54 protein-coding genes, 1 tRNA gene and 1 pseudogene (2 of these 56 only partly in view) are annotated in these 57,272 nt (G+C 67.2%); 26 read left to right on the forward strand and 30 right to left on the reverse strand.

Annotated features, from left to right (window positions below; translation table 11 throughout):
• Together ON33_RS24740 and ON33_RS24745 are read left to right on the forward strand one after the other, a co-directional pair.
• Positions 1–95: the 3' portion of a GntR family transcriptional regulator gene (locus tag ON33_RS24740; RefSeq protein ID WP_051152761.1), read on the forward strand. 754 nt of this gene lie to the left of the window's left edge; 95 of the gene's 849 nt are visible here — the last part of the coding sequence; its start codon lies beyond the left edge, outside the window; the stop codon is at positions 93–95.
• Positions 92–754: an HAD family hydrolase gene (locus ON33_RS24745; protein WP_040861465.1), complete on the forward strand. Its 663-nt coding sequence runs from the start codon at positions 92–94 to the stop codon at positions 752–754. The genes ON33_RS24740 and ON33_RS24745 overlap by 4 nt, the downstream gene beginning before the upstream one ends.
• 574 nt (positions 755–1,328) lie before the next feature.
• Here ON33_RS24745 and ON33_RS41590 read toward each other — a convergent pair.
• The 3 genes from ON33_RS41590 to ON33_RS41595 form a co-directional block, all read right to left on the reverse strand.
• Positions 1,329–3,137 carry a hypothetical protein gene (locus ON33_RS41590; protein ID WP_157184711.1) on the reverse strand — a complete coding sequence of 603 codons (1,809 nt, stop codon included), beginning with the start codon at positions 3,135–3,137 and terminating at the stop codon, positions 1,329–1,331.
• Positions 3,138–3,490: 353 nt separating this feature from the next.
• Positions 3,491–3,946: a DUF4189 domain-containing protein gene (locus ON33_RS39965; protein WP_083869267.1), complete on the reverse strand. Its 456-nt coding sequence runs from the start codon at positions 3,944–3,946 to the stop codon at positions 3,491–3,493.
• 417 nt (positions 3,947–4,363) lie between these two features.
• The gene (locus ON33_RS41595; RefSeq protein WP_157184712.1) at positions 4,364–5,515 is read right to left on the reverse strand and encodes a hypothetical protein; all 1,152 of its coding nucleotides are present in this window, start codon (positions 5,513–5,515) and stop codon (positions 4,364–4,366) included.
• A 293-nt stretch (positions 5,516–5,808) separates the two neighbouring features.
• Here ON33_RS41595 and ON33_RS41600 point away from each other — a divergent pair.
• Positions 5,809–5,940, forward strand: a tRNA-Ser gene (locus tag ON33_RS41600).
• Between the two features lie 72 nt (positions 5,941–6,012).
• Here ON33_RS41600 and ON33_RS24755 read toward each other — a convergent pair.
• Positions 6,013–7,281: an ATP-binding protein gene (locus ON33_RS24755; protein ID WP_245550696.1), complete on the reverse strand. Its 1,269-nt coding sequence runs from the start codon at positions 7,279–7,281 to the stop codon at positions 6,013–6,015.
• Between the two features lie 724 nt (positions 7,282–8,005).
• Between ON33_RS24755 and ON33_RS24760 the strand changes: the two genes are divergently transcribed.
• Positions 8,006–8,251 carry a hypothetical protein gene (locus ON33_RS24760; protein WP_040861467.1) on the forward strand — a complete coding sequence of 82 codons (246 nt, stop codon included), beginning with the start codon at positions 8,006–8,008 and terminating at the stop codon, positions 8,249–8,251.
• The gene (locus tag ON33_RS24765) at positions 8,248–8,790 is read left to right on the forward strand and encodes a hypothetical protein (RefSeq protein WP_040861468.1); all 543 of its coding nucleotides are present in this window, start codon (positions 8,248–8,250) and stop codon (positions 8,788–8,790) included. Before ON33_RS24760 ends, ON33_RS24765 begins: the two co-directional genes overlap by 4 nt.
• 131 nt (positions 8,791–8,921) lie before the next feature.
• On the opposite strand, the gene ON33_RS24770 is transcribed toward ON33_RS24765, so the two are convergent.
• Together ON33_RS24770 and ON33_RS24775 are read right to left on the reverse strand one after the other, a co-directional pair.
• Entirely contained in the window at positions 8,922–9,317 is a 396-nt protein-coding gene (locus ON33_RS24770) for a VOC family protein (protein ID WP_040861469.1), read from the reverse strand.
• Positions 9,318–9,560: 243 nt separating this feature from the next.
• Positions 9,561–10,001: an MFS transporter gene (locus ON33_RS24775; RefSeq protein WP_157184713.1), complete on the reverse strand. Its 441-nt coding sequence runs from the start codon at positions 9,999–10,001 to the stop codon at positions 9,561–9,563.
• Positions 10,002–10,423: 422 nt separating this feature from the next.
• Between ON33_RS24775 and ON33_RS24780 the strand changes: the two genes are divergently transcribed.
• The gene (locus tag ON33_RS24780; RefSeq protein WP_051152750.1) at positions 10,424–12,220 is read left to right on the forward strand and encodes a DUF3556 domain-containing protein; all 1,797 of its coding nucleotides are present in this window, start codon (positions 10,424–10,426) and stop codon (positions 12,218–12,220) included.
• 23 nt (positions 12,221–12,243) lie between these two features.
• Positions 12,244–12,417 (forward strand): hypothetical protein, encoded by a 174-nt coding sequence (locus ON33_RS41605; protein ID WP_157184714.1) that lies wholly within the window; start codon positions 12,244–12,246, stop codon positions 12,415–12,417.
• Between the two features lie 267 nt (positions 12,418–12,684).
• Here the strand turns inward: ON33_RS41605 and ON33_RS24785 are convergent, their stop codons facing one another.
• Complete coding sequence (locus ON33_RS24785; RefSeq protein ID WP_040861527.1) at positions 12,685–13,959, reverse strand: PucR family transcriptional regulator; 1,275 nt, start codon at positions 13,957–13,959, stop codon at positions 12,685–12,687.
• Between the two features lie 201 nt (positions 13,960–14,160).
• Between ON33_RS24785 and ON33_RS24790 the strand changes: the two genes are divergently transcribed.
• Together ON33_RS24790 and ON33_RS24795 are read left to right on the forward strand one after the other, a co-directional pair.
• Complete coding sequence (locus ON33_RS24790) at positions 14,161–15,630, forward strand: class I adenylate-forming enzyme family protein (protein ID WP_040861470.1); 1,470 nt, start codon at positions 14,161–14,163, stop codon at positions 15,628–15,630.
• Positions 15,627–17,072, forward strand: coding sequence for a phytoene desaturase family protein (locus ON33_RS24795; protein WP_040861471.1), 1,446 nt, complete (start codon positions 15,627–15,629; stop codon positions 17,070–17,072). Before ON33_RS24790 ends, ON33_RS24795 begins: the two co-directional genes overlap by 4 nt.
• A 24-nt stretch (positions 17,073–17,096) precedes the next feature.
• Here the strand turns inward: ON33_RS24795 and ON33_RS24800 are convergent, their stop codons facing one another.
• From ON33_RS24800 to ON33_RS24830, 7 genes are all read right to left on the reverse strand, one after another.
• Entirely contained in the window at positions 17,097–17,759 is a 663-nt protein-coding gene (locus ON33_RS24800; protein ID WP_040861472.1) for a TetR/AcrR family transcriptional regulator, read from the reverse strand.
• 37 nt (positions 17,760–17,796) lie between these two features.
• A complete protein-coding gene (locus ON33_RS24805; protein WP_040861473.1) occupies positions 17,797–18,714 on the reverse strand; it encodes an SDR family NAD(P)-dependent oxidoreductase in 918 nt (305 codons plus the stop codon).
• Between the two features lies 1 nt (position 18,715).
• Positions 18,716–19,486 carry a crotonase/enoyl-CoA hydratase family protein gene (locus tag ON33_RS24810; protein WP_040861474.1) on the reverse strand — a complete coding sequence of 257 codons (771 nt, stop codon included), beginning with the start codon at positions 19,484–19,486 and terminating at the stop codon, positions 18,716–18,718.
• Positions 19,479–21,023, reverse strand: coding sequence for a class I adenylate-forming enzyme family protein (locus tag ON33_RS24815; RefSeq protein WP_169336841.1), 1,545 nt, complete (start codon positions 21,021–21,023; stop codon positions 19,479–19,481). The genes ON33_RS24810 and ON33_RS24815 overlap by 8 nt, the downstream gene beginning before the upstream one ends.
• Positions 21,023–22,165, reverse strand: coding sequence for a thiolase family protein (locus ON33_RS24820; RefSeq protein WP_040861476.1), 1,143 nt, complete (start codon positions 22,163–22,165; stop codon positions 21,023–21,025). The genes ON33_RS24815 and ON33_RS24820 overlap by 1 nt, the downstream gene beginning before the upstream one ends.
• The gene (locus ON33_RS38535) at positions 22,162–22,572 is read right to left on the reverse strand and encodes a PhlB family protein (RefSeq protein ID WP_157184715.1); all 411 of its coding nucleotides are present in this window, start codon (positions 22,570–22,572) and stop codon (positions 22,162–22,164) included. Before ON33_RS38535 ends, ON33_RS24820 begins: the two co-directional genes overlap by 4 nt.
• 186 nt (positions 22,573–22,758) lie before the next feature.
• Positions 22,759–23,577, reverse strand: coding sequence for an SDR family oxidoreductase (locus tag ON33_RS24830; protein ID WP_040861477.1), 819 nt, complete (start codon positions 23,575–23,577; stop codon positions 22,759–22,761).
• Between the two features lie 199 nt (positions 23,578–23,776).
• On the opposite strand from ON33_RS24830, the gene ON33_RS24835 reads away from it, so the two are divergent.
• From ON33_RS24835 to ON33_RS24845, 3 genes are all read left to right on the forward strand, one after another.
• Entirely contained in the window at positions 23,777–25,171 is a 1,395-nt protein-coding gene (locus ON33_RS24835) for a lipase family protein (RefSeq protein WP_040861478.1), read from the forward strand.
• Positions 25,172–25,272: 101 nt separating this feature from the next.
• The gene (locus ON33_RS24840) at positions 25,273–26,373 is read left to right on the forward strand and encodes a baeRF11 domain-containing protein (protein WP_040861479.1); all 1,101 of its coding nucleotides are present in this window, start codon (positions 25,273–25,275) and stop codon (positions 26,371–26,373) included.
• Positions 26,374–26,631: 258 nt separating this feature from the next.
• Entirely contained in the window at positions 26,632–28,266 is a 1,635-nt protein-coding gene (locus tag ON33_RS24845) for a cutinase family protein (RefSeq protein ID WP_040861480.1), read from the forward strand.
• Between the two features lie 102 nt (positions 28,267–28,368).
• On the opposite strand, the gene ON33_RS24850 is transcribed toward ON33_RS24845, so the two are convergent.
• The gene (locus ON33_RS24850; RefSeq protein ID WP_174391568.1) at positions 28,369–29,325 is read right to left on the reverse strand and encodes an undecaprenyl-diphosphate phosphatase; all 957 of its coding nucleotides are present in this window, start codon (positions 29,323–29,325) and stop codon (positions 28,369–28,371) included.
• A gap of 254 nt (positions 29,326–29,579) precedes the next feature.
• Here ON33_RS24850 and ON33_RS24855 point away from each other — a divergent pair, with 254 nt between their 5' ends.
• Positions 29,580–29,843: a hypothetical protein gene (locus ON33_RS24855; RefSeq protein ID WP_157184716.1), complete on the forward strand. Its 264-nt coding sequence runs from the start codon at positions 29,580–29,582 to the stop codon at positions 29,841–29,843.
• A gap of 74 nt (positions 29,844–29,917) precedes the next feature.
• Here ON33_RS24855 and ON33_RS24860 read toward each other — a convergent pair whose 3' ends face one another.
• Positions 29,918–31,000, reverse strand: a complete 1,083-nt coding sequence (locus ON33_RS24860) for a substrate-binding domain-containing protein (protein ID WP_040861483.1) — start codon at positions 30,998–31,000, stop codon at positions 29,918–29,920.
• 131 nt (positions 31,001–31,131) lie between these two features.
• Between ON33_RS24860 and ON33_RS38540 the strand changes: the two genes are divergently transcribed.
• Entirely contained in the window at positions 31,132–31,785 is a 654-nt protein-coding gene (locus ON33_RS38540; RefSeq protein ID WP_051152752.1) for a TetR family transcriptional regulator, read from the forward strand.
• Here the strand turns inward: ON33_RS38540 and ON33_RS24870 are convergent.
• Positions 31,734–32,723 (reverse strand): SMP-30/gluconolactonase/LRE family protein, encoded by a 990-nt coding sequence (locus tag ON33_RS24870; RefSeq protein WP_083869271.1) that lies wholly within the window; start codon positions 32,721–32,723, stop codon positions 31,734–31,736. The genes ON33_RS38540 and ON33_RS24870 overlap by 52 nt on opposite strands.
• A gap of 205 nt (positions 32,724–32,928) precedes the next feature.
• A complete protein-coding gene (locus ON33_RS43550) occupies positions 32,929–33,834 on the reverse strand; it encodes a C40 family peptidase (protein ID WP_245550697.1) in 906 nt (301 codons plus the stop codon).
• A 319-nt stretch (positions 33,835–34,153) separates the two neighbouring features.
• On the opposite strand from ON33_RS43550, the gene ON33_RS24885 reads away from it, so the two are divergent.
• Positions 34,154–34,900, forward strand: a complete 747-nt coding sequence (locus ON33_RS24885) for a ParA family protein (protein ID WP_083869272.1) — start codon at positions 34,154–34,156, stop codon at positions 34,898–34,900.
• Complete coding sequence (locus tag ON33_RS38545) at positions 34,900–35,988, forward strand: hypothetical protein (RefSeq protein ID WP_051152753.1); 1,089 nt, start codon at positions 34,900–34,902, stop codon at positions 35,986–35,988. The genes ON33_RS24885 and ON33_RS38545 overlap by 1 nt, the downstream gene beginning before the upstream one ends.
• Before the next feature lie 236 nt (positions 35,989–36,224).
• Here ON33_RS38545 and sepX read toward each other — a convergent pair whose 3' ends face one another.
• From sepX to ON33_RS24910, 4 genes are all read right to left on the reverse strand, one after another.
• The gene (gene sepX / locus ON33_RS24895; RefSeq protein WP_040861485.1) at positions 36,225–37,334 is read right to left on the reverse strand and encodes a divisome protein SepX/GlpR; all 1,110 of its coding nucleotides are present in this window, start codon (positions 37,332–37,334) and stop codon (positions 36,225–36,227) included.
• A gap of 272 nt (positions 37,335–37,606) precedes the next feature.
• A complete protein-coding gene (locus ON33_RS24900) occupies positions 37,607–38,257 on the reverse strand; it encodes a GNAT family N-acetyltransferase (protein WP_040861534.1) in 651 nt (216 codons plus the stop codon).
• Between the two features lie 9 nt (positions 38,258–38,266).
• A complete protein-coding gene (glp, locus tag ON33_RS24905; RefSeq protein WP_040861486.1) occupies positions 38,267–39,526 on the reverse strand; it encodes a molybdotransferase-like divisome protein Glp in 1,260 nt (419 codons plus the stop codon).
• Between the two features lie 64 nt (positions 39,527–39,590).
• Positions 39,591–40,553, reverse strand: a complete 963-nt coding sequence (locus tag ON33_RS24910) for a UTP--glucose-1-phosphate uridylyltransferase (RefSeq protein WP_040861487.1) — start codon at positions 40,551–40,553, stop codon at positions 39,591–39,593.
• 200 nt (positions 40,554–40,753) lie between these two features.
• Here ON33_RS24910 and ON33_RS24915 point away from each other — a divergent pair, with 200 nt between their 5' ends.
• The 5 genes from ON33_RS24915 to mscL all read left to right on the forward strand — a co-directional run bounded on the left by ON33_RS24915 (position 40,754) and on the right by mscL (position 44,602).
• Positions 40,754–42,409: a purple acid phosphatase family protein gene (locus tag ON33_RS24915; protein ID WP_083869273.1), complete on the forward strand. Its 1,656-nt coding sequence runs from the start codon at positions 40,754–40,756 to the stop codon at positions 42,407–42,409.
• A 23-nt stretch (positions 42,410–42,432) separates the two neighbouring features.
• Positions 42,433–43,017, forward strand: a complete 585-nt coding sequence (locus tag ON33_RS24920; RefSeq protein ID WP_040861488.1) for a 5-formyltetrahydrofolate cyclo-ligase — start codon at positions 42,433–42,435, stop codon at positions 43,015–43,017.
• A gap of 70 nt (positions 43,018–43,087) precedes the next feature.
• On the forward strand, positions 43,088–43,390 hold the full coding sequence (locus tag ON33_RS39970; RefSeq protein ID WP_083869274.1) for an FmdB family zinc ribbon protein: 303 nt from the start codon (positions 43,088–43,090) through the stop codon (positions 43,388–43,390).
• An 86-nt stretch (positions 43,391–43,476) separates the two neighbouring features.
• Positions 43,477–44,124: an SAF domain-containing protein gene (locus tag ON33_RS24930; protein WP_051152754.1), complete on the forward strand. Its 648-nt coding sequence runs from the start codon at positions 43,477–43,479 to the stop codon at positions 44,122–44,124.
• A gap of 79 nt (positions 44,125–44,203) precedes the next feature.
• Complete coding sequence (gene mscL, locus ON33_RS24935; RefSeq protein ID WP_040861490.1) at positions 44,204–44,602, forward strand: large conductance mechanosensitive channel protein MscL; 399 nt, start codon at positions 44,204–44,206, stop codon at positions 44,600–44,602.
• A gap of 90 nt (positions 44,603–44,692) precedes the next feature.
• Here the strand turns inward: mscL and ON33_RS24940 are convergent, their stop codons facing one another.
• The 8 genes and pseudogenes from ON33_RS24940 to ON33_RS24975 all read right to left on the reverse strand — a co-directional run bounded on the left by ON33_RS24940 (position 44,693) and on the right by ON33_RS24975 (position 52,301).
• Entirely contained in the window at positions 44,693–45,373 is a 681-nt protein-coding gene (locus tag ON33_RS24940) for an MspA family porin (RefSeq protein ID WP_040861491.1), read from the reverse strand.
• Positions 45,374–45,436: 63 nt separating this feature from the next.
• Entirely contained in the window at positions 45,437–46,117 is a 681-nt protein-coding gene (locus ON33_RS24945) for an MspA family porin (protein ID WP_040861492.1), read from the reverse strand.
• A 501-nt stretch (positions 46,118–46,618) separates the two neighbouring features.
• Positions 46,619–47,015 (reverse strand): annotated as a pseudogene (locus ON33_RS24950) (MspA family porin); the annotation flags it as partial.
• A 331-nt stretch (positions 47,016–47,346) separates the two neighbouring features.
• The gene (locus ON33_RS24955; RefSeq protein ID WP_040861493.1) at positions 47,347–47,598 is read right to left on the reverse strand and encodes a hypothetical protein; all 252 of its coding nucleotides are present in this window, start codon (positions 47,596–47,598) and stop codon (positions 47,347–47,349) included.
• Positions 47,595–48,089: a MogA/MoaB family molybdenum cofactor biosynthesis protein gene (locus ON33_RS24960; RefSeq protein ID WP_218001508.1), complete on the reverse strand. Its 495-nt coding sequence runs from the start codon at positions 48,087–48,089 to the stop codon at positions 47,595–47,597. The genes ON33_RS24955 and ON33_RS24960 overlap by 4 nt, the downstream gene beginning before the upstream one ends.
• A 65-nt stretch (positions 48,090–48,154) precedes the next feature.
• Positions 48,155–49,414, reverse strand: coding sequence for a S1C family serine protease (locus ON33_RS24965; protein WP_444543766.1), 1,260 nt, complete (start codon positions 49,412–49,414; stop codon positions 48,155–48,157).
• Between the two features lie 722 nt (positions 49,415–50,136).
• Positions 50,137–51,522 carry a sensor histidine kinase gene (locus ON33_RS24970; protein WP_083869280.1) on the reverse strand — a complete coding sequence of 462 codons (1,386 nt, stop codon included), beginning with the start codon at positions 51,520–51,522 and terminating at the stop codon, positions 50,137–50,139.
• A gap of 89 nt (positions 51,523–51,611) precedes the next feature.
• A complete protein-coding gene (locus tag ON33_RS24975) occupies positions 51,612–52,301 on the reverse strand; it encodes a response regulator transcription factor (protein ID WP_040861539.1) in 690 nt (229 codons plus the stop codon).
• A gap of 331 nt (positions 52,302–52,632) precedes the next feature.
• Between ON33_RS24975 and ON33_RS24980 the strand changes: the two genes are divergently transcribed.
• From ON33_RS24980 to ON33_RS25000, 5 genes are all read left to right on the forward strand, one after another.
• Positions 52,633–55,737, forward strand: coding sequence for a sensor histidine kinase (locus ON33_RS24980; protein ID WP_040861495.1), 3,105 nt, complete (start codon positions 52,633–52,635; stop codon positions 55,735–55,737).
• A complete protein-coding gene (locus ON33_RS24985) occupies positions 55,734–56,141 on the forward strand; it encodes a roadblock/LC7 domain-containing protein (protein WP_051152756.1) in 408 nt (135 codons plus the stop codon). The genes ON33_RS24980 and ON33_RS24985 overlap by 4 nt, the downstream gene beginning before the upstream one ends.
• An 11-nt stretch (positions 56,142–56,152) precedes the next feature.
• Positions 56,153–56,530, forward strand: coding sequence for a DUF742 domain-containing protein (locus ON33_RS24990; protein WP_040861496.1), 378 nt, complete (start codon positions 56,153–56,155; stop codon positions 56,528–56,530).
• Positions 56,531–56,594: 64 nt separating this feature from the next.
• Positions 56,595–57,206, forward strand: coding sequence for a GTP-binding protein (locus ON33_RS24995; RefSeq protein WP_373281062.1), 612 nt, complete (start codon positions 56,595–56,597; stop codon positions 57,204–57,206).
• A 36-nt stretch (positions 57,207–57,242) separates the two neighbouring features.
• Positions 57,243–57,272, forward strand: partial view of an MHYT domain-containing protein gene (locus tag ON33_RS25000; RefSeq protein WP_051152757.1) — the beginning only. Its footprint extends 810 nt past the window's final position; the window shows 30 of its 840 coding nt (coding positions 1–30); its start codon is at positions 57,243–57,245; its stop codon lies off the right edge, out of view.

Consider the following 57,272-nt stretch of genomic DNA (forward strand, 5'->3'; position numbering starts at 1 on the left):
AGCATCCAGACAACAAGGACAGTCAGTTCGCCGAAGAGTCTCAGATGTGGTTCAACAGCATCTGGACAACGGTCGCGCGGGACTACGAGCGGTGACCGGGGCCGCGGACATCTTCCAACAGGCGCACACTCTTCTGCTCGACTTCGATGGACCGATCTGCGCCGTGTTCTCGGGAATCACTAACCGTGAAGCGGCACAACGACTATTGATCAATCTCGATCACAGCATCCCTGACGATGTACTGGCGACACACGACCCCTTCGATGTTCTTCAGTTCGCAGCGACACTGGGACCAGACCAGGCCAACGCCACCGATCTACAGTTTCGACAGATCGAGGTCGAAGCAGTCCAGTCCGCCCGCCCGACCGCCGGTTCCGAAGAGCTGATACGCAGTTCGGCACAGAGCGGCCGGCGCGTGGCGATCGTCAGCAATAACTCATCGGCAGCCGTCCGTCAGTACTTGACCCAGCATGAGCTCATCGACTGCGTCCAAGGGGTGTTCGGGCGCGAGAGCGGCGACGTGTCACGACTGAAGCCTCAACCGCACCTGCTTCTTGATGCCCTTAGCGCCCTTCAGTCGAAACCGAAAGATAGCGTCTTCGTGGGCGACTCAGCCTCTGACGTCATAGCTGCCCGTGCCGCGGACGTACCCTGCATAGCTTTTGCGAACCGGCCGGCCAAGGCCGCAGTTCTTGCCGCCCAGGCCCCTGCCGCCATCATCACGCAGCTGTCCGAACTGCTCTCGGCAGCGTGATTTCTGCCCGGACAGTGCTCGGAGAGTGCCCGGACAGTGCCCGGACCAAAGATTCTCCCAAGTTTCGAGTCCTCTTGTCCTCCACCACACCCCCTGAGCTGCGCCTTCGGCGCAGGACTCTGGTCTGGTCTGGCCGAGACTATATCCGCCTTCGGAGGACATAGTCTCGGCCAGACCAGACCAGAGTCAAAAGATAGGTACGGGGGTGTGGTGGAGGACAAGGGTTTTGGGAGGTCAGGTGGTGAAGGAAGGACCACAAAGGAGAGGACCACAAGGGGGCGCGTGGCGTGCGGATGTTGCGTTGGCATGTGAGTTGCGTTGAGAGAGGACCACAACCGGAAGGGTTGCGAGCCCATGCGGCGGCACGTGCAGGGTTCGTCCGCGGAAGGACCACAACGAAGGGATCACCTCTTACGCGGGGGAGATGGTCGACGTGGAGCACGACCGAGGAATCCCCAGCCGAGAGTTGAGGCGTACACATCAATCTCTGTTGACGTGTACGCCTCAAGTCGGAGGCTGCTCGTGCCGTTCAGCGGAATTGATGCGTAGTCATCAACTCGCAGCTACACGCCGATCATTTCCTCCAGATCTTTCCAGTCAAGGCCTGATACCTATTAATTTCGCGGCGCCGATCGGATTCCGACAGATCTCTCAGCCTCCACGAAAAGCCCTGTTGCGTAGCACGTTCAAAGCACTCGATCATCGTTGCCTCGAAATACTTTGGAGCCTTTCCGGCATAACCAGATTGCATCTCCATAAATTGCTGCAATGACGTGGCTAGCGACTCGCCGTCGGAACCGGAGAATCGCCAGTCCACTAGAAGCTCTATGAAATCGATAGCGCGCTCTTCCACCTCCCCTTCAAGAATCAAGAGCTCGCGCCAGCTAATAATCCCAGGGGGAAGCGAACAGCCCCCGAGGGGAGCAACCATAGGCATTGCGATCTCAAGGATCTTTAGTTGAGTCATTGGGTTGATGACCATGCCGCCGTCGGGCGCCAACACAAGTGGGATAAACTTAGTGTTCTCGTCAATGCTCACCCTACCGTCCGGCCAGCCCTTTTCCCTAAACTGCTCGACGGTCGATATCAATTGACTGAACTTCTTTTTGTACTTCTCCCGAAAATCCTTTTCAAGAACCGAGATGTCAGCGGTACCCTCAGCCAGTCCTTGCAAGAGGTTTCGCATATTAGCATCGATCAAGAGGGCGAAGTTTTCATGATAGTATCCCCAATCGCAAATTTCATCTTCCTCTTTAGCATTGGGGATACTCCACGCAGTCCGAAAGTCTGGATCCGCAAGTACAATCCCGCCCGCACGGGGCGAATTCGACCTAGAGATCCTTTGAAGAACCTCACCCACCCGATATTCGAATAGGTGACGCATTGCTCCAGCGAAGTGATCGGCCGTCCTCTTTTTCTCAGGGATCTTACTCAGAATCCAGTTCGCTTGAAGATACGGATGATCTCCAAAAAACCGCTCTAGCATATACTGAAGGCGGAGCATAATTATCGAGCCATCATCCAATATAAGAAATGGTCGCTGCTGGAGTACATAGCGTGACCATGGGTTGATTGCATCACCGTCTTCGCCTCGCAGTAGCTCCGCTCTCAGATTACCTAGGGTCGAGGTGCAGTTTTCCAGGAAGAATAATTTGACTTCTTCCGGAACCTTGGCTTCTTCGAATATCGTGGGAGAAACGCTCGAATCTCCGCTATTGGTCTCAAAATTGCGATAGATCAGCATTCCAAGCGCAAAGAAGTCATCAATGCTGATCCCAGTGGCTTCCTTGAACATGTCTGCAGGACCATCACCGATGTCCACCAAGAGTCCGGGGTCAGTGGTTGGAGCCCATCTGCGGTACCAGATATCGCCCGCGTCCGCACACAAGGTGGCAATTGTCGCGGCGTGGGTTCCCGAAGTTTCGGCGATCGCGAACAGGGTGAATTCATCCCTGAGCTCTGGCCACGCACCCGATTCACTCACCGCATCAGAGTCCACCTGTTCATTGATTCCAAGAACACACTTAATAAAGTCCAGCGACCCGAGGTCTCCACCACCCACCGGATCGGCGTACATCACAATTTCCTTGACGCATTGCACCATTGAAAATGGAGCGAGGGCATAATGCCCTACCGCAAGGCGCCTTCTTATTTCAGCACCCTCCTGCCCCGGCGCTCCAGCCGCCCACTTCCGTTCGAAGGCTTGCCAGCCGTTAGTCAACATTGAATAATCGAGATGAGCGAGTATTCTTGAGACCAGCCCAAGAGTGCGCTTCAGGTTACAGCTTGACCAGACTTCCCTACGGTCAGCCAGCCTAAAGCTGCGCCCAAATATTTCGGACGCCACAATGAGGTTCGGTTCCGGTGGAATTACGCCACTCATCTTTCCTACTGCTCCAATCTCGTCATGGTACTGCGCACCCGACCAAAAACTGCGAGACACATAGACCTGGCTTGATGCTTGGCATCTCGTGCAATTAGTACCTGATAACTGCATGTCGTACTAACCGATCCGGCCACTTTTACCAAAGACAGTCCACAGACCACCTGGAGCCGTGCAGCATCTCCAGAACGCCGCGCATGGGCCCGAACCGCCGACATCCGCCGCAGTCACCGCCAAACGAACCGCCGCACGGGTTCGCCGCTTGCACGAAGAACATCGCGACCGGACTTCACGAGCCTGGGAGCCAACGTTGTAGTCGGAGGCTCTCCCTCACCGGCCAGACATCCGCTGGCTCAGCTCTGACAGACCGACTTTATGACGCTGACTTTGTAGCCGGTGTTCTTGGCCATCGCATCGAAGTCAGCTTCGGCGATGGACGCGCCAGAACCGACCGAGTACCTGCTCGGAGAGCTATCGAGGTTTCCCTTCGAATCCATCCCGTACCCCTGGGCAATGGCGGCGCAGGTACCACTAGGGAAGACCAGGCGCGCTTTGCAGTCGCCGCCAGCCGTATGACCGCCCCCCGAGCCGGTATCCACCCAGCGTGCCGGATATGCGTTGTTACAATTCGCAACGGCCGCATCGATGGCTTCTTGTCTGCTCGGATAGTTCGTGACCGTATTGAACCCGTATGTACCTTCCGCGATAGCTCCCCATCGAATGTCTGCGTGTGCGACACCCGCCCCGAGAAGACTGGTCACAGCCGCCGCGGAAATAGACAGGACAGCACCACTGAAGCGTGAGTTCACGCTTCCCCCTTACATTTGTCGGATTCGCCTCATCGAGCTCGCGCTAGTAACTATCACCGCCGACGTAGCCCGGTCAACCGATTGACCGATACGCAAACCTATTCAGCCTGAGCCGGATTCGGCACCAGGGGTTGGCGGGCGCCGCGACATGAGCGCTGAACTGGCGTTCAACATGGATCGGAGAGAGGAGCAAGGAGAATATATGAAATGGACTGTCTTCGCATTGCCGGTTATAGAGGTGGCCATGACTGCGTGCAGCAGCAATAGCTCAAGCCCCGTCGCAGCGTCGTCGCCTGTGGCCGCGCCGGCGCCGCACGGCGGAGGATCAACCGGCCGTTCGGTTCTAGGCGCTGGGGACGTCCGCTCATGCCGAGTTGAGTATGATTCGGGCAGCGCTATTCGAGTGGCGAAAGGCCGTCAGGATCCTCCCGGCCCGGCGAAGCCGCCGATCGGCCATGTCGAGCCGCTCAGCGTGACAAAGAGGTCGACCCATCCAGCCTCTTGTACGTGTAGACCGAACGGACCAGCTGTCTCCCGTCGGTCGACTGACCGCTTGGCGGAGAACGTAGCTTGCGGGAAGTTATCGAAGATGAATTGCGTAGCCGTCGGTGTCGACGGATCGACCGCGGCGCCCGGTGGCGGGGCGGACTCTTCCGTGGGTCCGGCCACTCCCGACCCGTGAACTATCTCCCCTGTTGCGTCGAGGACGCCGACGATGTCCAGCCAGCCTGCGGGAAATGTGTGTTTGACACCGTCGTCGGATTGGCCGTCCTTCGCCCGCGTCGCGGTGAATGTCACCCCGGGAAGTGTGTCGAATTTGAAGGTCGAACTGGAAACGCCGGTTCTAGACTTGTCGAATACCGGTGGTGGGTCAACGATATCGCCCGCCAGGAACCCGTCGATTATCCCGGGCGGGGGAGTCACAGTCGAACAGGGTACGTCGCGGCCGCCGCGACGTAGAGTCAGAAGCAATTCCTCGGCGATTGTCCGCACGGATGCGTAGATGGGCGTTGGTATCGGTTCACCCGCTGCGTTATCACCGCCGAATCGCGTAAAACCGGTGCTGTTCGAGTGAACCAGCGCATAGGTATTCTCGTTCAATCGATCGATATGAGCCCCGCCATCCTTGTTCGCCAGAGCCAGAACAAGGTCCTTCCTACTGAATTCGGCACCGTTGGCGTCGAGTAGAACAGGTCCATGCCACCAGTCGTCGAAGCTCACATATCGAGTCGAGACCGACTGTTCGATCTGGTCGGACATTCTTGCAACGAAAATGATCCCATCGCTTCCGATACCGATGGCCGTCAGTCCGGGACTGCGGCCGACAATGTTCGGATCGCGATCGATAACAGGAGCGCTGTCAGCCCATGTGAGACTTTTCTTGATCCCAAGCTGCGCAAGCAGGCTATGGCTGTTGTTGGTGTCGTGGACCAACACTCTAATGGCGACGGCGATGCGCTTCGATTCGGGTAGTTCACCTCCGTCAAATGCGGTGGCCGAGCTGACAAGGAAACGTAGCTGTTCAGACAGGTCGTATTCGAGATCGCGATCGCGAGGGTGAGTACTCACCACACAATGATGGCACGTAGGCAGGACGGCGATCCGAAGGACCGACGCCGAGGGCGCAATTTTCGGTCATTTCGGTCAAATTGTTCGCAGTGGTGTAGGAAGTGCCTGTTGGCACCAGAAAGGTCGACCGCAGCTGGCAGAAGAGTGGACTGAAAACATCCGCTTCTGCCGCATACCGCGCTGTTCAGTGTGGCCAGAGCAGCGCAGCATGCCCATCGGTTCATCACCGAGATGGGCCGCCGCCGTCCGCAGTTCGTCCGCAGCACTGCCGTGGGCTGCCCATCCCAGCCAACGGAGTCATCAGGTAAGAGCGCTGGTCAGCTTGCAGAGCAAACGAGATCACCCGCTACCAGAAACAGACAATACGGATCAAGGTCTCGTTCGCATCGAGAAGGTCAGGGGTTCGATTCCCCTTAGCTCCACCAAACGGCAGAGCCGCAGGTTAATAACCTGCGGCTCTGTTGTTTTCGTGGCAGCACGCGAACCGTTCGAGGCGGTCATGGGCGTGTGTTCCACAAGGCGCTGACCGGCAGGGCGCGGAATTTCGGTCCGAACGGGAGGGTTTCGGTGCCGGTGTAGAGGACGTATCCGGCGAGGAGGTCGTCGCCCAGTCGTTCGGCGAGGTGGCGGAGACCGCGGAAGTCTTCGCCCTTGACCGTGGCGGCGGCTTTCACCTCGATGGCGATCACCTCGCGTCGGTTGTTCTCGAGAATGATGTCGACCTCGACGTTGTCGCGGGTGCGGTAGTGGAACATGCGGGCCTCCTGGTCGGACCAGGTGAGCTGACGAGCGAGTTCGGCGGCCACGAAGCCTTCCAGAAGTGACCCGAGCGGACCGTTCACCGCGCGCAGTGCGCGTGGGTCGGCACCGCACAAATAGGTGGCGATTCCGGAATCGACCATGAACACCTTGGAGGTTGCGACGGCCCGGGTGGTCAGGTTTCGTGACCAAGCGGGGATTCGCTTGATCAGGAAAACCTCTTCCAGGAGGCGGAGATAGCGGGCAACTGTGTCTTTGGGCAGGCCGAGTTCATTGCCGAGGGCGCCGGGTACCAGGAGTTGACCGGATCTGGCCGCGACGAGGTTGGTCAGGGCGAACATCTCTGCGGAGCGTTCGATCTCGGACAGTTGCATGACGTCTCGGTTGATCAGATCGGCGACGTAGGAAGAGAAGAATCGAGAGCGTCGTTTGCCTTCTCGTGCAACGGCTTCCGGGAAGCCGCCGCGTGCGATCCGTTCGATGTAGTCATTGCGATTCTCGGTACCGTCATGGCGTAGCTGTGGTCCGCGCTCGAAGGCGCAATCGATGAATCTATCGGGGGTGCCGTCGATTTCGCCCTGGGAGAGTGGCCAGAGTTCGATCGTCTCCATGCGTCCGGGAAGGGCGTCCGGAACGCTGCGGAGCGCCATGACATGAGCCGAACCGGTTAGCAAGAACCGGCCGGGTCGTCCATCGGCGTCGACGGTCTCCTTGATCGCCAACAGCAGTTCCGGCACTCGCTGGACCTCGTCGATGATCAAGAGGGAATCGTCGAGGACGAACTGCGTCGGGTCGTAGCCGGCTGCCTGTCGAGTCTCCGGCTTGTCGAGGCTCCGCCAGGTCGCGCCGATCTCCCTCCCTATCCGGGCAACCAGCGTGCTCTTTCCGCATTGACGAGCGCCGTTAACCAGCACCACGCGAGTGTCTGCAAGCGCCTCGTGCACTGCTGAGTGGGCATGGCGGGGAAGGATTCGACCAATAGGCGATGACGAGAAGGACGAGGTCACCGCGGTAGTGTCGCACATATCGTGCGCGTTCCGCCGCATATTGTGCGCGCGATCTGCCGCAAGATGTATGCGCGTTCTGCCGCTACGGTCGTGCGCTTCTTGCCGACGCTGGAGCAGCTGCTTTGCCGGAGCACTGTTGATGAGTCGGCGGCTTGATCCGCAGATGATTCGTTGCGGTCGGCCACGCGGAGCGGTCCCGATCATCGGGCACCGCCGACCGAGCCAGGCCGGGTACCGACCGCCCTGATCGCGATGTCCGGCCCGTCTACCAGCACCGCCCGGTTCGCATGCTGGTCCGTCAGGTCCACTCACCAAGGATCCCCAGGTCGACGACGTGGGGATCCTTGCTTTTGTCCCCCGATTCAGGCCACGACGTTAGGTCCGGGGCCTTTATGTGCTGCCTGGTTCTCCCACCTGGTGAAGACATACCAGTCACTCTTGACGTCGAGATTGGATCTGGCCAAGGGTGCCGATCTCTCGCGAATCCTCCTGCGACGCAATGGGAAGCGAGGTGACGCGCCCAGAGCGGGAGTATTCGGGCATGTCCGAGCAACCAGGAACGCATGTTCGAATGTACGGCTAATTTTGCTGGGTGCCGTCCATTCGTCACGAGATTCCGTTGCAGTTGTTGCGTCATCGCCCTGAGGTCGCACCGCAGATCGCCCGGGCGGTGTTGAGGTTGCCGGTGCCGGACCTACCGTGCTGGCGGCCAGGGCCGGAAACAGTGACCTTGTTGTCTCCGGGTGAGCTGCATCTGGATGTCGTGCTGGTCGGCGCGAAGGCCGAGAAACCGGAGTTCGCGATCGTTCATGAGGTCCAGAACTCCTGTGGGGCTTCCGAACTCGAACGGATCGCGTTGAGTTGGCCCGCCTATGTCACTCATGCGCGGCAGCGGCTGGGCTGCCCGGTCGTGCTGCTGGCGTTCTGTCCGGACGAGGCCACCGCCCGCCGGGTCGCAGCCCGGTCGTGACCGGTCATCCCGAGTTCGTCTTCCGGCCGCGGACCTACTGGCCGGGCATGCTGCCGGCCGTCACGACGGTCGCCGAGGCCGATCAGTGGCCAGAGTTGGCGTTGCTGTCGGCTCCCGGGCATCTGGGCGATGACGAACGGCCCAAAGTGCTTGCGATGGCACTGGAGGCAATGCAGCACCTCCAGCCGGACTGGCGTGTCCACTACCATGACCACATCAGCCGATGTGTACCGGCCCGGTACCGGAAGGAGTGGGAGGAGCTCGTGGCTATCGCGATCGAGAACTACCACTGGGAAAGCGACTTTGCGCGAGAACACCAGGCTATCGGCCGGGCTGAGGGGCGGGCGGAGGCGTTGGCGGGGTCTGTGCTGCGGATTCTGCATCGCCGTGGGCTCGACGTCGACGAGGCGGTTCGGGAGCGGGTCAACGGCTGTTCGGATCTCGCGCAGCTGACGCGGTGGTTGGACTCGGCTTTGGTGGTGGAGTCAGCTGCGCAGATATTTGAGCCTGGCGTGATCACAGACGGAGAACCGGAGTAGGACGGGGCGTCAGGTCCGCCGAATAAGAGTTGGAGTCCGCCGAACCGCGGCCGCCACGCTCTGCCGGACCCCCTGAAATCCGGGTCTCCGATTTCACTGTGAAGCACAGGCGCTTGACAAATAGTTCTCGGTCATGAGCCCGGACCCAGCAGGTCCCAGCGGTTTCCGGCGATGTCGAGAAAGACGGCGACCTGACCGTAGGGTTCACTGCGCGGTGCGGTTACGAATTGCACTCCGCCGTCGAGCATCCGGCGATACGCACCCTCGAAGTCGCTGACCCTGAGAAAGAATCCGACCCGCCCGGCGACCTGGTCACCGATGGCATTGTGCTGCCGGTCCCCGTCCGCCCGGGCGAGCAGGATTCCGGTGGCGGCACGGGGTGGGCGAACGACGACCCAGCGTTTGGGGCGGCCGTCGTTCGTGAGCGAGGGCGAGTCCTCGATCAGGTCGAAACCCAGTGTCCCGACGAAGAACTCGATGGCGGAGTCGTACTCGTCGACGATGATCGTGATCAGTTCCAGATGCACTCGGTGAGCGTAGGGCGAGCACGATCCGGACTGTCCGCGCCTGCCGACGTTCACATACTCGAAACCGTCTCGTTCACAGGCGGTTGAGGACTTCGGCGGCGGCGCGGAGGCCGGTCTGGACATTCCGCAACGGCCTGGTCACCCGCGAGCAGATGTACACCTACCTCGAAACCCGCCCCAGCACCTCACCCCTCGCCAGCCTCAGACTCCTCGGCGTATCCCCGAAAGTCGTTGCCTCCCTGCTCAAATACCGCTGGCGAACCCGCACACTCCTGCGCCACTGACCAGTCTGGCACAGACCGCCCCATGATTGCCCGGGGCTTCCGTACCGTCATCGTTCCTCGACTGTGGCACAGTCGATTCCAGGCCGACAGGTACTGCCCCGACCGAAGATCCGGCCCCGATGACGCCGCGCGCGATGCCGAGCAGCCACGCCGACCCGACCGCGGCTGCCCCGGCCAGCGCGACCCCCAGCGCCCAGAACTGCGCTGATACCACCGTCCGCGGCGCCATCCGATCCACCAGCGGCACCAGCAACGCGAGCCCCAGCATGTACCCCACCGGCCCGCTCGCCAACGCTCCCCCGACCTCGGTGAGCGATGCTCCGAACGATCCGGCCACGTCCGCGATGGCGGGCTGTAGCGGATGAATACTGGGGGTCCCGAGCGCGGCTGCGACGGCCATGAACCACACGGCGCTCGCAGTCTCGTAATCCGGTCAACGGCAATCAGTTCCGCTTCCATGATCCCGACGCTACGAACGCCCGTGCGGCTGGCAAGAATCAGACATCACCGTGAGCACCGGATGGCTGACATCAGATGGTGGATCGGCCGTCGGCGGGCTGTATCGCCGAGACAGTCATGTGGTCCATACCGGGCACATTGGACTCCGGTAGCCGTCTCGCGCTGTTCGGTCGGCGGTTCGAATCCCGGTCTCCTCCGTTTGTCCGCTGGACACAACGCCCTCGGCGAAGTTGGTCGGCACGCGACAGTGTGTCGCCGGTCACGTTCTTCCTACGGTTATGGCGCTCGGCACAAGACCGCCGTGCGCGGCGGCCACACAGGTCGATCGCGCCCCGCGTGTCCCATCGAAACAGGAGCTCGCCCATGGGATTCACCAAACCGGATCTACCCGATGTCGATCCGGACCTCTTCCTGCAGAAACCGCTGATGGAACGGATGCGCGTCCTCGCGCTCGACTGGGCCGAGAACGGCTTCGGCTCACCGAAGATGGTGCACGCCATCTATATTCTCAAGCTCGCCGTCCTCTACGCGATCGGCGGCATCACGGTGGCGACACTGACCTCCGGGCTGCCCGCGTTCTGGCACGTGACGGAGTGGTGGAATCAGCCGATCGTCTATCAGAAGGCCATTCTGTGGACGGTATTGCTCGAGAGCATCGGCGTCGCCGGATCCTGGGGTCCACTGGCCGGCAAGGTCAAGCCGATGACCGGCGGGATCCTGTTCTGGGCCAGGCCCGGCACCATCCGCTTGCGGCCGTGGAAGTGGATGCCGTTCACCGGCGGCAATCGGCGCACCTGGTTCGACGTCACGCTCTATGTCGCGCTGTTGGCGTCCTTGGCCATCGCCCTGTTTTCGCCTGGCGTACACAATGATTCGCTGTCGGCGGTCCTGCCCGGCAACGCTTCCGGGCTGGTGAGCCCGGCTCTGCTCATCGCACCGATCGTGCTGCTGATCCTGAACGGCCTGCGGGACAAGACGGTCTTCCTCGGCGCACGCGGCGAGCAGTATCTGCCCGCGTTGGTGTTCTTCGCCGCGCTGCCGTTCGTGGACATGATCATCGCGTTGAAGATGCTGATCGTGGTGGTGTGGGTCGGCGCGGGGTTCTCCAAGTTCGGCAAGCACTTCTCCAATGTGGTTCCGCCGATGGTCAGCAACAGCCCCTCGATGCCGTCGAAGGCGATCAAGCGCGCCCATTACCGAAACTTCCCCCGGGACCTGCGGCCGTCTCGGACGGCGCACGTGATGGCCCACGTCGGCGGGACGACGGTCGAGATCATCGCGCCGCTGGTGCTGCTGCTGTCGACCAATGTGTACCTGACGGTGGCCGCGGCGGCAGTCATGGTGATCTTCCACCTCTTCATCGCCTCGACGTTCCCATTGGCGGTTCCGCTGGAGTGGAACATCCTGTTCGCCTACGCCACGGTGTTCCTGTTCCTCGGGCTTCCGAACTGGGACGGATACGCCGTCCCGGACATGTCCTCGCCGTTGCTCACCGTGATCATCGCGGCCGGACTGCTGTTCTATCCGGTACTGGGCAACCTGCGCCCGGACAAGGTGTCGTTCCTGCCGTCCATGCGGCAGTACGCGGGCAACTGGGCCTCGGCCGTGTGGACGTTCACGCCGGGCGCGGAGGCGAAGCTGAATCGGGTCACCCGAACGGCGTCGAACCAGATCGACCAGTTCATCGAATTCGGTTATGAGCCCCAGTGGGCCGAGATCACGCTGCAGAAGACGACCGCGTGGCGAACCATGCACAGCCAGGGCCGCGGCCTGTTCTCGGTGCTGTTGAAGAACCTGCCCGACATCGACTCCCGGTCCGTGCGCGAGGGCGAGTTCACCTGCAACTCGCTGATCGGGTTCAACTTCGGCGACGGACACCTGCACAACGAGGACCTGATCCGGGCGGTGCAGGACGAGGCGCGCTTCGAGCCGGGCGAGCTCGTCATCGCCTGGGTCGAGTCGGAAGCGTTCGGCAGCGGGATCCAGCACTACAAGCTCATCGATGCCGCGCTCGGGGTCATCGAACGCGGCACCTGGCAAGTCGCCGATGCCGTCGCCGAGCAGCCGTGGTTGCCCAACGGGCCCATCCCGACCCAGGTGACCTGGTCACTGCCCGCAACCGACCGGGCCACTGCCGTGCCAAACGAAGCCGGACGATGAAACGATCGTCGAAAATCCTTGCGATGCTGGGCATTCTGCTGATCGCGATGGCCTCGGTAGTGCGGTTCACCCGCATCCCGTACGCATCGAAACTGCCGAAGGACACCGGATCGACCGCTCACTACCGCGGCGAAGCCAGCCGGCGGGTGCGGACGATGGAGTTGCCGAACCGCGATCTGGCCGGCGCTTCGCGCTGACGCACAACCAAGGATAGCGCCGAACCACACTTCGCGAGCGGTTCGGCGCATCGGTCGATCAGCGGGACAGCAGACTGACGGCTCTCGCAGGTGTCGCCGGCCGTCCGCTCGGGCGACACTGCCGAATATCGAGCTGCCATAGATCGATACGAGCTTCGAGCTGCGATCCGTACCGTGAACTGTAGGGCGGGCGACCGGGTGCGCCATTGTCCCGAGTAGACGAAAACGCCTGCGGGAGTTGTGCTGTGGGGCACGGCGCGAAGGCCATTACCGCGTCGCTGAACGCAGCACGGCCGACCCGTACCAGTGGCACACCAACAGCGCCAGCTCCACATCGAGCCGGTCGTCCCCGATCGGCCGGCCGCGGCGGGCGACCGCGCGGGCGACGCGATATTTGACCGAGTTGAAATGCAGATCCACTTCCGCGGCGGCGGCCTTGTAGCTGGATCCGGTTCGCAGGAACACCCGCAGGGTGTCGCGCAGGCGCGCGTCGTTCTCATTGTCGCCGGCCAGGTCGCCGAGCACCTCGCTCACCCAGGCCCGGGTTTCGGCCAGATCGGCGCTCAACAGGGCAGCGGTGACCAGACCGGGATCGCTCGCCGCGACAACGGCCGCGGTGGGCAGGCCGCGAGCCAGCGCTACAGTCCGGGCGCGCTGGGCGCTGCGGTGCGCGTACCGGAATCCTTCGAGGCCCTGGCCAGGACCACCGATGGCGATATCCGGTCCGCTCTGGCGGGCGACCGCGAATTTCCGGATCTCGGCGACCGGGTCGCCGGGATCGGACCGATACGGTAACCACGCCCACGCGCTGACCTGATCGGCGGCGACGACCAGAGGATTCGACGCGGCTCCGACAGCGTCGGCCAGTTCGCGGATCCAGCGTTGCAGCCGCGGAATAGCATCGCCGTCGGTCTCGGAATCGGAGTACCACAGCACCAACGCGACGTGATGCCAGCGCAGCGGATACCGGATGGCCTCGGTCACCGCGTCGACGTCGATACTGGTGCGGCCCTCGAGCACCTCGCGGACCCGAACGGCGCGAATGCTGTTCTGATTCTCGAGCCAGCGGGCGCGCTCGTCGTCGTAGATGGCCACGACCTGCTCGGTGATCCGGTCGATGTAATCGAAGAGGATCTCGGTGATCTGCTCGACGACGGTGATGCGGTCATTGGCCGGAATCGCCAGGGTATGCAGTTCCGCGAAGACCAGTTCGGTCATCCGGCGCTGCCCGAGACGATAGGCGCGAATCAGCGCTGTGGCTGGAACCCCTTGTTGCGCAAGACGTCTTGCGTACTCGACAGCGGCGGGCGGGGCCTGGATACCCGCGACCGGCAGGCTGTAGCGCAAAGCGTTCAGAATGGTCGCGACATTGGATTCGACGCTCGCGCCGAGAAGTTCGCCGGTGCGCGGATCGCCGCGCAGTTCGGCGATATCACCTTCCAGGAATGCGCGGATGGCCGTACTGACATCGGTGACCCGGTCGTTCATCCGGGCGGCTATCGCCGCGACGAAGCGCGCCGCGTCGACGTCGTCGTGACGCATGTTCGTCACACCTCCACCCTAGACCGGCGCCCATTTTCCGGGTCCCGATTCCCGATCTTCTTGTTCCCCGGAGACAAAAGCCCGGAATGACTTCATCACCGCGTGACAGCGCCCCGGAGACATCGGCCCTCGTACCGTGGTCCGCGTCACTGCGCCTGATTTCGAAGGCTTGGATCACTTCACCGCTGGCTAGGACTGCTGATGAACTTCCCCGAACTACCGGACGCACGCGCCTTCGAGAATCCGCGGGCGCTCGCGATCACCGACGACACCGCGAAGCTGGACAACGCGGCGTTCCTCGACGCGGTCCTGCGCGCGGCGAGCACACTGCGCGCGGACGGCGTCCGTGCCGGCGACGTGGTCGCGGTCATGCTGCCCAACACCGCCGATCTGATCGTGTGCCTGTTCGCCGCCTGGCGGCTCGGCGCGGCCGTCACACCGATCAACCCCGCCCTGGTGCCCGCCGAGATCGCCTATCAGCTCGCCGACGCCAACGCGGTCGTCCTGGTCGCCGCGGAACCGATCGAGGATCTACCGGTGCGGACCATTCCGGTGCGGCACCTGGCTGTCGCCGAACTCGGCTCTTCGGACGAGAGCGCGGCATTCGACGATCACACACTGGCGCTGTTGATCTACACCAGCGGAACCACGGGCCGCCCCAAAGGCGTAATGCTCGACCACGCGAACCTGAACGCCATGTGCCACATGGTGATCGAGGCACTCTCGCTCGGGCCCGCCGATCGCAGCCTGCTGATCCTCCCGTTGTTCCATGTCAACGGAATCGTGGTGTCGGTACTCTCCCCGCTGCTCGCGGGCGGGAGCACCACCGTCGCGGGCCGCTTCCGCGCAGACGAATTCTTCTCCCGCCTCGAGACCAGCCGGGCGACCTATTTCTCGGCGGTGCCGACGATCTACACAATGCTGTCGGACCTGCCACCCGAGGTGCGTCCGGACACCTCGGCGGTGCGGTTCGGGATCTGCGGCGCTGCCCCGGCCAGTGTGGAACTGCTGGAGAAATTCGAAACCCGTTACGGCATAACGATTGTCGAGGGCTACGGACTGTCCGAAGGCACCTGCGCCAGCACACTGAACCCGCCGACCGGCCTGCGCAAGCCGGGTACGGTCGGGCTGCCCCTGCCCGGACAGCGCATTCGCATCGCCGCCGACGACGGCACTCCCGCCGCCGAGGGCGAGACCGGTGAGGTGCTCGTGTCCGGACCCAATGTCATGCGCGGCTATCTGAACAAGCCCGAGGAGACCGAGAAGACCCTGATCGGCGGCTGGCTGCGCACCGGAGACATCGGCCGCCTGGACTCCGACGGCTATCTCGTCCTGATCGACCGCGCCAAGGACATGATCATTCGCGGTGGGGAGAACATCTATCCCAAGGAGATCGAAACCGCCGCCCATCGACTGCCCGACATCGCCGAGGCCGCTGCCGTGGGCCGCCCCGATCAGGTGTACGGCGAACAACCGGTGCTGTTCGTCTCGCTCAACTCCGGCCGCGAGCTCGCGAGCGCGGACATCGAGCGACATCTGCAGAAGTCGCTGGCGAAATACAAACTCCCCGCGGCCGTCACGGTGCTCGACACGCTGCCGAAGAACGCCGTCGGCAAGATCGACAAGCCCGCGCTGCGCCGCCTTGCCGCCCGAACCCCACTGACCGCATGAGCACCGCGACCATAGTCGGCAGCGGGCCCAACGGCTTGGCCGCCGCCGTCGAATTGGCCCGGGCCGGTGTGCAGGTGACCGTCCTCGAGGCCGCGAACGAGATCGGTGGCGGTACCCGCACCAGCGAGGCCGTCGTCCCCGGATTGCTGCACGACCACTGCGCGGCCACACATCCGATGGCGGTCGGTTCGCCCTTTCTGGCCGGGCTCGGCTTGGAGGAGTACGGGCTGTCCTGGCGCACAACGGAAATCGACTGTGTGCATCCGCTCGATGACGGCAGTGCCGGTGTACTGCGCCGGTCGGTCGAGCAGACCGCGGCCGAGCTCGGCGGCGACGCGACGCTGTGGCGGTTACTGTTCGAGCGGCCATCGGCCCGCTACGACGCACTGGCCCAGGACATCATGGGTCCGCTGCTGAGGTTCCCCCACCATCCATTGACGCTGGCGCGCTTCGGTATTCCGACCGTGCTGCCGGCCTCGGCCCTGGCGCGGGCCTTCCGCGGCGATCAGGCCCGAGCCCTGTTCGGAGGCGTCGCAGCCCATGCTTTCCGGCCGCTGCACTACCCCATGACCTCCGCGATCGGACTGGGCATCCTCACAGCCGGACACCGCTACGGCTGGCCCGTCGCTGCGGGCGGTTCGCAATCGATCGCCAACGCCCTGGCGGCCTTGCTCGCCGACCTCGGCGGCACGATCGAGACCGGAATCCGCGTCGACACCGCGGCTCAGCTGCCGCCCGCCGACGTCACGCTCTTCGATCTCGCGCCCGAGGCGGTCGCCGGTATCCTCGGTGACCGTCTCCCGTCACGAATCGCCCGCGCCCTGCGCCGGTTCCGGCGCGGACCCGGGGCCTTCAAAATCGACTTCGCCGTGCAGGGCGGCGTGCCGTGGACCAATCCGGATGCGCGACGCGCCGGAACCGTGCATCTGGCCGGAACGTACGCCGAACTTGCCGCCAGCGAACGCGAGATCCACGCCGGACGGCTGCCGGAACGGCCGTTCGTACTGGTCGGGCAGCAATACCTGGCCGATCCGCAGCGATCGGTCGGCGACATCCATCCGGTGTGGACCTACGCCCATGTACCCAACGGATACACCGGCGATGCGACGGCGGCGATCACCGCTCAGATCGAACGCTTCGCACCTGGATTCAGCGAGCGCGTCATCGGCCGGACCGTCCGCGCAACCACCGCGATGGCCGCATACAACCCCAACTACGTCGGCGGCGACATCATGACCGGATCCAAGGACATTCGCCAGCTGGTATTCGGCCCCCGGATCACCTTGTCGCCGTACACGATCGGCGTGCCCGGCATGTACATCTGCTCGGCGGCCACCCCACCGGGACCCGGCGCCCACGGAATGTGTGGCGCCCACGCCGCGGGCGCGGCACTGCGGTACCTCCAGCAACGACGCCGGATTACCCACCACCGCACTATCTGACGAATAGGTGATCACCATTCGGGTTCACGTCGTGGCAGCGAGACTCCGCTCGACGAACCGCTGGCAGGCCTCGATCGCCGCGGCGAGATCGAAGGCGTCGGGCGCGATGAGGTGCTGGGCGGCCACGCCGCGGGCCATCCCGGTCAGCGCGACCGCGGTCGAGACCGGATCGATGTCGCCGGTGACGGTGCCATTGGCCTGGCCGGCCCGGAGCAGTTCCTCGACGCCGCGGCGGAATCGCTCGTCGTCGGTCGCGAAGACCGGGCGCAGCGGGGCCTCGGAAGGGATCGCGGCGCCCCACATCACGAAGAACGCGCGCCCCGTCCGCGGATACCGGATCATGGCCTCGAGGTAGCCCCGGATCAGCCGCGACAGGACCTCGACGACATCACCGGGATCCCCGGCCGGGACAGCGCTGTCGTTCTCCTGGATGAAGCGCGCCTGAATGCGCTGTGCCAGTTGGTCGACCAGCGCGGCCTTGCTGCCGAAATGGTGATTGGCCAGGCCGCGGCTGTACCCGGCGACCTGCCCCAGCTCGGCCAGCGAGGTCTGGTCCACACCGCGCTGGGCGAACAGCTCCTCGGCGGCGTCCAGCAGCGCCTGCCCGGCCTGCGCGGAGCGCTCCTGCTGGGTCCGGCGCGGAGGCGGGGCCGCGGCACCCCCGGGGACCGTTTCCGTCCGCGCCACTGACCTATCCGTGCGACCCGCCATGCGGCAACCCTAACTAGCCCAGTCGCGACCCACCGTTCACGGGCACGACTTGACCGGTCACATAGTTCGACAGCGGCGAGCACAGCCAGAAGATGGCGTCGGCCGCCTCGCCGATGGTGCCGGTCCGGCCCAGGGAGACGAAGGGCATCGGCTTGGCGGCGTACATCTCCGCGTCGGTGGGCGGCACGTCGGGATCCACGGTGATGCCCAGCCGCCGCGCCTGCTTGGCCGGCATGCCGACCTGGATCTCGCGCCCGCCGGTGCGGATGACCTCCCGTTCGGACTGCGGCAGCCCGAAACGGGTCTGGATGACACCGAACGCCACCGCGTTGACATTGACGTGCATCGAGCCCCACTCCTGCGCCAGGGTGCGCATCAGGCCCAGCACGCCGGCCTTCGCCGAAGCGTAGTTGGCCGCGCCGTCGAGTCCGATGAGCCCGGCCATCGAGGAGACCATCACCGTCTTGCGGTGGCGCAGTATGCCGTTCGCGGCATCGGCCTGGGCGGCGGCCCGGAAGACGGGCGCGCAGGCGCGCGCCAACCGGAAAGGCACCACCAGGTGGATGTCCAGCATGGCCTGGAACTGGTCGTCGGTCATCGAGTGGACGCGGCCGTCCCAGGCATAGCCGGCATTGTTGACCACGATGTCGAGACCGCCGTACCACGACTGGGCGTAGCTCACGAGTTCGTCGCACGCGCCCGGCGCGACCAGGTCGGCGACGAACGCGGAGGCGCTGCCGGCCCCGCAGGCGGCCTCGATCTCGGCGACCGCTTCCTCGGCCTTGGCCTTGTCGACCTCGGCGATGACGACCTTCGCGCCATTGGCGGCCAGCAAGGCCGAAGTGGCGCCGCCGATTCCGCGCGAACCGCCGGTGACGATCGCGACCTGCCCGTCCAGCAGGGTGCTCCGCAGGGTGGGTTCGATCACCATGTCAGCGTCCCTTCCAGACCGGCGGACGCTTCTCGGCGAAGGCGCGCAGGCCCTCTCTCAGGTCCTCGGAATCATGTAGTGCGGCAACGTATTTCATTTGGTTCTGCCAGGATTCGGTATCGGTCCAGTCGAAGGAGTGCACAGCGATCTGCTTGCTCGCCCGCACCGCCAGCGGCCCGGCCGCCGCGACCTCGCACGCCAGTTCCAGCGCGCCCTCGACCGCCCCGCCCGGCTCGGTCAGCTTGTTGACCAGGCCGAGTTCGGCGAATCGGGTAGCAGGCCAGGCTTTTCCGGTGAGGATCAGCTCCATCGCGAGGTGATACGGAATGCGCTTGGGCAGCCGGAAGCACCCACCACCGACCGCCACCAGCGACCGCGCGGCCTCCGGCACGCCCATGGTGGCAGTGCGCGAGGACACGATCAGATCGCACGACAGGCACAGCTCGAGCCCACCGGCCAGGGCATGGCCCTCCACGGCGGCGATGATCGGCTTGACCGGCGGCTCGGCCATGATCCCGAACCCACCGCGCCGCTCGCCGACACCCATGTCGCCGACCGCGGCGGCGATCAGGTCCTGACCGCTGGAGAACACGATGTCGGAGCCGGTGATGACGGCGCAGCGCAGGGAGTCGTCGTCCTCGTAGCGGTCGATCACCGCCTCCAGCGCGCGAGCGGTCGCGCCGTCGAAGGCATTGCGGCGTTCGGGCCGATTGATCCTGATGAGCAGGATGTGCTCCTCGAGCACCTCGGTCAGCACGGTCGTGTCAGACATTGCGTTCACGTCCTTCCCAATAAGGCCGGCGCAGTTCGTGTTTGAGGACCTTCCCGGCCGGATTGCGGGGCAGGTCGTCGACGAAGGCGAATTGCCGGGGCCGCTTGTAGTTGGCCAGCCTGCTCTCCAGGTGTCGCAGCAGTTCGGCTTCCGTCAGCGTCGAATCCGGCGCGGTGACAACGCAGGCCAGCGGCTTCTCGCCGAAGTCGCTGTCGGGGATGCCGAATACCGCCGCATCAACCACCTGCGGATGCGTGACCAGCGCCTTCTCGATCTCGGCCGGGTAGATGTTGACCCCGCCGGCGACGATCATGTCCTTGATCCGGTCGGTGATGAACACGAACCCGTCCACGTCGAGATGGCCGACGTCGCCGGTGCGGTAGAAGCCGTCCTTGATCACGTCCTCGCCGAGCGCGGGTCCGCCGAGGTAGTTGCGCAGCAGGATCGGGGTGCTGACCGCGATCTCGCCGGTCTGCCCGGCGGGCAGCCGATTCCACTGCTCGTCCACGATGGCGATCTCGACCCCGTCGAAGGGCAGGCCGCTGGTGCCGGGCTTGCGCAACTGATGCTCCGGCGCGGTGTAGCTGATCATGCCGGATTCGCTGGCGCCGTAGCTCTCCCAGAGCACGTCGTCGCCGAAGCGCTCGATCACCCACTCCTTCAGCGACTGCGGGACGGGGGCGGCGCCGGTGCCGAGCTGCCGCAGCGACGAGAGATCGTAGTGCGCGAGCACCTCGGCGGGGAGCTTCTGGATGCGCAGCAGCATGGTCGGGACCGCGATCCAGGACTGCACGCGATGCTGGTCGATGAGTCGCAGCGCGGTTTCCGCGTCGAACGGATCGAGGGTCACCACCGTGCCGCCGTGCGCGCAGGTCAATGCCGCGATCGACGGCCCGGCGCCGTGGTGGATCGGCATGGTCAGCAGGGTCTGGACACCGTCGGGCTGGGGCGGGATGGAGCCGACGGACCGCAGGTAGCGCATCAGCCGCGCGGGATCGGTGATGGTGGCCGGGTCGGTCGGCGGCACCCCGCGCGGGCGGCCGGTGGTACCGGAGGTGTACAGCACCAAGGCGGCCCGCGCGGGCCCGAAACGTACTGGGGCGTCGGCTGTTTCGAGGAGATCCTCGAACCGGACCCCGGACGCGTCCGACTCCTGCCCGACGGTGATCAACAGTCCGACGGCGTCGGCGTCCCACCCGCTGACGTCAGCGTCGTTGCACGCCAGACCTTTCGCTCCACTGTCGCGAAGGATGTACATCACCTCGTCGGGCGTCAGCCGCCAGTTCACGGCCACCTGCGCCACCCCGAGCTTCTGCAGAGCGCGCTGGATCACGAACCATTCCGCCGAGAGCCGGAAGCGCATGCCGACGCGGTCGCCGGCGGTGAGCCCACGGCGGGCCAGGCCCTCCGCCACGCGGTCGGCGGCGTCGTTCCACGCCTTGTAGGTCAGGGTCGTGGAGCCGCTGATCACCGCCGGCTGGTCCGGCCGGTGGACGGCCCAGAATTCGGGAGAGCCGGTGTCGGGCTGGTCCATCATCATTCCTCCCCGCGGGAAAGCACGTGTACCGCGCAGACGGCGCCGACGCCCACCATGTGCGCCAGGCCGATTCGGGCGTCGGGATGCTGGCGCGGACCGGCTTCGCCGCGCAGCTGAGTAGTCAGTTCGGCGATCTGGCCCACGCCGGTCGGGCCGATCGGATGGCCCATGAACAGCAGCCCACCGGAGGTGTTGACCCCCACCCGGCCGCCGATATCGAATTCGCCAGCCGCCAGTGCGGCCGCGGCCTGTCCGGGCTCGCACATGCCCATGGCCTCGAGATAGATGAGCTCCTCCACGGTGAAGGCGTCGTGCAGTTCGACCAGATCCACCTCCTCCGCGCGCACCCCCGCGCCTTCCAGCGCCTCGGCGGTGGTCTCGGCGGTCAGGGCCGCGTCGAAATTCTCGGTGCCGTAATAGGTTTCCGACCGCAGCGCCGAGGATCGGATCCGCACCGCCCGATCCCGGTTCAGGCCGAGTTCCTCGATGGCCCGATCCGAGACGACGATGGCCGCCGCGGCGCCCTCGCCGATCGGACAGCACTGCAGGCGTGTGAAGATGCCGCTGAGAACGGGCGGTGCCAGCACCTCCGCCAGCGTTCTGGCCCTGGGTCGCTGGGCATTCGGGTTCAGCGCGGCGTTGCGGCTGTTCTTGACCGCCACCCGCGCGATCTGCTCGGGCGTCGCACCGGTCTCGTGCAGGTAGCGCGAGGCCAGCAGCGCGAAGTGCGTGACCGGCAGCATCCGATCGCCGACCAGGTCCTCGAGCCCGGCGGCCCGGTTCGGCATGGTGACGTTCGAGGGCTTGTCGACGCCGACCGCGATGGCCACCTCGTGCACGCCGGAGGCCACGTCCAGATACGCCTGCCGGAAGGCGCTCGACCCCGAGGCGGAGGCATTCTCGACCTGCACCATCGGAATGCCGGTGGCCCCCAGATGCCGATACATCAAGCGCGACAAAGCCATCGACGTCGTCGCCGTTCCCGTGTACGCGGTCTGGACCTGATTCCAGCTCATTCCGGCGTCGGCCAGCGCGGCCCGGATGGCCGTGACGCCGAGGTCGGTGTACGGCGTCCCGCCGGGCTTGCCGTAGGGGTGCAGCCCGACCCCGATCACCCAGGCGGGGCGCGCTCCCGCGCTCATGCGTCCACCCCGGGTACGGCGGCCGCGAACGCGGGCTCGACCACCTCGGCCGTGGAGTCGTCGCGCCGGACCACCTGCCAGCGCGCGGACACCCGATCACCGATCGAGAGGGCCGGGGATTCCGGGTGCACGGTCGCGCGGATCAGCGGGCCGCCGTCGAGGACGATCTCGGCGATGGTGAACGGCCCCGCACCCTGCGGATCGATGAGCACGTCCGCCACGGCGAACACCACTCCCTCGGCCCGTAAAGCCTTGGGCAGCAACCGACTCTCCGCCGCCCCGCATATCTCGCAGCCGAGCCCGATCGGCGGAAAGTACACCCGGCCGCAGTGCGCGCACTCGGCACCGTTCAGCACCGGATCCTCGGGCAATGGGTCGTACAACCGGGGGTGTGCGGCGACGCGCATCGGAACCTCCTGCAACTTCCTTGCTAAGCGTTCAACAAATGCGAATGTAAGCTACGCCATAGTGGATGTAAATACCCCCGGGACAGCGAAGGCGGCCCGAGCCCGGAGACCGCCCGAAAACGACGACCGCCCGCGCAGGCCGGAGCCTGCACGGGCGGTCGGGTGACCCGGATTACGAACCGATCGTCAGTTACCTTGGGCCGCAGCCGAAATCGGCTGCCACTGCCGCCAGGTCTCGAGCCGGGACTCGTAGTCGGCGGTGGCGATGGCCAGCGGGACCTCGCCGAGGAACATGCGCAGCGGCGGCTGGTCGGCATCGACCACGGCGAGGATCGCGCCGCTGGTGGCGGTCGGATCACCGCTGCGGACCGACGAACGCTGGGCGGCGCGGGCCGCGCGGGCCGCGTCATAGACGGGGTTGGGGGTGGCGTGCCGCGAGGACGGCCCGGACCAGTCGGTGGCGAAGCCGCCCGGCTCGATCAGGGTGACGTGAATGCCGAAGGGCGCGACCTCCTGAGCAAGGGACTGCGACAGGCCCTCGAGCGCCCACTTCGACGCGTGGTACGCGCCCAGGTTCTGGAAGGCGGAGATGCCGCCGATGCTGGAGACCTGCAGGATGTGCCCGCTCCCCTGCGCGCGCAGGATGGGCAGCGCCGCCTGGGTCACCCAGACCGCGCCGAACACATTGGTTTCCAGCTGATCTCGCCATTCCTGTTCGGTCAGCTCCTCGAGCATGCCGAACTGGCCGTAGCCGGCATTGTTCACGACGATGTCGAGGCGTCCGAAATGGTCGGCCGCCTGCTGCACAGCGGCGAAGTCGGCATCGCGGTCGGTGACGTCGAGCCGCAGCGCCAGGAAGGTCTCCGGGTACTTGGCGACCAGTTCGTCGAGGGTGCTCAGATCGCGCGCGGTGCCGGCGACCCGGTCCCCCCGCTCCAGTGCGGCGAGCGCCCATTCCCGCCCGAAACCCCTTGATACGCCGGTAATGAACCACACTTTGCTCATTTCCCCGACCCTAGACAGCTGGAGTGCACTCGAAGCAAGGGGCGAAGCCGTCGCGCAGCCGGAAATTCGGCGATGCGCGCGATGTGCCGATTCCGCCACGCGTGCATATTGCGAGCCCGGTCACACCTGTGGCAGAGTGAGCTCCGCAATATTGAGACTAGACAGTCTCACATGGGGATCAGGGTGAGGAAGTGGGTCGATGAAGACCAGGCGGCTGACCGGGCGATTACTGCGACTCGGGACGGTATCCATCAGTGCACTGGTGGTGGCGGGCATGACCGCGGGACCGGCGTCGGCCGATCCCGCCCTGCCCTCGATCGCGCCGGCGCAGATCGTGCCGCTACCCCCGGAACTCGACCCGGGGTTCTATCAGCCGCCCGCCGACGTGGTCGCGGCCGCCGCGCCCGGCGAGATCATCGCGGCCCGGCAGGTCGATATCGCCAACTTCGGGCTGATCCCGCTCAACGTGGATGCCTGGCAGGTCTCCTACCGCTCCAACAACGGTCGCGACGAGGCGATCCCGGCGGTGGCCACGCTCATCAAGCCGCGCGGGGTCTCGCCGGCGCCGCGCAAGCTGCTCTCGGTGCAGATCGCCGAGGACTCCACCGCGGGCTACTGCAGTCCCTCCTATGCGCTGCAACACCTTTCGGCCGCGCCGTTGCTCGGGCAGATCGTCGCGCCCGCCGAGTTCCTGTTCGCGCAGTCCGCGCTACAGAAGGGCTACGCGGTGGTGATCCCCGATCACGAGGGCCCGAACTCGGCCTACGCGGCGGGTCCGCTGGGCGGGCGCATCACCCTCGACGGCATTCGCGCCGCCACCTCCTTCGCACCGCTCGAGGTCGGGCCGGGCGCACCGGTGGCCCTGTACGGCTACTCGGGCGGATCCATGCCCACCATGCACGCCGCCGAAATGCGCAAAACCTATGCGCCGGAACTGAATATCGTCGGCGCGGCGTCCGGCGGCATCGGCGCCGATCTGGGCGCGACCCTGCTCATGGCCAACAATCAGGCGACCGCGGGTCTGGTACTCGGCGCGGTACTGGGCCTGTCGCGCGAATATCCGGACTTCAACGCTCTGCTCGATCAGAAGCTCGACCCGGTCGGGCAGCTGCTGCGCGCGGTGAAGGCGCCGTTCTGCGTGCAGTACCAGTCCGCGCTCCTGCCATTCCTGAACATCACCGGAATGATCAATTCGGCCGACCCGTTGCAGGAACCGGCAGTGCAGGCCATGCTCGAGGACACCCGCCTGGGCAAGAGCCTGCCCGACATGCCGCTGTTCATCTGGCACTCGCGGTGGGACGAGATCCTGCCGCTGCCCTCCACCAACCAGCTGGTCGACACCTACTGCCAGCATCCGGACGCCCAGGTGACCTACACCCGGGACTGGGCCAGCGAGCACATCATGGCCGAGGTCACCGGTGGCCCCGCCGCGCTCATGTGGCTGTTCGACCGGCTGAACGGCGTTGCGGCGCAACCGGGTTGCTCCACCGCCGACATGCCGTCCATGCTCGGCACCCCCGGCGAGCTGCAGACCCTCGGCGACACCCTGGGCGAGACCCTGGCCTCGTTCTTCGGTAAGCCCATCGGGGCCTGACCACCCCTGGAGCGTTGCTGCCGCCGGATACCGATCCAGCGACAGCAACGTGTCAGCTACCTTGGATGGAGCAGAAGAAATCGACTCCGCGGAGGGTGAGCATGCTGCATACCGATATCCCCACGCACGGCGAGATTCTGGCGCTGGCGTCGACCACCGGACCGTGGTGCGTATCCGTTTACACCCCGACCGAGCGGGACACCCCGACTCCGGACAAGAACCGGTTGGCTTTCGAGAATCAGGTGAAAGAGGCGCTCGACCGGGTAACAGACAAGGAAGCCCGGATCGCCCTGACCGACGCGTTCGCCGACCTCATCGACGACGAGGACTACTGGCGCTTCCAGTCCCGCACCCTGGCCGTGCACGCGACCCCCGACGTCCTGCGCACCTACCGCCTGCCGAACCGGCTCGAACCCAGCTCCACCCTCGGTGACCGCTTCTACATCAAGCCGCTGCTGCGAGCGGTGACCTTTCCGCAAACCGCCTTCGTGCTCGCGCTGTCCGAGAACGCGGTGCGGCTGGTCGAGGTCGCGGCCGAGGGGCCGGCCGAGGAGGTGGCCGTCGCCGGACTCCCGACCGATCTGAACAAGTACCTGGATCTGCCGCCGCTGGGCCGCACCCCGCACGGCCGCCTGCAGGGCAGCGAGGGTCGCAAGGTGCGGGTGCGGCAGTTCTGCCGGGCCGTGGACCAGGCCTTGCGGCCGGTGCTGGCCGGGCACGACATCCCGCTCATCCTGGCCGCCGCCGAACCGACGGATTCGCTGTACCGATCGGTCGAAAGCTACCCGCTGCTGCTGGCCGAGGGCATCCCCGGCAACCCCGAGCACCTCTCCGACGGCGACCTCGCGGCCCGCGCGCGCGCACTGCTCGATCAGCACTACGCCGCCGAATTGGCCGACGTCCGAGGCGAATTCGAGAAGCGCCGCAGCGACGGCCGCGGCGCCATCGACCTGTCCGACATCGCCCGCGCCGCCACCTTCGGCATCGTGCACACCCTCTTCGTCGACATCGACGCGTCCGTGCCCGGCTCCCTGACCGACGACGGCGCGTTCACCGCGGCCTCCGGCGACGGCGACGCCCCCGACGTCCTCGATGAGATCTCCAGGCGCGTGCTGCTTTCCAACGGCCGCGTGCTGGCCGTGCGCGCCGACGACATTCCCGATGGCGCGCACGCGGCGGCCATCCTCCGATACACGCCCTAGCCGTACTCACCTGGCCCGGCCCGGACACGCCGGGGTAACCCACGTCACCCGACCGGTCCCCCCGAAACCGGGGGCGGGTGACCGTGCTCACACTGCTCGCGCCCCCTTTCCTCGGACCCTCGCCGGGTCATCGTGCGGTAACGAATCATTCGTGTGAGTAACGCTCGGATCTCTCGTGACGACGTCTCCGGTGGTAGACGGCCCGAACGCGCGCAGGGCCTGACAGTTCACTTGTCGGGGTGAAATGGGGATTCGGGCATGGATATTCGTGGCTTCATGAAGCGACATAGGATTGCGTCGGCGGTCGCGGCGCCGGCGACGCTGGGCATAGCGGTCGCGGTCGCGGCGACGTTCGCGCTCACGTCCTCACCGGATTCGAAGCAGGCCGAGCCGGCCCTCAAGGCGTCGGTCACGGAATGCCATGACATGGTGACCATCTCGGTCGCCGGGCGCAATGACTCACCGCAGGCCGGCACGACGAAGATGCTGGTCGACGCCAATGGCAACGAGCTGCCCGCCGCACTGTCGGACGACTACCAGAGCCACTGGGTGGACCCGGTGGTGAACGCGCCCGGCGGCTCGGTCGACTCCAATTCGTACTGGGCGGTGTACGTCTCCTACCCGGCGAACCTGGACAGCTACGAGAACGCCGTGGACACCGGCGTCGCCAATACCGAACAGGTCATGCGGGACATCTCCGCAGCCTGCCCCAACACCAAGTTCGCCATCGTCGGCTACAGCGAGGGCGCGGATGTGACGCGCCGGGTCGCCATGGACATCGGCCACCAGAGCGCCGGAGCGGACGGCAAGTACGGGATCGTGGACCCGGGCAATGTGGCCGGTGTCGTCATCCTCGCCGACTCGGGCCGATCGGCGGGCGAGGGCCCGTTCCCGGGCGCCAAGGACCCCAGCCATCCCGACAACTTCGGCCAGACCTATCAGACCGGCAAGGACATCGCCGGCGGCCAGGGCGCACTCTCCGACCACTCCGGTGACTTCGGCGCGCTGAACGGCCGCATCGCCTCCTTCTGCTCCGACGGCGACCTCACCTGCGCGGCACCGAAGAACATCTCGCTGCTGCAACTGGCCATCAATGTCGGCCGCCAGATCAACGCCGACCAGATGCAGAGCGACGGCCTCACCCCCACCACCGGCATTGATGTGGCCGTGGTGCTGGGCAAGATCGCGGGCAACGCCTTCGCCGATATCGCGCACAATCCGGGCTGGTGGACCAGCAAGGAAACCTTCCTCGACGTCCTGCTCAAGGTCTCGCAGCCCGACTACAAGCCGAACCAGGACAACCCGACCCCGGTGGCCGCGGATTCCATCCAGGCCGAGAACATGTCGCCGCTGGCCTACCTGCCGCAGAAGGTGTTCAACGAGGTCATCGGGCTGATCACCACCAACCAGAACACCATCCCGGTGCTGCTCAACGACCCGTACAACCTCACCCTGGGCCCGAACGGCACCGGCCACCACTTCGACTACTGGCACGACTCCAACCCGGACAACGGCAAGCCGGTGAGCTCCGCGGACTACGCCGCGGCCTGGCTCACCGAACTCGCCAAGGAAGCCCAGGCGGGCCAGCTGAACCCCAAGACCCTGACCGCGACGAGCACCACCACCCGTGCCCCGGCCGCCTTGGCCGCCGCCCCGAAGACCGCGGTCCCCGGCAGCACCACACCCCCGAGCGGTACCACCACCCCGGTGGCCGGCACGACCACTCCGGTCACGACGACGCCGCCGGTCACCACGACACCGCCCACCACCGTCACGCCTGACACCACCACGCCGGCGGTGACGACCACTCCCCCCGTGACCACCACCACGGCCCCGGCCACCACCACGACGACCACCACGACCACACCGCCGACCACCACTCCCTCGCACTGAGAACCCGATCTCACCGAGGAACGAGCAATGCGCCGGTGCGGCGGCCCTCCAGGGGTCGACCGCACCGGCGCATTCTTCGTTGTGCGAGCAGGCGAGCGGGGATCAGCGGATCGAGAACCAGACCAGGCTGCCGAGGCCGGCCACCAGGCAGTAGATGGCAAAGGGCGTCAGGGTCTTGGTCTCGAAGTAGGCCGTGAGGAACTTGACCGAGATATAGGACAGGACACCTGCCACCACGCTGCCCGCGAGGGCCGGGCCGAGAATGGCGTGGTTCTCGTGCTTGAACAGCTCCGGCGTCTTCAGCACACCGGCCGCCAGGATGACCGGGGTGGCCAGCAGGAAGGCGAAGCGGGCGGCATCCTCGTGGCGCATGCCCTTGAACAGGCCGGCGACGATGGTGCTGCCGGAGCGGCTGATGCCCGGGAAGAGCGCCGCGATCTGCGCGGCGCCGATCAGGGTGGCGTCGCGAATGCTCAGGCGGGACAGGCGGACATCCGAGGCGCGCGCCGGGTCGGTCATGGGGAGCACGATGGTGTCCTCCATGGAGAGGTCGCCGGTGCGGCCGGTCGGGCTGGACAGCACGAACTCCGGCTCATGCTCACGCTTGCGCATGAGCTCGGCCGACAACAGCACGAAACCGTTGATCGCGAGAAAGATCGATGTCGGGATCGGGGTGCCGAGATAGTTGCGGACCGCCTTCTCCAGCAGCAGGCCGGCCAGGCCCACCGGAATCGTCGCGATCACCAGCAGCACACCCAATCTCGCTTCGGGCGTACGTATCTGGCGCGTCAGCGCCACATCCCACAGACCCTGGATGATGCGCACCCAGTCCCGCCAGAAGAAGATCACCAGGGCGAGCGCGGTGGCGACGTGCATGGCCACCAGCAGCGCCAGGTATGGGGAGTCCTTGGCCGACATGCTCAGATCGTCGGCCCACTTGCCGCCCACCCAGGCCGGCAGCAGGATGCTGTGGCCGAGGCTGGAGACCGGGAAGAGTTCACTCACCCCCTGGAGCGCGCCGACGATGATGGACTCCACATAACTGATGGCCATTCGAATTCCTGTCGGGGGCGGTGCGGGGATCCGAACACCCCGATCGCGCCGGGGCAGCTCGCTTGGCGAGGCTACTCGATCCGTGCCGGCGTGCGCACACGTGGTGGATCGGAGGGCATCGGCCGGATCCAGGCACCGGCCGCGGGGCACCCCGCCGGGGTATTCGATGCGGCGCACGCATCCCCGCGCGCGGCGAATTCCGGCTGGACGCAATCCATTTGCGCCGCGCGGAGCCCGGCTGCGTGGAATACTTCCGCGATATGCAGTACAGGGGATTCGACAATCCCGACGCCGGCGAAGATCCCGAGTTAGCTCAAGCCCGCATCTTCCTGGACGAATTGGAAAGGCATGTAGTCAAACTGACCCGGCGATTGCAGACCGCACCCACCCCCGAAGCCCGGCAGTCGATCAATGCCGAACTCTCCACGGTGCGCCGGTATGTGGATCGCATCCACCACAGATTCCCGGGAATCGCCGTCGCGAATCCATTTCGCGGCTCACCACCCGGAGCGCCCGCGCTCTAGGGCTACCGAGCCAGGCGTGCGCGCCGGCGTTCGGCGGAGCGGGGAACTGCAGGTCCCGGCACCGGCCAGCCGGTTCAGCTCCCGGTCAGATCTGCGATCACGCTGAAGTCCATGACATCTGTTCCCGCCAGGAAGACCGGCTGTGTGGTGTGCGCGCCGCGCACCCGGACCTCACCGCGCGGGCCCCCGTAACTGACCCGCGCCGCCCCGCGCTCGATCAGCCGGACATCCAGACTGCGTGCCGCCTCCGCCAGCGAGGCGAACAGCAGCAGGCCCTCGTAACAGGATTCGCCGATGTTGTTCAACGCCGGGGCCAGTTGCCCGAAGCGGGCGGTGTAGCGGCCGCCGAACGCCATCCCCTCACGTGACACCAGACTCTCGAAATAGCCACAGGCCGTGAACAATCCGCGCGCACTGTCCGGGCCGCCGGCGTACAGCACGTCCTCGCCGATCATCATGCTCAGCCGCAGCCGCCCGTCGTCCAGCCCGGCCGCCGCGAACGCCCGGTTGAAGGCCGCGCAGTCCGCGCCGACCATCAACACCAGCACCCCCTGGGCGGGCGAGCGCCGGATCAGGTCCACGGCCGCGGTGAAATCACGGCCGCCCAGCGGGACGAACACCTCGCCGACCACGTCGATATCGGTGCCGGACACGAAATCCCAAGTGGCCCTTGCGGTTTCACGGGGCCACACGTAGTCGTTGCCGACCACGCACCAGCGCCGCACCCCCAGCTCGGAACGGAACCAGCGCAGCGCCGGGAACAATTGCTGATCGGGCGTCTCCCCCACCATGTAGACGCCGTCGGAATCCTCGCCGCCCTCGTAGAAGGTCGTATAGATGTAGGGCACCCGCCCCGCGGTGTGCGGCGTGATCACCTTGCGGGCATTGGACAGGTGCCACCCGACCACCCCGTCGATCATGCCCAGGCTCACCATCCGGTCGATCTGCGCGGCCAGCACCGGCAGCGGCGCGCCGGCATCCACCGTGTGCAGCCGCACCGGGCGGCCCAGAATGCCCCCGACCGCGTTGATGTCCTCGACGGCCAGCGCCGCGCAGGCCTCACAGGACGGCCCGAAGATACCGGCGGGACCGCTCAGCGGCACCACCAGCGCGAGGTCCACCGTGGCCCGGCGCGACCGGAGGTCTCGTGGCGTCATGGATCATCACCACCGTCGTCTCTGCCGGCGTCCGCGCGGTACGACGCGGTACATGCCGGAGGGGCACGATAGTACCGTTTCGCCGCGAACCGGGAAATTGCCACAGCCGGCGGCCGCCCTATAGTGACCCGGTGAACAGTCCTGACGCGCGCGAGCTGATCCTGCTCGCTGGTGAGCGCTCCATCGCCGAGCGCGGACCGGACGTGGCCCTGCGCGATATCGCGGTGGCGGCGGGACAGCGCAACAACTCCGCGGTGCACTACCACTTCGGTTCCCGGGACGGGCTCATCGCCGCCATCATCGAACGGCATCAGCCGGCGCTGGAATCCCGGCGCACCGCGCTGCTCGCCGAGCACGAGGCCGCGGGCGCGCCGGACAGCGTGGCCGCCCTAGTAGCCATCCTGGTGCGGCCCATGTTCGACGTGCCCTACGCCGAGGGGTCGACGCACTACGCGCGATTCCTCGAGCAGGCCCGCGCGCATCCTGCCGTCACCGGACCGAACCTGCACGAGAAGCGCTGGGCCGCAACCCGAGTCCTGGTCGCGCGGCTCTACCGCGCCATGCCCGACCTCACCCCGGCACAGCGCCGATACCGGCTACAGGGCATGACCACCGTCATGTTCGCCCTGCTCGCCGACTACGAACGCCAGGACCTGCCCACCCCGGAAGAGCGGGCCGACGCTCGCGACAGCATCATCGCCATGATCGTCGGACTGCTGACCGAGCCCGTCGATCAGGGCGCCGCGGTCCGGGCGTCCGGGTCGAAGCCGCCCGGGATCTCGTAGACCACGCCGGTGAAGGTGATGCCGAACAGCCGCCCGGCCGAGAAGCCCTGGCCGCCACGGCCGTACTGCACCTCGCTGGTCAGCCGTGGCCCGGCGCCGAGCACGCAGTACTGGCCCGGGGCGTCGATGCGGACCACCTGCCCGGAGAGATTGAACGGAACCACCGGGCGCTCCAGCGAATCCAGCGTCAAACCATCGGGCGCGGCGGTGAAGTCACCGCCGGACAGGTCCAGCAACGACTGCGGGGCCCACGGGGCATTGGTCGGGATCCGGCTCACACCCGGATTCACGAAGGTCCGCGACACGTAGAGATACGAGTTGTCCTGATTGAGCACCGCGCCATTGGCACTGGGCAAGCGCGCCCAGTCCGCCTGTACCCCGCCGTTCGAAGCCACCCGGCCCACCAGGGCACCGAAATCATTGGTGGCATAGACGGTTCCGTCGTGCGCCACATCCATACCGTCGGCCGCGGAGAGCCCGGCCGCGAACGGAGCCACGGCCCCGGTGTCCGGGTCGACGGTCACGCTGCCGGCGTTCCGCAGCGCGTCACCCACGAGCACCCGGGGATCCGCGCCATAGCCGACCAGCAGACGGCCGTCCGGCAACCAGGCCAGCGCGCCCGCACCGCCGCTGGGCACCTTGGCGATCGGCACCGCGGGCGCGCCCGGCGCATCGATGCGGAACACCTGCCCGCTGACCAGATCGGTGACGAAGGCCCGGCCGGCGTGGTCGATGGTCAGCCCCTCGAGCGCGGCCCCCGGTACCGAGGCCACCACCCCGGTCGGCTGGCCCGCGCCCGGACAGACCGGTGTGGCCGAGGCCGGCGCCGCGGTGAACGTCGACAGCGCGCCGCAGGCGAGCATCGAGAAGGCGAGCGCCGCGGATTTCCTGATAGCCAATGTCGCACCTCGTCCATGTCGGCCGATGAATCCCTGCATCCTAGGACGTACCCGGTGATCTCGGGGTTCAACGCCGCCGTGCCGGGTTTTCGATCCGCCCGGCTCCGCATTTCCGGCTCCTCGCCGCGGGGTTCCCGGTCGCCACGTCTCGGGCCTCTGTCCAGATAGCGGATGCGTGCGCGGATGATATCGCTGCACAACATGTTCCGAGAAGGTCGGCACGAGCGCGGTCGGCCGGTACCGATCAGAAGCGGCGGGCTCCGGCCACCGGCATAGTGGTCAGCGGTGAGACCTTCACGCCGGACCCGTAATCGCTTGCGTGGATGACCTGTCCGTCACCGAGGTACAGCGCCGAATGGCCGCCGCCGTAGTACGAGACCAGATCACCCGGCTGCAGATCGTCCAGCGGCACCGGCGTTCCCGCGGCCAGTTGCGAATAGCTGGTGCGCGGCACCTCGACTCCCGCCTCGCGATACGACCACTGCACCAGACCCGAGCAGTCGAAGGAGTCCGGGCCGTTGCCGCCGGTGCGATAGTCCGCGCCGAGCTTGGTGCGCGCCGCCTCGACGGCACGTTCGCCGACGGTCTTCTTCGGCATCGTCGCGGGCACCGGCCCGGGGGCCGCCGCGGCATCCGTCACACCGGGGATACCGGTCAGCGGGGGCAGGCTGCTGGGCACCTGGAAGGTGCCGAGGCCGGCGACCACGACCGAGCGGGATTCCGGCGCCGGGAACACGGGGCGCAGCGACTCCGGCGAAAACATCTGGACCGGAAGCGGATCCGGCATGGGGTCGACCGGGGTGACGGCGATGTGTCCCGGGACCCCGACCATGCGCGAGGCATCCGGCACGCCGACCGCGGCGGTCTCGCCGACCGCGGGCTGCGGTGCGATCTCCACAGCCGGTGCGATCTCCACAGCCGGTGCGATCTCCGTACCCAGCGTGGGCGCGAGGCCGAACTGAGTGACGATCTCGGTGGGAATCTCGATCTCCCCGATGCCGGGGACCGTGACCGGCGCCGCTTGCGCCTGGCCCGCTGCGAACAGCAGGGCTGCTCCGACGGCTGCCGCGCCCAGGACTCCTGTCACCAGGGTCCGCAGGGTCAGCCGCGGTAGAACTCGAACCTTCTGTCTATCACCGTTGGTTTCCATGAGCGGTCGTCCTCCGATAGGCCGTGAAAGCTATTCGGTATCCGTCCATCACACGCGAACTCTTCGGTCCTGCAGCAGATCCGAGAGTGCATATTTCGCCGGAACTGCAGAGGGTGCAACGAATGACAGGCGTGTTATTGATAACGAAACAGTAAACATTGCGGCTGTGTCCAATTGGACACAGCCATTCTTCGGCTCGGGCACAGTCGATTTGCATCGAATTCGACGACATCACGCGAGCCTTCACGGGCCCGGACGGACGACCGTGTGAGACTGAACGACGGAAAAACAGCCCTCCCCATCATCAGGAGGATGATCGATGACCAAATCCGGTACGCTACCGAATCTTCCCCGACCCCTGGTTGTCACACTGGGGAATCTCAAAGGCGGAGTGGGCAAAACAACCTCCGCCTTCTTCCTTGCCTCGTATTTCGCTACGGTGCACGAACTCCGGGTACTCGTGATCGACGCCGACCCGCTCAGCCAGACCGGTTACTCCTGGTACCGGCGGCTGCAAAAGGCCGAGGTCGCCATCCCCTACGAATTGCTCGCCTTCCCGTCCCGGCACGTGAACGACTGCATCACCGACAATTCCGCGAACTACGACGTGATCATCGTCGACGCCGGCGGTGAATCGGCGGACATCTTCAAGGCCGCCGTCCCGGTGAGCGATGAGCTCATTCTCGTCACCAGCGTCAGCCCCTCGGAGGTCAAGCGCGTGCCCAGCACCTATCGCGCCGCCGAAGAAGCGGCCGCCGAGCACGAAAAGGCCATCCGGGTGCGAGTACTCATGACCAAGGTTCCGGTCACCATGAAGAACGGCGTCAATGTCTCCACCGAATACCGCACGCAGCGCGGCAATCTGGAGGACGCCGGATACGACGTGTTCGAATCCTATGTGAGCGCGTGGAAGTGGTACCGCGAAGCCGCCGACGGTGAAGTCGGCGATGGCGCCGAGAATCCGATCGAGGATCTCGGCGAATACCGCGCCGTCGGTGACGAATTGGTGCTGCCCTATCTGGAGGCCGCGGAGTCCGCGCGCATTCCGGCGGAGGTGTCGGCCTGATGCCGCCGCAGCGCCGCAAGGGCTCCATCGGCGGGGGCCTGGGCCGCAACCCGCTCTCCGACGAGGCCGAGCACACTCCCCCGGTCTCGCCGCTCCGGGACGCCAAATGGCCGCGTACTCCGAAACTGTCGCAGGCCGCGACCACCGTGCTGATGGCGCCGGCCAAACCCGCGCCGCCGGAATCGGACTCGCCAGTCTCCACACCGGCCACCGCGAAACCCGCATCGGGTCCGATCAAGCCCGCACCGACTCCGATCAAGCCCGCACCGGTCGCGGTGCAGCCGGTGTCGGTTACAGCGAAGCCGGTAGCGACCGCCCCGGAGCCGGAGCCAACCGCGGTCGCCCCGGAGCCGCCCGCACCGGCTCCGGTCCCCGCCGTCACCTCGCAGGAGGTCGAGCCCGCGCCGAGCGTGCTCGACCTGCCGCTGCCCAGCAGGGGTGGCGAGGGGCCGCTCAGCCGGACCGAGACCGATCAGCTCGAGCTCTGCGAGTCCTCCATCGACGCGCTGCGGGTGGCGTTCTGGACCGCCGGGCGCGCTCTGCAGATCGTGCGGGACGGGCGGCTCTACCGCGCCGATCACGCCACCTTCGACGAGTACGTCGAGAAGCGATGGGACATGCAGCGGTCCTACGCGCACAAGCTGATCCGCGCCTGGCCGCTGGCCGCCCGGCTGCACCCCCTCGCTCCCGCCATCAACGAGGGACAGATCCGGGAGCTGCTGCCGGTGGCCGCGGCCTACGGCGAGGACGCGGCGGTCACCGTCTACACCACGCTGGCCGCCGACGTGAAGGTCACCGCGGGCAAACTGCGCGAGGCGGTGGCCGTGCTCCCCGACGACTACGACGAGGGCGCGGTGGTGCAGCGGCTGCGGGAGTGGCTGCGCGGGGACCTCGTCGAGGAGCAGACGCAGACACCCGATCTGTTCAGCTCGGTGGAATCGCGGCTCACCGCCCTCACCCAGAAGGTGGTCAAGGGCTCCACCGAACACCCGGTCGCCGCCCGCGAATTCGCGGCCAAACTGCGGACGCTGGCCGAACTCATCGAGCGCCAGATTCCGGCCGCCGAGCGAATGCCCGACACCGAATAGCGTTACTCCGCATCATCGAAGGGGCCCGGCCGAGTGCCGGGCCCTTTCGATATCTCCGACCGCGACTCCAGCAGTTCCTCGACCGCCATCCAGGATTCGATAGGCACAGGCCGTTACTGAAATAGCAATAACCTATGATCGTTGCCTTTGCCCACACAGCGATTCACGCAGAGGGCGACACACACAGCGAGAGGGCTCCCCGATCACTCGGGGAGCCCTCTCGGTCCGTCGTAGCGCTACTCGCCCACCGCGCGGCGTTCCCGGGCGCCGGCGGCGCGCTGGCGGGTGGCGCGGGCGGCCGCCGCGTCGAACAGGTCCAGGTGCTCGAACAGCGGGTCCTCGTCATCGGATTCGACCAGGACCGCCCGGCGCAGCTGGGTGCGGGTCTGCTCGCGGTCCGGGCGCGGGCGCTCGGGACGGTGCGGCTCCGCCGCGTCCTCGTCGTCCTCGGCGCGCTTGCGGGCCAAGCGGGCAGCTCGGCGGCGGCGGATGTCCTCTTCGATGCGGACCTGTCTGCGTAGATAGCCCAGGTACGCGACCAGGACCGTGCCGGACAGGGCGCACAGCCACCACAGCACCGCCGAGATGGCGAGACCGGCGGCGGCCAGGATCAGGGTGGACAGCACCAGGCCCAGCACGGCGCGCTGGCGGAAGGTGTAGCGGGCCGCGCGGGCGGCGGCGTCGGCCTCGGGATCGAAACCGCCGCGACCGCGCCGAGACGGCACGAAATCCTCGTCCCCGTCGTCGGATTCGGGTTCCGGCTCCGGTTGCGGATCGGGCTCGCGCAGCGCGGGGGTGCGGGCGCGCTGCGGCGCCTCCCGCCGCTCCGCACGCTCGGCCTGGTGGTCGGCGTCGTCTGCCACCGCCCCATCGTTCTCGGATTCGCCCTCGTCCGTGGCGGTTTCGAAGACCGTCTCGGATTCTGCCGGCTCGGCGCGGGATGCTGCCGTCTCGGACCTGGATTCCGCTGCCTCGGAGTCGGATTCGGCGGCGCTGTCCGCCATCTCGACGGTGTCGGCCGAATCCCCTTCGGGCTCGGGTACTTCGGCGGTGGCCACGGGCGCTTCGTCCGATGCAGCGGCGCTGTCGTCCGATCTGGTCATCCGATCCTCCGGATCCTCGCTCGGGTGAAGCTTCCTGCGAACCGGCACGTAGTCCGGGTCAGTGTCATGTCCGGTCGCCGGACCCTTCCTGGCGCGCTGTTCGGCACCGCCGCGATGCAGGATCCGCGTGGAGAGCGCGGCGTCGGTGTGCTGCCGGATACGAGGATGACGGTTGGCCAGCATCGGAAACAGGACGAAGACCCAGAGCACCACCAAACCGATCCACAAGATCGAATTCGGCATTGCTGTCACACCTCCATCCCGCCCAGTTCATAGTCCCTTCGACGTGCACCGCAGCGCCTACCGGTGGGTAAACAGACGTACCACCGACGTCCGTAGGTTAATTCCACACCGGGGTAATTCCCCACAGGCGCGCCGACCACACAAGTAACACTAGTAACAGCCAACTCCCCGCCGTTCCCAGGGTCCAGCCCCCGAAACCCCCATTCGCAGGGCAATTCTGGAGAGGCGCAGGCAGCGGCGGCAATCGGGCCGCCGAAATACACAGCGAGTTATCAGGCTCTGGCGGCGCGTCCGGCGCGAATCAGCCTGTCCACCACCGTCCCCGACACCTCTTCGACCGTCATGCCGACCAGCAGATGATCGCGCCAGGCCCCGTCGACATCCAGGTACCGCTGCAGCAGGCCCTCCTCGCGGAAGCCGACATTGCGCAGAACCGCCTGGCTGGCAAGGTTTTCCGGCCGCACCGTGGCCTCCACCCGGTGCAGGCCCACCTCACCGAAGCAGTGGTCCAGTCCCAGCGCCAGCGCCGCGGTGGCCACGCCCTGCCCGCTCAGCTCGCTCGACACCCAGTAGCCGATCCACGCCGAACGCAGTGCGCCGCGCACGATATTGCCCACCGTGAGCTGCCCGCTGAACACGCCGTCGACCTCGATGACCAACGGGATCATGGCGCCGCGCCGGGCCTCGGCCTTCAGCGCCGACCACAGCGCGGGCCAGTTGCTCGCGTGGTTGCGCGCCTCCCACGGGCCGCGGCCGGTGGGCTCCCACTTCTCCAGATAGTCCTTGTCCCGGATGCGAATCCGGCTCCACGCGGAGGCATCCCGCAAACGGATCGGACGCAGTGTGACCGTGCCCGCGGCGACGCGCACCGGGCCCAGATGCGCCGGCCAGCCCGGATGCTGGGCGGTCCGGAAGACATTCATCTCCACGCCTCACCCTCGCTGCGCAAGAAACGCGACCTGCACCTCGTCACCGGTGCGCACCTCGGTGACGTCGGGGTCGATCACAATGAGGCTGTTGGCCTCCGCCATGGTCGCCAGCAGATGCGAGGAGGCGCCGTTCGGGCCGCCCAGCGGCTGCACCAGGTAGTCGCTGGTCTGCTCGTCGCGCATGAGCTGCGCGCGCAGGTAGCCGCGGCGGCCCGGGATCGAGGCGATGGGCAGGATGGTACGCGCCCGCACCATGCGCCGCATGGGGTGGCGGCGGCCCAGCGCGATCCGGATGAGCGGACGCACCATGACCTCGAAAACCACCAGCGCGCCAACCGGATTCGAAGGCAGCAGGAAGGTCGGCACCTCGTCGCGGCCCAGCAGGCCGAAACCCTGCACCGACCCCGGGTGCATGCCGACCCGGGTGATCTCCAGCTCGCCGAGGCCCTCCAGGGCCTCGCGCACCTGCTCCGACGCCCAGCCGCCGACCGCGCCCGCGATCACGACCACCTCGGAGCGAACCAGCTGGCCCTCCACCACATCTCGCAGCCGCTTGGGATCGGCGCTGACGATGCCGACCCGGTTCACGTCCGCGCCCGCGTCGCGCGCGGCGGCGGCCAGCGCGTAGGAGTTCACGTCGTAGACCTGGCCGGGTCCGGGGGTGCGGTCGATGTCGACCAGCTCGCCGCCGACCGACAGCACCGACAGCCGCGGCCGCGGATGCACCAGCACCTTGTCCTTGCCCACCGCGGCCAGCAGGCCCACCTGGGCCGGGCCGATGATGGTGCCCGCGCGCACGGCCAGATCGCCGGGCTGCACATCGTCGCCGATGCGGCGCACGTAATCGCCGGAACGCACCGACTCGTAGACCTTCACCCGGGCCCGGCCACCGTCGGTGTTCTCCAGCGGCAGCACGGCGTCGGCGAGGGTGGGCAGCGGCGCGCCCGTGTCCACGCGCACCGTCTGGCGCGGCTGCAACCGGATCGGCTGCCGCGAGCCCGCGGCCACCTCACCCACCACCGGCAGGCTCAGGTGCACCGAATTGCCGTCCTCGTCACGGATATTCGCGCCCGCGCCGGCCACATCCACACTGCGCACGGCGTATCCGTCGATGGCGGCCTGATCGAAGCCCGGCAGGGGACGCTCGGTCACCACGTCCTCGGCACACAGCAGTCCCTGCGCCTCGCTGATCGCGACCCGAACCGGCCGCGGGGCCACAGCCGCAGCGGTCACCTTGATCTGCTGGTCCTCAACCGAGCGCATGCCGCCCTTCCGTTGTCTCGCCCGCCGCCGCCGACGTTCCGTTCTTCACTGCTGCCCGTCGCGGCTATTCGTACGAGGTCAGCTGGGGGTTCCAGCCGGACCCGAGCCGCTGCTCGAGCCACTCCCGCAGGGCGGGACCGTATTCCTCGCGTTCCAGAGCGAAATCGACCGCTGCTCGAAGATAACCGCCCGGGTTCCCCAGATCGTGTCGCGACCCACGATGCACCACGACGTGTACGGGGTGCCCCTCCGCGATCAGCAGCGCGATGGCGTCGGTCAACTGCAGCTCGCCGCCCGCACCGGGCGTGATGCGGCGCAACGCGTCGAAGATGGCGCGGTCCAACAGGTATCGCCCGGCCGCGGTGAAGGTGGACGGCGCGTCCTCGATGGCCGGCTTCTCCACCATGCCGTTGACCTTGAGCACGTCGCTCGGGCCGCCCGGCAGCTCCTCGACGTCGAAAACGCCGTACGCGCTGACCTCTTCCTTCGGCACGTCGATGGCGCACAGCACCGAGCCGCCGTGGGTGTCGCGCACCTTCGCCATCAGCTCGAGCACGCCGCCGGGCAGCACCAGGTCGTCGGGCAACAGCACCGCGATGGCCGACTCGTCGGCGTCGAGCACCGATTCCGCCTGCGCCACCGCATGCCCCAGGCCCAGCGGCTCCTCCTGCACCACCGACGTCACGTCCAGCAGCGCGGGCGCCTTGCGGACCTTCTCCAGCAGATGGAACTTGCCGCGCTCGGCCAGCGTGCTCTCCAGCACCAGATCCTCGACGAAATGCGCGACCACACCGTCTTTTCCGGGCGAGGTCACGATCACCAGCCGATTGGCGCCGGACTCCGCGGCCTCGGCGGCGACCAATTCGATGCCCGGGGTGTCGACCACCGGCAGCAGCTCCTTGGGCACCGTCTTGGTCGCGGGCAGGAACCTCGTGCCGAGCCCCGCCGCGGGGACCACCGCGGTCCGGAAGCAGGACTCGGCTGCGCCGCCGTTCGACGACTCGGCTCCGCCGCCACTCGCTGTCATGAATTCACCCTATCCATCCGTCAGATGCCCGAGAACGGCTCACGGCCGCCCTCGATATCCCCGAGAGCCTAAGGGTCCGGGGCCGCTGGAGCGCACCGAACGCCGGACCGGAGGGTTACCGAGAGACCGACCTGTTCATTTCATTTCGAGTTCGCCGCACTGTGACCTCCGGCGTACCCAGCGGTTGTTAGCTGACACCTATGACCGACCGTGAGGATTCCCACAGCGCCGATTCCGCCCCGGGCAACCCGGCCGCATCCACTCCGAACTCACCCGACGCCACCCGCGGACTGAGCCGCCGACGGCTGTTCGGAGCCTCCGCGGTGGCCGGCCTCGCCGGGCTCGCGGTCGGCGCCGGCGGCGCGGTCGCACTGCGTGGCAACGACTCGAACGCCGAGGCGTGGCCGCGGTCCGCGGAACTGGTCACCACCCCCGACCGCGCGGCCGCGCCCCGGGTCGCGGGCCTGCACCTGCAGTTCGGGGCCGACGCCACCCGCGAGGTGGTGGTCAGCTGGCACACCACCGGATCGGTCACCAAGCCCACCGTGCGCTACGGCACCACCGACGCCGGCTTCGGCCAGAGCGTGCGGGCCGAGACCCGCACCTACCGGGATGCCAAGTCCGGCATCGAGATTCAGGCCCACCACGCCCGCATCACCGGCTTGTCCCCCGACACCGACTACGTGTACGCCGCCGGGCACGACGGCGCCCCACCCGAACTCGGCACCATCCGCACCGCGCCCGCGGGCCGCGCCAAGTTCCGGTTCACCAGCTTCGGCGACCAGGGCACCCCCACCGTCGGCAAGATCGTCGACGGCAAGGCCCTCAACGACAACCTCGGCTCCCAGTACGCCGGCGACGTCACCTCCGCGGTGGAATCGCTGGCCCCGCTGTTCAACCTGGTCAACGGCGACCTCTGCTACGCGAATATCGCCACCGACCGCATCCGCACCTGGAACGACTGGTGGGCCAACAACTCTCGCTCCGCCCGCTACCGGCCCTGGATGCCCGCCCCGGGCAACCACGAGAACGAGCTCGGCAACGGGCCCATCGGATACCAGGCGTTCCAGACTTATTTCACCGTCCCGGACGCCGGCGCCGAGGACCACGCCAAGGGCCTCTGGTATTCCTTCACCGTCGGCGGCGTGCGCGTGATCGCGGTCGCCAATGACGACATCTGCCTGCAGGACGGCGGCAACTCCTACGTCAAGGGCTACTCCGGCGGCGCCCAGAAGCGCTGGCTGGAGGGCGAACTCGCCAAGGCGCGCGCCGACAAGGGCATCGACTGGGTGGTGGTCTTCATGCACCAGGTCGCCATCTCCTCGGCCGACAAATTCAACGGCGCGGACCTCGGCATCCGGCAGGACTGGCTGCCGCTGTTCGACAAATACCAGGTCGACCTGGTGCTGTGCGGGCACGAACACCATTACGAGCGTTCGCATCCCGTGCGCGGGGTGACCGGATCCGAGACGCTGACCCCCAGGCCCGCCGACACCCGCAAGGACATCGTCGACACCAGCAAGGGCACCGTGCACCTGGTGATCGGTGGCGGCGGGACCTCCTCGCCGTCGAATCAGCTGTTCTTCCCCGGCGACAAGTGCCGGGTCATCACCGCCGTCGGCGACGTGGATCCGGCCACCGGCAAGAAGGCGCCGGTGTACGTGGTCGAGGACGCGCCCTGGTCGGCGTTCAAGGACGCCGAACATCCGTACGGCTTCTGCGCTTTCGACGTGGACCCCGGTCAGCCGGGCGGGAACACCACCATCACCGGCACCTACTACGCCCTCACCGGGCCGACCAGTGAACTGAAGGCCGTCGACACCTTCACGCTGACCCGGCCACGCTCGGACCGCTGACCCGCCCGACCTAGGGTGGAAGAGTGACCGACGAGCGCGACAAGACCGCCTGGCGCGCGGAGATCCTCGCGCGGCGCAAGGCCCTGCCCGCCGCCGACCGGGAACGGGAGGCGGCGGCCCTGGCCGTGGCGGCCGCAGCGCTGGGCGACGCGGAGTGGGTGTGTGCCTACGTGCCCGTCGGCGGGGAGCCCGGCTCGCTGGCCATGCTCGACGCGCTGCGGGCCGCCGGGGCGCGGGTGCTGCTGCCGCTCACCGGGGAGCCCGGTCCGCTGGAATGGGCCGAGTACACCGGGCCGGAGGGGCTGCGGCGCGGTCGATTCGGACTCCGGGAACCGGACGGCGCGCCGGTCGCGAACGGGATCGCGAAGGCCGCGGCGATTCTGGTTCCGGCCCTGGCGGTGGATCGACGCGGGGTCCGATTGGGCCGCGGGGCCGGTTATTACGATCGAAGTCTGAGCGCCTGCCACGCGGGCGCGCGATTGATCGCGGTGGTGCGCGACGACGAACTCGTGGAGCGTTTGCCGGAGGAGCCGCACGACCATCGAATGGGGTGGGCACTGACCCCGTTCGGCGGCCTGCGACCGCTCGAAGATCGAGCCGGGAATTGACACCCGATTGGCAGCGTTGGCACTGCCAGCTGTAGAGTGCTAATTCGACGAAGAGCGTGGAGGTTTCCCGATGCCTACTTACTCGTATGCATGCACCGAGTGCGACAACAAGTTCGACATCGTGCAGTCCTTCTCCGATGACGCACTGACCACCTGCAACCAGTGCAACGGCAAGCTGCGCAAGCTGTTCAACTCGGTCGGCATCGTCTTCAAGGGCAGCGGCTTCTACCGCACCGACAGCCGCAACGGATCGACCTCCTCGGAGCCGGCCAAGTCCTCGTCCACCTCCTCGGACAGCAGCTCCAGCTCCACGGCGTCGAGCTCGTCGGCCCCGTCCTCGTCGACCGGCGGCTCCAGCACCTCCGCTGCCTGATCCGAGTTTCTCCACAGGCTTTCGTTGTCCACAGCCCGGGTTCGGCCCGGGCATGTCGGTATCGGGGCGGCCGTACGCTGCCCCGCATGACGCGACCGTATCGAGCCCTCCTGCAGGACCTCCGTAGCCGCCTGAACTGGGCGGACGCGGTCTTACCGCGGCGGGCCGGGGCGGTCGCGCTGCTCGTTCTGGCGGGCTTCCTGGCCGTGCGCGCCGACCCCGCGGCCGGACACACCCAGGTCCTGGTCGCCGCGCGGGACCTGCCACCCGGGCAGGTGCTGGGCGATGCCGACGTGCGGGTCGCGGCGCGGGAGACGGCGACCCTGCCCGCCGGGACTGTGCGCGAGACCGCGCGGCTGCGCGGGGCCACCCTGGCCGGCGCCCTGGCGGCGGGTGAGATCGTCACCGAGGTACGGGTGGTGGGACCGCGGCTGGCCGCGGTGGCGGCGGGCTCCGCCGATGCGCGCATCGTCCCGATTCGATTGGCGGACAATGCCGTTGCCGAAATCCTCCGGGCCGGGGACCGGGTGGACGTGGTGGCCGGCGAGGACTCCGGTGGGGGCGGGCGGCCCGCCCGGCTGCTGGCCGCCGACGCGGCCGTGGTGCTGGTGTCGGGGACGGAGAACTCGCGCGGGCGCACCGACCGGATCGTGCTGGTGGCGCTGGATGCCCGACGGGCCGCCGCGGTCGCCGCGGCCTCCCTGCGCACGGCGCTCACCGTGGTGTTCCACTGAACCGGCGCACGGGTGAACTAGCATCGCCGTATACCCCCATAACTCTGCGTTCGACCCCTCCGGTAGAGGAGTTTCGGCAATGCTCAAGGGTTTCAAAGGTTTTCTGATGCGCGGCAATGTCATCGACCTGGCGGTGGCCGTGGTCATGGGTACCGCGTTCGTCGCCATCGTCACGGCGTTCAGCGACGGCATCATCACCCCGCTGCTGGCCGTGTTCGGCAGCACCAACCAGCTCGGCCTGGGCTTCCAGCTGGTGGCCGACAAACCGGCCACCTATGTCGCCGTCGGCCCGATCATCACCGCGGGCATCAACTTCGTGATCATCGCGGCGCTGCTCTACTTCGTCCTGGTGCTCCCGTACACCAGGGCCAAGAAGCTGTGGGGCACGCAGGAGGAAGCGATCACCGATACCGAACTGCTGACCCAGATCCGCGACCTGCTCTCCGAGAAGAGCGCCGGCGGCAAGCACGAGATCTGAAGCGGGACACGGCAAGACCGAGGCGCGGAGACAGCGAACGGACCCGGCGCGAAAAGCGCCGGGCCCGTTGCCATTACCAGCTAGCGGGTATCACCCCAGGCTGAAGGGCTGGCCCCACAACGTGATCCAGCTGATCACGTTGTCGGTCTCGACCTCGACGTTCACGAAGGCACGCGCCTGCGCGTAACCGGCGCAGCCGCTCAGGCCGATGGTCTCGTCGGACCAGGTCACCGACCCGTCGGTGCCATTGAACTTGTTCTTGGTCTTGTGGGCTTCCTTGCCGTAGTCGTCGGGCATCTCGCGGTCGAGGATGTAGAACGACTTGGCCTGACCCGGACCCAGCGTCAGGTTGGCGCCGCTGTTCACACTGGCGGTCGGCGTGGCGTTCTGGCCGTTGCTCCAGTCGGCGCCGCCGCTGGCGCCACCGCTGACGTTGCCGCCGTCGATGGTGACCTGGCAACCCACCACGTAACCCGGGTAGATGTTGCCGCCGGTGGCGGTGGTGTCACCGTCGATGTGGACCTGCGCCGACGCCGAGACCCAGGCGTTGCGGTGCACGGGGGTGGCGCCCATCGACGGGCTGATGTTGGCGGACTCGCCGACCAGCTTCACCGTGACAACGGTGCCGTCGGAGAGGGTCTGGGTGATGTCGCCGCCCGGCAGCGGCACGAAGGTGTCGGCGTTCGCCGCACCGGTGGAGAACAGGCCAAGGGCTGCGGTGGCGACGGCACCGACACCGGCCACCCGCGCCGCGGTCTTACGGATGTTCATTTCTGGTTGTCCCTCAAAAGTTGAATTCGCTTACGCGAGAAAGGAGTTGGCGGGCGGAGACCACTAGCCGATGCTGAACGGCTGGCCGTAGAGAGTGGTCTTGGAGTAGTTGTCGCCGATGATCTCGACGACCGTGTACGCACGCGCCTGGGCGTAACCCGCGCAACCCTGGATCTGCATCTCGGCGTCCCGGTATTCGACCGAGTACGTACCAGCCTTCGGGACGTCCTTGAAGTCGATCTGGACGAACACCACCTGGCCAGGACCGAGGTTGAGGCCGATCGAACCACCGATCGATCCGTTGGTCAGAGAGAGCGTGCCGGAGATACCGGCCGAAACCGCGTCCTCACCGATGGACACCTGGCAGCCGACGATGTAGCCGGTGCTGATCTGCGAAGTGCCGTGCGTGGACGAGTTGTTCGATCCGGGGCTGTTGGTCGGGCCGTTGTTCGGGCCGACCGTGCCTTCCGGCGTATCGGTGATCACCGCGGAGGCAGCGCCGCTCACCCACACCACACGGCCGGCACCGTTGGCTGCGAGTGACGGCGACACGATGGCGTGTTCGCCTGTCCGAGTGATGGTGACGGTGCCCGCCGGGTTCACCTTCTGGCCGTCCGGCAACGGCACGAAGGTGTCGGCGTTAGCGGCACCAGTGGAAAAAAGGCCCATGGCCACGGCTGCGACCGCGCCGACGCCCGCAACGCGGGCCGCGGTACGCACACCATGGGTGCGGTTCTCGCTCATACTTCCCCTCATCAGGTTTCAAGCAGTTCAACCTCGACCACCGAGATTGAATTGGGACCCTTCCGAATCCCCGGTTGAGTTTGTCGCTACATTGTTGCCGCTGTGTTACTGGCCACAAATTCTTTTGGCGTAGCGACGCAGGGCACTTTACATCACAGGAGTGGCCTCTGAGACGTGAGCGAACAGGATCGACCAGGGGCCAACCACAAACCCGCAGGTATATCCAGAAAGTCGCGGATAGCAAAAGGGGCCCGATGCTAATCGCACCGGGCCCCTTGGGAATCCGCTGAGCGGAAACTGATCAGCCGAGACCGAAGGGCTGACCCCACAGCGTGTAGGCGGTGATGACGTTGTCGGTCTCGATCTGGACCGCGACGAACGAGCACCCAGGCATTGCGGTGCAGCGGGGTGGCGCCCAGGGACGGGTTGATGTTGACGGACTCCCCGGTCCCATGGAGATGGTCACGACCGCGCCGTCGTCCATGGTCTCGGTGATGGAGCGGCGTTGTCGGCGATGTTCACCTGGCAGCCGATGAGGTAGCCGGTATTGATCTGCGAGGCGCCGTGGGTCGAGGAGTTGTTGGAGCCCGGACCGTTCTCGGGGCCGTTGTTCGGGCCGACGGTGCCGTCGGGGGTGGCGGTCACGTCGGCGATGGCCTTTCCCGAGAACCGGGCGGTTCGGCCCGCGCCGTTCGCCGACAGCGACGGTGAGATGGTGGCGTGCTCGCCGACCCGGGTGACGGTGACGCCGGGTCCGACCTTTTGACCGTCCGGCAACGGCACGAAGGTGTCGGCGTTGGCGGCGCCGGTAGACAGCAGGCCGAACGCCGGAGGCCGTGGAGGCAATACCCGCGACACGGGCAGCGTGACGCAAACCGGCGGTCCGGTTCTCGCCCATGGTTCCCTCATCAGTTTTCTTGCGGACAACCCCGACCACCGCGACTGAAGAGGCCATTACGACAGCGGATTCCAGCAAAGGCAACGCACTAGCACGCTACTCAAACCAGCCAGAGCCGTAGCTTTGAAGACCAGAAGGAGACTTTAGACACAACAGCTATCAAATGGCAAATCTCCAATGAAACCCATGCCGGAACACATAACAGCGCTATGGCAATTAGCCAGCGAATGACCTCGTGACGGCATGAATTGGGCATGTGAAGTCGACGGTGTATAGCCGGATATGAATAGGTCGCGACCGTGACTCAACCGTGATAGGGAGACGCACCGGCTCAGCCGTGATGCGGCGGAACCTGGGAGCGCAGCCACTCCTCGGACGACCGGCCGGACTCGGGTTCGGGAGTACGCTCGTCCCTGGTCGTGGACGGCAGCTCGTCACCGAAGATGCGGGCCAGCCGGGCGCGCTCGGCGGGGGTGAGACGACGAGACCCCGCCCGGCGCTCGGCCGGACGGGGTGAGTCCGAGGCCTCGGGCGATGACCCGGAGGTATCGGACGACTCGGAAGGTTTCCCGGCGTCGGTCATTCCGACAGGCCGGACAATTCATCGATGACGCGGCTGGCCAGCGGGCCCAGGGTGGCCATGCCGTCGCGGATCGCGGCGCGCGAACCCGGCAGGTTCACCACCAGCGTGCTGCCCGAGACCCCGGCCAGACCGCGGGACAGGCCCGCTTCCAGCGATCCCGAGGCCAGCCCGGACGAACGCAGCGCCTCGCTGATGCCGGGCAACACCCGGTCCAGCACCTCCTCGGTGGCCTCCGGAGTCACGTCACGCGGCGACATGCCGGTGCCGCCGACCGAGATGACCAGGTCGACACCGCCGATCACTGCGGTATTGAGCGCATTGCGGATCTCCACCTCGTCGGCCTGCACCGACACCGAGGCGTCCACCAGGAACCCGGCCTCGGTGAGTAGTTCGGTGACCAGCGGACCCAGTGAGTCCACCCCGCCATGAGCGGTTCGATCGTCGACGACCACGACAAGAGCACGACCAGCCACAGCGGCATCGATTTCCATGGTGCTCACCGTAGCGTCCTTGTCCGACAACAGCTCCCAGCCCCCGCGCCTGCCTTCGCGAATCATCATCGGCCGCCCTCCGCAGCTGCCTCGCCGAGGGTCACCTCGACGGTCTTGGGGTTCTTGCCCTGGTCGTCGGTGTAGGTCACCTTGACCTTGTCGCCGGGCCGGTGCGAGCGCACACCGGCGATCAGCGAATTGCCCGAATCCACGATCTGGTCGTCGATCTTGGTGATGATCGCGTTCTTCGGGATGCCGGCCTTGGCGGCCGGGCTGTCGGGCGACACGTCCATCACGCGCGCGCCGTTGACATCGTCCTGTGCCCGCACGGTCACGCCGATCTGGGCATAGGTGGCCTTGCCGTTCTTGATCAGTTCGTCGGCCACCCGGCGCGCGGTGTCCACCGGAATCGCGAAGCCCAGGCCGATCGACCCGCTCTGCGCGCCCGCCGACTCGGCCGTGCCCATGGTGGCGATGGCGGTATTGATGCCGACCAGCTTGCCGTTCATATCGACCAGCGCGCCGCCGGAGTTGCCCGGGTTGATGGCCGCGTCGGTCTGGATGGCGTCGATGACGGTGCCCTGTGAGCCCGGCTCACCGCTGGTGGAGACCGGACGGTTCAGCGAGGAGACGATGCCGCTGGTCACCGTGCCCGCCAGGCCCAGCGGCGAACCGATCGCCACCACGCCCTGACCGACCTGCAGGTTCCCCGACTGGCCGAGATCGATCGGCTGCAGTCCGGTCTTGCCGGTGACCCGGATGACCGCGATGTCCGACACCGGATCCGCGCCCACCACGGTGGCCGGGGCGGTCGTGCCGTCGCTGAAGGCCACATCCATCTTGGCGTTCTGGCCCGCGCCGCTGACCACGTGATTGTTGGTGAGGATCAGGCCATCCGAGGACAGGATCACGCCCGACCCCTCGCCCTCGGCCCGCGCGCCCGCGACCCGGATCATGACCACGCTGGGCAGCACCTTCTGCGCGACCGCCTGCACCGACCCCTCCGGGGCGGGCGCGATCTTGCCATTGCCCACCGGCTGATCGAGCGCGTTGGTGACCGTGGAGCGGGTGTCGTTGTGGTGGGTGGCCAGCCCGCCGACCGCACCGCCGACGCCGCCGCTGAGCAGCGCCAGCACCACCGCGCCCGCGACCAGCCCGGTGCGCCCGGACCGCTTCGGCGCAGGCGCGCCCGCGTACGGCATCCCCGGACCACCCGGCATGCCCGGACCACCCGGCGCTCCTGGAATCACCTGTGCCGGATGCTGTCCGGTGACGTACCCGGCCCCCGACGCCGCGTACGACTGCCCATAGGGCCCGGCCGGAATCTCCTCGGTCGTATGCTTCCCGGCCCCGTACTGCTCCGAATACGGCTGTGCCCCGCCGAAAGCCGCGCCGTAGGCCGGAGTCCCCTGCGGCGCACCGTAAGCCGCTCCGGGCAGGATCTGGGTGGCCGGATCGACCGCACCCGAACCCGGTTGTCCCGCAACGCCGTAACCCGGTCCGCCGAAGGCCGGGGCGGCGCCCGCGGACGGCTGCGGCGGGACCGCGCCGAACTGCGGCGCGCCACCCTGGGCGTGCGGCGCACCGGCGGAGAAGGACTGCGCCGCACCGAATCCGGCGGGAGCCGCCGATTCGGGGGGCACCGATCCCGCGGGAGCGGCCGGTGCGGCGGGAGCGGCCGGTGCGGCGGGAGCGGGATGGCCCGGCTGCGCCGGTGGCGTCATTCCGCCCGGAGCGGGGTTCGCGCCCGGGTGCGGCTGCGGAGCCCCCGAGGCGGCGAAGCCGTCGAAGGGCTGGGATCCGGCCTCGGGAGTGGCGGAGCCGGCCGGGTCGCGCTTGGGCAGGCCGGACGCGGTGGTATCGGCGCCGGAGGCGGTGGGCTCGGATGCGCCTTCGGGCTCGGGGCCCCGCCCGCTTCCAGGGGACACTGTCGAATCCTCGGTCATTTCTCGTTTTCTCCTCGAGTCTCGTCGCCAAGCCTGGCGGGAACGACTGAGAGTGGACTGAGACCGTGCTTGCTTTTCGCCGAGCTTTCCCGGGTGCAGTCTCAGTCCGGTACCGAGTCGGGCTGCGGCGGCGCGCTTTCTCCAGGCAGCACGATACGGATCAAAGCGCCCCCACGGTCGGAAGTATCGATGTTGATGGTGCCGCCATGTTTGGTCACCACCTGTTTGACGATGGCCAGCCCGAGGCCGGAGCCGGGCATGGAGCGCGAGGCGGTGGTGCGGTAGAAGCGCTCGAAGACCAGCTCACGTTCGGCGGGCGGGATGCCGGGCCCGGCGTCGTCGACGGCGAACTCGAGCAGGCCGCGCCCGCTCTCGCGCATGGCGACGAAGACCTTCGCGCCCTCGGGGCTCCATTTGGCGGCGTTGTCGAGCACATTGAGCAGGGCGCGTTCCAGGCCCGGTTCGTCGCCGTAGATGAACCAGGGGCGCAGCCGGGCCTCGAATTCGATTCCGGTACGCCGCCGCCGGACGCGTTCCAGGGCCCGCTCGGCCACGTCGCCGAGGTCGATCTGCTCGTAGACGGTTTCGGGCGCGTCCTCCCGGGCCAGGTCGACCAGATCGCCCACCAGCGTGGACAACTCCTCGATCTGGGCCATCACGTCGGAGCGCAGCTCGGCCATGTCCTCATCGGGGATGCGGGGCGCGCCCGGCCGGGAGGAGGCGATGAGCAGTTCCATATTGGTGCGCAAAGAGGTCAGTGGCGTCTTCAGCTCATGGCCGGCGTCGGCCACCAGCCGGCGCTGCCGTTCCCGGGATTCGCCCAGGGCGCGCAGCATGGTGTTGAAACTCTCGGTGAGCCGGGCGAGTTCGTCGTCGCCGGTGACCGGGATGGGGGTCAGGTCGTCGGTGCGGGCGATGCGCTCGGTGGCGGCGGTCAGCCGGGCGATGGGCCGCAAGCCGGTGCGGCCCACGGTGGTTCCTGCCGCGGCGGCCACGATGACCCCGCAGCCGCCGACCACGAACAGCAGCCAGGCCAGCCGATCCAGCACCTCCTTGGTGGGCTGCAGCCGCTGCGAGACGACCAGGGTGGATCCGGAGTGGGTGCGCCGCGCCAGGACTCGCTGATCGTCGACGGTGCGCAGCGAGAAGCTGATCTCGCCGCGGGCCACCGAACGCTCCTGATTGCCGATCGGCGGGATCGTGGTCTGCGGCGGCACATACTGCGACTGATCGGGGAAGACCAGGGCCACGCCGACGTCGCTCGAGTACAGCCCGGCGAACACCAGCGACTGGAAGCCGAGGCTGTCGAGGTTGTTGTCGATCATCACCGAAGCCCGCGCCCGCAGTTGCGAATCCACGTCCGCGTACAGCGAGCGCGCCACCATGGCGTAGGCGGCGATGGAGGTGAACGCGACGGCCACGGCCACCACGGAGGCGGCCAGCAGCGTGACCCGCCAGCGCAGCGAGACGGACCGGGTCAGCGGCATCGGCGGCCGCAGTTCGGCCGACTCCGGACGAGACCCGAGTCCGGCGACCACCGGCCGCCGGGGAACGGTTCTTCCCACGAGCACGGCTCCTACGGCGGGGTCTCGCGCAGCACATAGCCGACGCCGCGCACGGTATGGATGAGACGCGGTTCACCGTCGGCCTCGGTCTTGCGGCGCAGGTAGCCGATGTACACCTCGAGCGCATTGCCCGAGGTGGGGAAGTCGTAACCCCATACCTCCTCGAGAATGCGGCTGCGGGTGAGCACCCGGCGGGGGTTGGCCATCAGCATTTCCAGCAGCGAGAACTCGGTACGGGTCAGGCTGATCTGGCGTTCGCCGCGGGTTACCTCGCGGGTGACCGGATCCAGCGACAGGTCGGCGAAGGCCATGGCCTCCGAGGACGGATCGACCGCATCGCCGGCGGTGCGGCGCAGCAGCGCGCGCAGCCGGGCCAGCAGTTCCTCCAGCGCGAAGGGCTTGGGTAGGTAGTCGTCGGCGCCGGCGTCCAGCCCGGCGACGCGTTCGGAGACCGAATCCCGTGCGGTGAGTACCAGAATCGGCAGATCGTCGCCGGTACTGCGGAGCCGGCGGCACACCTCGAGCCCGTCGAGCCGGGGCATCATGACGTCCAGGACCAGGGCGTCGGGTCGCTGACTGGCGGTCTTCTCCAGGGCGTCCAGACCGTCGACCGCGAGGTCGACGGTGTACCCGTTGAAGGTCAGCGAGCGACGCAGCGATTCCCGGACCGCGCGATCGTCGTCGACTACCAGAATGCGCATGACCACCAGTCTGCCCACAGCGACTGAGAGGCGACTGAGAAGGCCCCCTTCGACACGCCGGGCGACTCGCGCAGATGACCTGCGCATTTCACGGGAGCCCGATGCCAAGTGGTTGCGGTGTCACCCAAATTCACGCGAAACCTGTTGCGGGAAGCGCGCATTCGGAAACTAAACCTCCAAGTCGCCCGAATTGCCGTTAGTCAGCTCACGCGGTATGTTGCAGGCCGTAAAAGAAGACCCTTAGTTGGTTCCGCGCGGGTTCGACCCCAAAGCCGTACAACCGCATACGTACCCGAGGGTCAATCGTGAAAGCGGAGGCGACGGAAGCGGGATGGAAGCAGCACCCCGGTCCTGGCAATTCAGCCTGTCCAACTGGCCCGTTACCCGCAAGGTCGGGATCGTGCTGGTGCTCCCGGTGCTCCTCGCCGCGACGTTCGCGGTACTGCGCATCAACAGCGAATTGCAGACCATTTCGAAACTGAGCGCGGCGACGGAGCAGATGGACGTGCTCCGCCCCACCGTCAAATTCCTCATCACCAGCAACGAACTCGCCGTCGCCGCGATCACCGGCGGCAACCAGGACGTCGACCCCGATCTCGACGCCGCCACCGCCAAGTTCGACCAGGCCGAGGCCGAACTCGAAACAGTCCTCAAGTCCTCCAACGCCGATCCGGGTGTCACCAAGGAACTCGGCGCCTCCATCGCGGTCGCCAAGACCATGCGCAACAGCCTGCGCACCAGCTCCCCGCAGACCATCGGCGACCAGGTCGACGAGGTGCAGACCAAGGCGCAGAACGCGCTCGCGGGCGCGCCCACCGTCGGCGACCTCCGGGTACAGCAGTCCTTCCTGCAGTTCGGCGCGGCCCAGACCGCTGCCCGCCTGCTCACCCAGGAGCGGATCATGCTCGCCGCGCCCGGGGTGGGCGCCAACCCGGCGCTGCGGACCAAGCTGCTCACCGCCATCGGCGCCGAGATCACCATGATCGAGGTGTATCGCGGCATGGCGCCGGACTCGGCGCAGAACGCGAACACGCTGAAGGACAACGCCGGCGCCCGTGTCGGCATCCTGATGCAGAACGTCGCCGATCCGGGCAGCCTGCCGGCCATGCAGGACTCGTTGCACGGCAGCGCCGAGGCGTACGAGAAGGAACTCAACACCGTCGCGAACTCGATGGACGGCAAGCTGTCGCAGCTCACCACCGAGGCGCGCAACAACGTGCTTCGTGACACCTCCATCGTGATCGGCATGCTGCTGGCCGGTCTCGCGCTGGCGCTGGTGGTGGCCCGCTCGCTGGTAGTGCCGGTCCGCCGCCTGCGGCGAGACGCGTTGCAGGTGGCCCACATCGACCTGCCGCAGGAGCTCGAGGTGGTGCGCGCCGGTGGCGCGACCCCGGAGATCTCGCCGGTCGACGTGCACACCACCGAGGAGATCGGGCAGCTGGCCCGAGCCGTCGACGACATCCACTCCCAGGCCCTCCACCTGGCCGCCGAACAGGCGCGACTGCGCCTGCAGATCGGCAACATGTTCGAAACCCTCTCGCGCCGCAGCCAATCCCTCGTGGAGCAGCAGCTGTCGCTGATCGAGGAACTGGAGCGCGACGAGGACGACTCCGAGCGCCTGCAGTCGCTGTTCCGCCTCGACCACCTCGCCACCCGCATGCGCCGCAACGGCGACAACCTGCTGGTGCTGGCCGGAACCGCGCTGCGCCGTGGCCATCTCGCGCCGGTGCCGCTGTCGGACATGCTGTGGTCCTCGGTCTCGCAGGTGGAGGACTACCAGCGCGTCGAGATCGGCACCGTGCCCGACGGCATCGTCGCCGGTGAGCCGGCCGTCGACATCGAGCACCTGCTGGCCGAGCTGATCGACAACGCGCTGCGCTACTCCCCGCCCTCCACCCCGGTCGCGGTGTCGGTGGCGCGCGCCGTGGACGGCGGCTACCTGATCGAGATCACCGACCGCGGCCTCGGCATGAACGCCGAGGACCTGCAGGGCATCAACGACCGCCTGGCCTCCGGTGGCGAGGTCAATGTCGAGACGGCCCGCCGCATGGGTCTTTTCGTCGTCGGCCGGCTGGCCAAGCGGCACAACATCACCGTCAGCCTGCGCCGCACCTCGGCCATGGTGCAGCAGCCGGGCATCACCGCCAGCGTGCACCTGCCGGGCAGCCTGGTCTCGCCCGCGCCGGAGCGCGTCGGCGATCCCACCGGGCAGTACCCCGTCTCGCCGCTGCCGGTGCCCCCGTCGGCCCTGGCCTCGGGGCCGATCGCGGTGCCGTCCGGCACCGGGCCGATCGCCGTTCCGTCCGGTCCGATTCCGGTGCCCCCCAGCCCGATCCCGGGCCCGCAGCCGACGCTCGCCCCGCCGCGCCTGACCCCGGTGCCGAACCTGCCCGAGCCCGCCCCGGCCACCACCACCGGACGTTTCACCAGTTCCGGCCTGCCGCAGCGCAAGCCGGGCCTGGACACCGGTGAGCAGCCGATCGTCCCCGCGCTCCCTGAGCGGCGGCAGCCCGCGCAGTCTCAGGATCGGTTCTCCGACGGCTTCACCGACGCCTTCACCGAACCCGATGACGCGCGCGCCTACGGTGTGTCCGCGCTGCGGCCGGAACCGGTTGCGCCGCAGGGTCCCGCGCCCGCGCAGTTCTGGGGCGAGGCGAGCAGCCTGGAGCCGGACCGCTTTTCCGAGCCCATCGAGCGGCCCGAGCCCGTCGCGCCGGTCGCGCAGACCGTGGAGCCGGTGCGTCCGCCCGAGCCGCCCATTCGTCACAACGAGTGGCGTGGCGCCGAGCCGGTGGTGTGGGGCCACGATCCCGCGCCCCGGGGCCCGGAGCCGACCGCGCCGATCACCAACGGCCGCGGCACCGGCGGGAACGGATTCGGCGCCAACCCGAACGGCCCCGACACGGGCAGCTACTTCGGCAACGGGTACAGCGCCTTCGGCGACAACGATCGGCCCACGACCCCGAACCCGGCCCCCGCCACCAGCGGTAACGCCACCACCGACAGCACCCCGAACGGCAACGCCGACACCGGGGTTCGCGTCGGCGAGGCCGCACCCGCCGCCGCGCGCCCGGTCGCTCCCCCGCCCGGCCTGCGTCCGGTCGGCGAGGCACCGACCCCGATCTATCAGCGCATGGTCTCCGAGTGGCTGGTGGAGCCGGCCGACGGGAACCCGACCGGCGCTGCCTGGTCGTCGAGTTCGGACAGCGGCTGGGCCGCGGCCGAAGAGGCGGCCAATCCGACCACCACCAGTCGCACCGAGGGCGGCCTGCCGATTCGGCGGCCCGGCGCCCAGCTGGTGCCCGGTGCCGTCGCCCAGGAGGACGACGGTAGCGGCCGCAATCCGGACGAGATCCGCGACAGCCTGAGCCGGCATCTCAGCGGCGTCCGCTCCGGGCGGGCCGACTCCCAGTACAAAGACGGAGGGTATGCATGACCGACACCCAGAGCACCACCACCGATGAGAATCTGAACTGGCTGGTCACCCGCTTCACCCGGGAGGTGCCGGGCGTCTCGCACGCCGTCCTGGTCTCCGCGGACGGTCTGCTGCAGGCCACCAGCCCGCATCTGCCGGCCGATCGCGGCGAGCAGCTGGCCGCGGTCACCGCCGGTCTGGCCAGTCTGTCCGCCGGTGCCGCACAGCTTTTCGAGGGCGGCAAGGTGATGCAGTCCATCGTCGAGATGCAGCGCGGCTACCTGCTGGTCATGAGTGTCGGCAATGGCTCGCACCTGGCGGTGCTGGCCAACAAGCAGCACGACATCGGCCGCATCGGCTATGAGATGGCCCTCCTCGTCGACCGGGTCGGGTCCGTGGTCTCGGCCACCGCCCGCACTGCCTAGATGAGCCGCCCATGACCAATCCCCTTGGTGGCAGCGGTAACCGGCCACCGACCACACGAGTTCGTCCCTACGCGCTGACCTCCGGCCGCACCGAGCCGGCGGTCGATCTACCGCTCGAAGCGGTCGTCGAAACCCTGTCCTACACCGCCCATTTCGACTGGCCGGCCGGTGACGTGCGGACCGAGATCCTGCGACTCGGTACCGCGCGGCTCTCGGTCGCCGAGATCGCGGCGCACCTGGGCCGGCCGCTGGGCATGGTGCGGGTCGTCATCGGCGATCTCGTCGTCGCCGGAACCCTGCGCGTGCATTCGACTTTGAGCGATCAGGCGACCTTCGACGAGCGCCGTTCCCTGATGGAGAGGACACTGCATGGACTCCGCGCCCTATGACGGCGGAGGCTACCCCGGTGGCCCGCACGGGGGCCCCGCGTACACGACCGGGCAGTTCCCGAACCTGGCGCTGCAGTACCCGCCGCGACCGGGTGAGGAGTCGCGCACGGCCTCGACCAAGATCGTCGTAGCCGGCGGTTTCGGGGCCGGCAAGACGACATTCGTGGGCGCGGTCTCGGAGATCGTGCCACTGCGCACCGAGGCCATGGTGACCGGCTACTCCGACGGGGTCGACGACCTCGCCGCCACGCCGGGCAAGGAAACCACCACGGTGGCCATGGATTTCGGCCGCATCATCCTGCCCGGCAACCTGGTGCTGTACCTGTTCGGCACCCCCGGGCAGCGGCGGTTCTGGTTCATGTGGGACGACCTGATCCGCGGCGCCATCGGCGCGGTGGTGCTGGTCGACACCCGCCGCATCGAGGACAGCTTCGCTGCGGTGGACTTCTTCGAGGCCAAGTCGCTGCCGTTCCTGATCGCGGTCAACCGCTTCCCGGACGCGCCGCGCTTCCCGGTCGCCGAACTGCGCGAGGCGTTGAGCGTGCGCGAGGGCGTGCCGATCGTGGACATCGACGCGCGCGACCCGGCCGAGGTGCGCCGGTCGCTGGCCGCCGTCACCGAGTACGCGATCGAACGGCTCACGGCGACACAGCGCGAAACCGCCCAGCGCGGTTAGCAGTTCGCCCGACCGCGGACGCAGACGAAGACAGGGGTGTCGATGATCTACTTCTCCATGGGCTAC

It is taken from the genome of Nocardia niigatensis NBRC 100131 (assembly GCF_000308655.1).
Lineage (GTDB): Bacteria > Actinomycetota > Actinomycetes > Mycobacteriales > Mycobacteriaceae > Nocardia > Nocardia niigatensis.

Excerpts from the sequence above, each read along its gene's own strand:
- ON33_RS41590 (WP_157184711.1), bottom strand. The coding sequence starts at position 3,137 with ATGAGTGGCGTAATTCCACCGGAACCGAACCTCATTGTGGCGTCCGAA.
- ON33_RS24775 (WP_157184713.1), bottom strand. The coding sequence starts at position 10,001 with ATGGCCGTCGCAGCCGCGCTCGGGACCCCCAGTATTCATCCGCTACAG.
- ON33_RS24780 (WP_051152750.1), top strand. The coding sequence starts at position 10,424 with ATGGGATTCACCAAACCGGATCTACCCGATGTCGATCCGGACCTCTTC.
- ON33_RS41605 (WP_157184714.1), top strand. The coding sequence starts at position 12,244 with ATGCTGGGCATTCTGCTGATCGCGATGGCCTCGGTAGTGCGGTTCACC.
- ON33_RS24785 (WP_040861527.1), bottom strand. The coding sequence starts at position 13,959 with ATGCGTCACGACGACGTCGACGCGGCGCGCTTCGTCGCGGCGATAGCC.
- ON33_RS24790 (WP_040861470.1), top strand. The coding sequence starts at position 14,161 with ATGAACTTCCCCGAACTACCGGACGCACGCGCCTTCGAGAATCCGCGG.
- ON33_RS24795 (WP_040861471.1), top strand. The coding sequence starts at position 15,627 with ATGAGCACCGCGACCATAGTCGGCAGCGGGCCCAACGGCTTGGCCGCC.
- ON33_RS24805 (WP_040861473.1), bottom strand. The coding sequence starts at position 18,714 with ATGGTGATCGAACCCACCCTGCGGAGCACCCTGCTGGACGGGCAGGTC.
- ON33_RS24810 (WP_040861474.1), bottom strand. The coding sequence starts at position 19,486 with ATGTCTGACACGACCGTGCTGACCGAGGTGCTCGAGGAGCACATCCTG.
- ON33_RS24815 (WP_169336841.1), bottom strand. The coding sequence starts at position 21,023 with ATGATGGACCAGCCCGACACCGGCTCTCCCGAATTCTGGGCCGTCCAC.
- ON33_RS24820 (WP_040861476.1), bottom strand. The coding sequence starts at position 22,165 with ATGAGCGCGGGAGCGCGCCCCGCCTGGGTGATCGGGGTCGGGCTGCAC.
- ON33_RS38535 (WP_157184715.1), bottom strand. The coding sequence starts at position 22,572 with ATGCGCGTCGCCGCACACCCCCGGTTGTACGACCCATTGCCCGAGGAT.
- ON33_RS24830 (WP_040861477.1), bottom strand. The coding sequence starts at position 23,577 with ATGAGCAAAGTGTGGTTCATTACCGGCGTATCAAGGGGTTTCGGGCGG.
- ON33_RS24835 (WP_040861478.1), top strand. The coding sequence starts at position 23,777 with ATGAAGACCAGGCGGCTGACCGGGCGATTACTGCGACTCGGGACGGTA.
- ON33_RS24840 (WP_040861479.1), top strand. The coding sequence starts at position 25,273 with ATGCTGCATACCGATATCCCCACGCACGGCGAGATTCTGGCGCTGGCG.
- ON33_RS24845 (WP_040861480.1), top strand. The coding sequence starts at position 26,632 with ATGGATATTCGTGGCTTCATGAAGCGACATAGGATTGCGTCGGCGGTC.
- ON33_RS24855 (WP_157184716.1), top strand. The coding sequence starts at position 29,580 with ATGCAGTACAGGGGATTCGACAATCCCGACGCCGGCGAAGATCCCGAG.
- ON33_RS24860 (WP_040861483.1), bottom strand. The coding sequence starts at position 31,000 with ATGACGCCACGAGACCTCCGGTCGCGCCGGGCCACGGTGGACCTCGCG.
- ON33_RS24870 (WP_083869271.1), bottom strand. The coding sequence starts at position 32,723 with ATGCAGGGATTCATCGGCCGACATGGACGAGGTGCGACATTGGCTATC.
- ON33_RS43550 (WP_245550697.1), bottom strand. The coding sequence starts at position 33,834 with ATGGAAACCAACGGTGATAGACAGAAGGTTCGAGTTCTACCGCGGCTG.
- ON33_RS24885 (WP_083869272.1), top strand. The coding sequence starts at position 34,154 with ATGACCAAATCCGGTACGCTACCGAATCTTCCCCGACCCCTGGTTGTC.
- ON33_RS38545 (WP_051152753.1), top strand. The coding sequence starts at position 34,900 with ATGCCGCCGCAGCGCCGCAAGGGCTCCATCGGCGGGGGCCTGGGCCGC.
- sepX (WP_040861485.1), bottom strand. The coding sequence starts at position 37,334 with ATGCCGAATTCGATCTTGTGGATCGGTTTGGTGGTGCTCTGGGTCTTC.
- ON33_RS24900 (WP_040861534.1), bottom strand. The coding sequence starts at position 38,257 with ATGAATGTCTTCCGGACCGCCCAGCATCCGGGCTGGCCGGCGCATCTG.
- glp (WP_040861486.1), bottom strand. The coding sequence starts at position 39,526 with ATGCGCTCGGTTGAGGACCAGCAGATCAAGGTGACCGCTGCGGCTGTG.
- ON33_RS24910 (WP_040861487.1), bottom strand. The coding sequence starts at position 40,553 with ATGACAGCGAGTGGCGGCGGAGCCGAGTCGTCGAACGGCGGCGCAGCC.
- ON33_RS24915 (WP_083869273.1), top strand. The coding sequence starts at position 40,754 with ATGACCGACCGTGAGGATTCCCACAGCGCCGATTCCGCCCCGGGCAAC.
- ON33_RS39970 (WP_083869274.1), top strand. The coding sequence starts at position 43,088 with ATGCCTACTTACTCGTATGCATGCACCGAGTGCGACAACAAGTTCGAC.
- ON33_RS24930 (WP_051152754.1), top strand. The coding sequence starts at position 43,477 with ATGACGCGACCGTATCGAGCCCTCCTGCAGGACCTCCGTAGCCGCCTG.
- mscL (WP_040861490.1), top strand. The coding sequence starts at position 44,204 with ATGCTCAAGGGTTTCAAAGGTTTTCTGATGCGCGGCAATGTCATCGAC.
- ON33_RS24940 (WP_040861491.1), bottom strand. The coding sequence starts at position 45,373 with ATGAACATCCGTAAGACCGCGGCGCGGGTGGCCGGTGTCGGTGCCGTC.
- ON33_RS24945 (WP_040861492.1), bottom strand. The coding sequence starts at position 46,117 with ATGAGCGAGAACCGCACCCATGGTGTGCGTACCGCGGCCCGCGTTGCG.
- ON33_RS24955 (WP_040861493.1), bottom strand. The coding sequence starts at position 47,598 with ATGACCGACGCCGGGAAACCTTCCGAGTCGTCCGATACCTCCGGGTCA.
- ON33_RS24960 (WP_218001508.1), bottom strand. The coding sequence starts at position 48,089 with ATGGAAATCGATGCCGCTGTGGCTGGTCGTGCTCTTGTCGTGGTCGTC.
- ON33_RS24970 (WP_083869280.1), bottom strand. The coding sequence starts at position 51,522 with ATGCCGCTGACCCGGTCCGTCTCGCTGCGCTGGCGGGTCACGCTGCTG.
- ON33_RS24975 (WP_040861539.1), bottom strand. The coding sequence starts at position 52,301 with ATGCGCATTCTGGTAGTCGACGACGATCGCGCGGTCCGGGAATCGCTG.
- ON33_RS24980 (WP_040861495.1), top strand. The coding sequence starts at position 52,633 with ATGGAAGCAGCACCCCGGTCCTGGCAATTCAGCCTGTCCAACTGGCCC.
- ON33_RS24985 (WP_051152756.1), top strand. The coding sequence starts at position 55,734 with ATGACCGACACCCAGAGCACCACCACCGATGAGAATCTGAACTGGCTG.
- ON33_RS24990 (WP_040861496.1), top strand. The coding sequence starts at position 56,153 with ATGACCAATCCCCTTGGTGGCAGCGGTAACCGGCCACCGACCACACGA.